The organism is Lysinibacillus sp. FSL P4-0201 (assembly GCF_038593425.1).
In the GTDB taxonomy this organism is placed as follows: Bacteria; Bacillota; Bacilli; order Bacillales_A; family Planococcaceae; genus Lysinibacillus; species Lysinibacillus capsici.
Map to the genome: position 1 here is coordinate 4,608,147 of NZ_CP151995.1, position 53,156 is coordinate 4,661,302.

Annotated in this window: 52 protein-coding genes and 1 riboswitch (1 of these 53 only partly in view); of the genes, 6 read left to right on the forward strand and 46 right to left on the reverse strand. The window is 35.8% G+C overall.

Annotated elements, in window-relative coordinates:
• On the forward strand, positions 1–729 hold the 3' portion of the coding sequence (locus tag MKY76_RS23265; RefSeq protein ID WP_066038346.1) for an MFS transporter. 462 nt of this gene lie to the left of the window's left edge; only the last 729 of its 1,191 coding nucleotides appear in the window; the start codon falls outside the window, past its left edge; its stop codon occupies positions 727–729.
• 116 nt (positions 730–845) lie between these two features.
• Here the strand turns inward: MKY76_RS23265 and MKY76_RS23270 are convergent, their stop codons facing one another.
• From MKY76_RS23270 to queF, 5 genes are all read right to left on the reverse strand, one after another.
• Entirely contained in the window at positions 846–1,385 is a 540-nt protein-coding gene (locus tag MKY76_RS23270) for a VUT family protein (RefSeq protein WP_054548832.1), read from the reverse strand.
• Between the two features lie 41 nt (positions 1,386–1,426).
• Entirely contained in the window at positions 1,427–2,155 is a 729-nt protein-coding gene (gene queE / locus MKY76_RS23275; RefSeq protein ID WP_004233410.1) for a 7-carboxy-7-deazaguanine synthase QueE, read from the reverse strand.
• On the reverse strand, positions 2,148–2,618 hold the full coding sequence (gene queD / locus MKY76_RS23280) for a 6-carboxytetrahydropterin synthase QueD (RefSeq protein WP_004233408.1): 471 nt from the start codon (positions 2,616–2,618) through the stop codon (positions 2,148–2,150). The genes queE and queD overlap by 8 nt, the downstream gene beginning before the upstream one ends.
• 3 nt (positions 2,619–2,621) lie before the next feature.
• Positions 2,622–3,281, reverse strand: a complete 660-nt coding sequence (gene queC, locus MKY76_RS23285) for a 7-cyano-7-deazaguanine synthase QueC (protein ID WP_054548829.1) — start codon at positions 3,279–3,281, stop codon at positions 2,622–2,624.
• Between the two features lie 104 nt (positions 3,282–3,385).
• Entirely contained in the window at positions 3,386–3,886 is a 501-nt protein-coding gene (queF, locus tag MKY76_RS23290; RefSeq protein ID WP_004233404.1) for a preQ(1) synthase, read from the reverse strand.
• Between the two features lie 125 nt (positions 3,887–4,011).
• A riboswitch (PreQ1 riboswitch) is annotated at positions 4,012–4,058 on the reverse strand.
• Between the two features lie 309 nt (positions 4,059–4,367).
• On the opposite strand from queF, the gene MKY76_RS23295 reads away from it, so the two are divergent.
• Positions 4,368–8,057, forward strand: coding sequence for a S8 family serine peptidase (locus tag MKY76_RS23295; protein ID WP_342557218.1), 3,690 nt, complete (start codon positions 4,368–4,370; stop codon positions 8,055–8,057).
• A gap of 199 nt (positions 8,058–8,256) precedes the next feature.
• Here MKY76_RS23295 and MKY76_RS23300 read toward each other — a convergent pair whose 3' ends face one another.
• The 5 genes from MKY76_RS23300 to MKY76_RS23320 form a co-directional block, all read right to left on the reverse strand.
• A complete protein-coding gene (locus tag MKY76_RS23300) occupies positions 8,257–8,985 on the reverse strand; it encodes an amino acid ABC transporter ATP-binding protein (RefSeq protein ID WP_167444822.1) in 729 nt (242 codons plus the stop codon).
• A 27-nt stretch (positions 8,986–9,012) separates the two neighbouring features.
• A complete protein-coding gene (locus MKY76_RS23305) occupies positions 9,013–9,678 on the reverse strand; it encodes an amino acid ABC transporter permease (RefSeq protein ID WP_004233396.1) in 666 nt (221 codons plus the stop codon).
• A gap of 31 nt (positions 9,679–9,709) precedes the next feature.
• Positions 9,710–10,492, reverse strand: a complete 783-nt coding sequence (locus MKY76_RS23310) for a transporter substrate-binding domain-containing protein (protein ID WP_342557219.1) — start codon at positions 10,490–10,492, stop codon at positions 9,710–9,712.
• 369 nt (positions 10,493–10,861) lie between these two features.
• The gene (locus MKY76_RS23315; protein WP_342557220.1) at positions 10,862–12,538 is read right to left on the reverse strand and encodes a hypothetical protein; all 1,677 of its coding nucleotides are present in this window, start codon (positions 12,536–12,538) and stop codon (positions 10,862–10,864) included.
• Positions 12,535–13,239: a hypothetical protein gene (locus MKY76_RS23320; RefSeq protein ID WP_342557221.1), complete on the reverse strand. Its 705-nt coding sequence runs from the start codon at positions 13,237–13,239 to the stop codon at positions 12,535–12,537. The genes MKY76_RS23315 and MKY76_RS23320 overlap by 4 nt, the downstream gene beginning before the upstream one ends.
• 671 nt (positions 13,240–13,910) lie before the next feature.
• Between MKY76_RS23320 and MKY76_RS23325 the strand changes: the two genes are divergently transcribed.
• Positions 13,911–14,948 (forward strand): hypothetical protein, encoded by a 1,038-nt coding sequence (locus tag MKY76_RS23325; RefSeq protein ID WP_342557222.1) that lies wholly within the window; start codon positions 13,911–13,913, stop codon positions 14,946–14,948.
• Between the two features lie 156 nt (positions 14,949–15,104).
• Here the strand turns inward: MKY76_RS23325 and MKY76_RS23330 are convergent, their stop codons facing one another.
• The 13 genes from MKY76_RS23330 to MKY76_RS23390 all read right to left on the reverse strand — a co-directional run bounded on the left by MKY76_RS23330 (position 15,105) and on the right by MKY76_RS23390 (position 28,114).
• Complete coding sequence (locus MKY76_RS23330; RefSeq protein WP_342557223.1) at positions 15,105–15,548, reverse strand: hypothetical protein; 444 nt, start codon at positions 15,546–15,548, stop codon at positions 15,105–15,107.
• A complete protein-coding gene (locus MKY76_RS23335; RefSeq protein ID WP_342557224.1) occupies positions 15,520–16,011 on the reverse strand; it encodes a hypothetical protein in 492 nt (163 codons plus the stop codon). Before MKY76_RS23335 ends, MKY76_RS23330 begins: the two co-directional genes overlap by 29 nt.
• Before the next feature lie 516 nt (positions 16,012–16,527).
• The gene (locus MKY76_RS23340) at positions 16,528–16,773 is read right to left on the reverse strand and encodes a DUF6612 family protein (protein WP_342557225.1); all 246 of its coding nucleotides are present in this window, start codon (positions 16,771–16,773) and stop codon (positions 16,528–16,530) included.
• A 143-nt stretch (positions 16,774–16,916) separates the two neighbouring features.
• Positions 16,917–18,110 carry a hypothetical protein gene (locus MKY76_RS23345; RefSeq protein WP_342557226.1) on the reverse strand — a complete coding sequence of 398 codons (1,194 nt, stop codon included), beginning with the start codon at positions 18,108–18,110 and terminating at the stop codon, positions 16,917–16,919.
• 381 nt (positions 18,111–18,491) lie between these two features.
• A complete protein-coding gene (gene rlmH / locus MKY76_RS23350; RefSeq protein ID WP_342557227.1) occupies positions 18,492–18,971 on the reverse strand; it encodes a 23S rRNA (pseudouridine(1915)-N(3))-methyltransferase RlmH in 480 nt (159 codons plus the stop codon).
• Positions 18,972–19,061: 90 nt separating this feature from the next.
• Complete coding sequence (locus MKY76_RS23355; protein WP_004233391.1) at positions 19,062–19,226, reverse strand: CxxH/CxxC protein; 165 nt, start codon at positions 19,224–19,226, stop codon at positions 19,062–19,064.
• A gap of 245 nt (positions 19,227–19,471) precedes the next feature.
• A complete protein-coding gene (locus MKY76_RS23360; protein WP_048395254.1) occupies positions 19,472–20,767 on the reverse strand; it encodes a trypsin-like peptidase domain-containing protein in 1,296 nt (431 codons plus the stop codon).
• A 166-nt stretch (positions 20,768–20,933) separates the two neighbouring features.
• The gene (locus MKY76_RS23365) at positions 20,934–21,722 is read right to left on the reverse strand and encodes an MBL fold metallo-hydrolase (protein ID WP_048395252.1); all 789 of its coding nucleotides are present in this window, start codon (positions 21,720–21,722) and stop codon (positions 20,934–20,936) included.
• Positions 21,722–22,546, reverse strand: a complete 825-nt coding sequence (gene yycI, locus MKY76_RS23370) for a two-component system regulatory protein YycI (protein WP_048395249.1) — start codon at positions 22,544–22,546, stop codon at positions 21,722–21,724. The genes MKY76_RS23365 and yycI overlap by 1 nt, the downstream gene beginning before the upstream one ends.
• Complete coding sequence (gene yycH, locus MKY76_RS23375) at positions 22,533–23,858, reverse strand: two-component system activity regulator YycH (protein WP_115673217.1); 1,326 nt, start codon at positions 23,856–23,858, stop codon at positions 22,533–22,535. The genes yycI and yycH overlap by 14 nt, the downstream gene beginning before the upstream one ends.
• Entirely contained in the window at positions 23,855–25,720 is a 1,866-nt protein-coding gene (walK, locus tag MKY76_RS23380; RefSeq protein WP_048395245.1) for a cell wall metabolism sensor histidine kinase WalK, read from the reverse strand. Before walK ends, yycH begins: the two co-directional genes overlap by 4 nt.
• A 5-nt stretch (positions 25,721–25,725) precedes the next feature.
• Positions 25,726–26,439 (reverse strand): response regulator YycF, encoded by a 714-nt coding sequence (gene yycF / locus MKY76_RS23385; RefSeq protein ID WP_036077923.1) that lies wholly within the window; start codon positions 26,437–26,439, stop codon positions 25,726–25,728.
• A 214-nt stretch (positions 26,440–26,653) separates the two neighbouring features.
• Positions 26,654–28,114 carry a M23 family metallopeptidase gene (locus MKY76_RS23390; protein ID WP_066038354.1) on the reverse strand — a complete coding sequence of 487 codons (1,461 nt, stop codon included), beginning with the start codon at positions 28,112–28,114 and terminating at the stop codon, positions 26,654–26,656.
• 377 nt (positions 28,115–28,491) lie between these two features.
• On the opposite strand from MKY76_RS23390, the gene MKY76_RS23395 reads away from it, so the two are divergent.
• On the forward strand, positions 28,492–29,355 hold the full coding sequence (locus MKY76_RS23395; protein ID WP_181574674.1) for a YitT family protein: 864 nt from the start codon (positions 28,492–28,494) through the stop codon (positions 29,353–29,355).
• A 44-nt stretch (positions 29,356–29,399) separates the two neighbouring features.
• On the opposite strand, the gene MKY76_RS23400 is transcribed toward MKY76_RS23395, so the two are convergent.
• The 8 genes from MKY76_RS23400 to rpsF form a co-directional block, all read right to left on the reverse strand.
• The gene (locus tag MKY76_RS23400; protein WP_004233375.1) at positions 29,400–30,689 is read right to left on the reverse strand and encodes an adenylosuccinate synthase; all 1,290 of its coding nucleotides are present in this window, start codon (positions 30,687–30,689) and stop codon (positions 29,400–29,402) included.
• A 244-nt stretch (positions 30,690–30,933) separates the two neighbouring features.
• Positions 30,934–32,295, reverse strand: coding sequence for a replicative DNA helicase (gene dnaB / locus MKY76_RS23405; protein ID WP_004233370.1), 1,362 nt, complete (start codon positions 32,293–32,295; stop codon positions 30,934–30,936).
• Positions 32,296–32,308: 13 nt separating this feature from the next.
• The gene (gene rplI / locus MKY76_RS23410) at positions 32,309–32,755 is read right to left on the reverse strand and encodes a 50S ribosomal protein L9 (RefSeq protein WP_004233368.1); all 447 of its coding nucleotides are present in this window, start codon (positions 32,753–32,755) and stop codon (positions 32,309–32,311) included.
• On the reverse strand, positions 32,755–34,725 hold the full coding sequence (locus tag MKY76_RS23415) for a DHH family phosphoesterase (RefSeq protein WP_004233367.1): 1,971 nt from the start codon (positions 34,723–34,725) through the stop codon (positions 32,755–32,757). Before MKY76_RS23415 ends, rplI begins: the two co-directional genes overlap by 1 nt.
• A gap of 13 nt (positions 34,726–34,738) precedes the next feature.
• Positions 34,739–35,680, reverse strand: a complete 942-nt coding sequence (locus MKY76_RS23420; protein ID WP_066038355.1) for a YybS family protein — start codon at positions 35,678–35,680, stop codon at positions 34,739–34,741.
• 249 nt (positions 35,681–35,929) lie between these two features.
• Positions 35,930–36,166, reverse strand: coding sequence for a 30S ribosomal protein S18 (gene rpsR / locus MKY76_RS23425; protein ID WP_012296211.1), 237 nt, complete (start codon positions 36,164–36,166; stop codon positions 35,930–35,932).
• 40 nt (positions 36,167–36,206) lie between these two features.
• Entirely contained in the window at positions 36,207–36,773 is a 567-nt protein-coding gene (gene ssb / locus MKY76_RS23430; RefSeq protein ID WP_048395233.1) for a single-stranded DNA-binding protein, read from the reverse strand.
• 43 nt (positions 36,774–36,816) lie between these two features.
• On the reverse strand, positions 36,817–37,104 hold the full coding sequence (gene rpsF / locus MKY76_RS23435) for a 30S ribosomal protein S6 (protein WP_016992320.1): 288 nt from the start codon (positions 37,102–37,104) through the stop codon (positions 36,817–36,819).
• 176 nt (positions 37,105–37,280) lie between these two features.
• Here rpsF and MKY76_RS23440 point away from each other — a divergent pair, with 176 nt between their 5' ends.
• Positions 37,281–37,850 (forward strand): DUF3267 domain-containing protein, encoded by a 570-nt coding sequence (locus MKY76_RS23440; protein ID WP_103119041.1) that lies wholly within the window; start codon positions 37,281–37,283, stop codon positions 37,848–37,850.
• A gap of 67 nt (positions 37,851–37,917) precedes the next feature.
• Here the strand turns inward: MKY76_RS23440 and MKY76_RS23445 are convergent, their stop codons facing one another.
• The 4 genes from MKY76_RS23445 to MKY76_RS23460 form a co-directional block, all read right to left on the reverse strand.
• On the reverse strand, positions 37,918–38,958 hold the full coding sequence (locus MKY76_RS23445) for an acyl-CoA dehydrogenase (RefSeq protein ID WP_342557228.1): 1,041 nt from the start codon (positions 38,956–38,958) through the stop codon (positions 37,918–37,920).
• Positions 38,959–39,043: 85 nt separating this feature from the next.
• Complete coding sequence (gene ychF, locus MKY76_RS23450; protein WP_016994923.1) at positions 39,044–40,144, reverse strand: redox-regulated ATPase YchF; 1,101 nt, start codon at positions 40,142–40,144, stop codon at positions 39,044–39,046.
• A 97-nt stretch (positions 40,145–40,241) separates the two neighbouring features.
• Positions 40,242–40,442 carry a DUF951 domain-containing protein gene (locus MKY76_RS23455; RefSeq protein WP_048395226.1) on the reverse strand — a complete coding sequence of 67 codons (201 nt, stop codon included), beginning with the start codon at positions 40,440–40,442 and terminating at the stop codon, positions 40,242–40,244.
• A gap of 1 nt (position 40,443) precedes the next feature.
• Positions 40,444–41,316: a mechanosensitive ion channel family protein gene (locus MKY76_RS23460; protein WP_342546954.1), complete on the reverse strand. Its 873-nt coding sequence runs from the start codon at positions 41,314–41,316 to the stop codon at positions 40,444–40,446.
• A 91-nt stretch (positions 41,317–41,407) separates the two neighbouring features.
• Here MKY76_RS23460 and yyaC point away from each other — a divergent pair, with 91 nt between their 5' ends.
• Positions 41,408–42,040: a spore protease YyaC gene (yyaC, locus tag MKY76_RS23465; protein ID WP_048395222.1), complete on the forward strand. Its 633-nt coding sequence runs from the start codon at positions 41,408–41,410 to the stop codon at positions 42,038–42,040.
• Here the strand turns inward: yyaC and MKY76_RS23470 are convergent.
• The 11 genes from MKY76_RS23470 to rpmH all read right to left on the reverse strand — a co-directional run bounded on the left by MKY76_RS23470 (position 41,960) and on the right by rpmH (position 52,563).
• Positions 41,960–42,673 carry a DUF554 domain-containing protein gene (locus tag MKY76_RS23470; RefSeq protein WP_048395220.1) on the reverse strand — a complete coding sequence of 238 codons (714 nt, stop codon included), beginning with the start codon at positions 42,671–42,673 and terminating at the stop codon, positions 41,960–41,962. The genes yyaC and MKY76_RS23470 overlap by 81 nt on opposite strands.
• A gap of 78 nt (positions 42,674–42,751) precedes the next feature.
• Positions 42,752–43,600 carry a ParB/RepB/Spo0J family partition protein gene (locus MKY76_RS23475; RefSeq protein ID WP_115673215.1) on the reverse strand — a complete coding sequence of 283 codons (849 nt, stop codon included), beginning with the start codon at positions 43,598–43,600 and terminating at the stop codon, positions 42,752–42,754.
• Complete coding sequence (locus MKY76_RS23480) at positions 43,593–44,354, reverse strand: AAA family ATPase (protein ID WP_048395216.1); 762 nt, start codon at positions 44,352–44,354, stop codon at positions 43,593–43,595. Before MKY76_RS23480 ends, MKY76_RS23475 begins: the two co-directional genes overlap by 8 nt.
• Positions 44,355–44,577: 223 nt before the next feature.
• Positions 44,578–45,477, reverse strand: coding sequence for a nucleoid occlusion protein (gene noc / locus MKY76_RS23485; RefSeq protein ID WP_112116943.1), 900 nt, complete (start codon positions 45,475–45,477; stop codon positions 44,578–44,580).
• A 179-nt stretch (positions 45,478–45,656) separates the two neighbouring features.
• Positions 45,657–46,373: a 16S rRNA (guanine(527)-N(7))-methyltransferase RsmG gene (gene rsmG, locus MKY76_RS23490; protein ID WP_342557229.1), complete on the reverse strand. Its 717-nt coding sequence runs from the start codon at positions 46,371–46,373 to the stop codon at positions 45,657–45,659.
• A 115-nt stretch (positions 46,374–46,488) separates the two neighbouring features.
• Positions 46,489–48,381, reverse strand: a complete 1,893-nt coding sequence (gene mnmG, locus MKY76_RS23495; RefSeq protein ID WP_342557230.1) for a tRNA uridine-5-carboxymethylaminomethyl(34) synthesis enzyme MnmG — start codon at positions 48,379–48,381, stop codon at positions 46,489–46,491.
• A 27-nt stretch (positions 48,382–48,408) separates the two neighbouring features.
• Entirely contained in the window at positions 48,409–49,794 is a 1,386-nt protein-coding gene (mnmE, locus tag MKY76_RS23500) for a tRNA uridine-5-carboxymethylaminomethyl(34) synthesis GTPase MnmE (RefSeq protein WP_328013115.1), read from the reverse strand.
• A 245-nt stretch (positions 49,795–50,039) separates the two neighbouring features.
• A complete protein-coding gene (gene jag / locus MKY76_RS23505) occupies positions 50,040–50,843 on the reverse strand; it encodes an RNA-binding cell elongation regulator Jag/EloR (RefSeq protein ID WP_328013116.1) in 804 nt (267 codons plus the stop codon).
• The gene (gene yidC / locus MKY76_RS23510) at positions 50,840–51,610 is read right to left on the reverse strand and encodes a membrane protein insertase YidC (RefSeq protein ID WP_025115704.1); all 771 of its coding nucleotides are present in this window, start codon (positions 51,608–51,610) and stop codon (positions 50,840–50,842) included. Before yidC ends, jag begins: the two co-directional genes overlap by 4 nt.
• A 373-nt stretch (positions 51,611–51,983) precedes the next feature.
• The gene (rnpA, locus tag MKY76_RS23515) at positions 51,984–52,328 is read right to left on the reverse strand and encodes a ribonuclease P protein component (protein WP_048395204.1); all 345 of its coding nucleotides are present in this window, start codon (positions 52,326–52,328) and stop codon (positions 51,984–51,986) included.
• A 100-nt stretch (positions 52,329–52,428) separates the two neighbouring features.
• Entirely contained in the window at positions 52,429–52,563 is a 135-nt protein-coding gene (gene rpmH, locus MKY76_RS23520) for a 50S ribosomal protein L34 (protein ID WP_004233310.1), read from the reverse strand.
• Positions 52,564–53,156: the final 593 nt, after the last annotated feature.

Sequence of the window (53,156 nt, forward strand, 5' to 3'; positions counted from 1 at the left end):
ATTGGAATTGTAATCGCTGAATGGTACGGCTGGAATGCCACTTTTATGTTAACCACTCTTCTCGGAGGGTTGGCGTTTGCGGCATCTTTTTTTGTCTTACCTACTCGACTCAGCCAAGTACGAAGCTCAATACGGGATCAATTTTCTTTAATGATTCAGCCTCGAATTTTAATTGCCTTTTTCATTCCTGCTCTCGGGTTTGGTGCAACCTATGCAGTCTTTACGTACCTTGTTCCTATTTTAAAGGGAATGGGTGCACCAAATAATTCTATAAGTTTAATCTTATTCGGCTACGGCTTTCTTTCGATTTTCAGCAACATTCTTGCCGGTAAAATTGCCACTCACAATGCCATCGGCCGACTTCGGTTTGTCTTTCTCGCACAAGCTATTGTATTGACAAGCTTATTTTGGACAACAAACCATTTTATTTTAGGATTAGCGAACATCGGACTAATGTCACTAATGGCCATCCTCTTAACAACATCTACTCAACTTTATTTAATAGATTTGGCCGAAATTTATAAACCAGATGCTAAAGGACTCGCTGCTTCTCTTATGCCCGTGGCAAGTAACGTAGGCATCGCTTTTGGGTCTGCATTAGGCGGCATTGTATATCATCAAGGAAATTTGATGAATGTCACATGGGTCGGTGGTATAGTTGCCGTCAGTGCAAGTCTACTAACTTTCTTTAGTTATCATTTAGACCTTAAACAAAAGAAAACAGCATAAAAAATGCAAGAGGTACCTTAGAAAGAATATAAATCAAACAGACCCATTCGAATAAAGCGAATGGGCCTGTTTTTAAAAAGCTTACTTGTGATCCGTATCTTCATAATAAGGAATAATTATTCTGGAATAATATATTTTTCTTTCATTGGCCCAACTTTATTTAAAATAATTGCGCCAATCATTTGTATAATCGTCTTCACAATAATTTGCCCCAAAATGGCGGCAGGTACCGCTTCCCATGGCAATATATTGGCACCAAGTGGACTTAAGCCGATTACTACGAAAATTGCAGAATCTAGAAATCCTCCAACAATACCACTGTAGAACACACGCCAAGCCATTGGTAATTTTAATCGAGTATAAATTTCAGTATCAGCCGTTTCAGCGACAACAAATGATAGCGCTGAGGCTACCACAATTAAAAGTGTATCACCTAGTAGGAATGACACCACAGCTGATAAAATTAAAGCTGTAATAATAAATAAATACGTCTTTTTTCTACCATATTTATTTTGTACTAGATCCCGAAAAATAAAGGTTGCCCCAATTAAAAGCGTTCCCATTGGAACAATAAACATACCAAAATGGAATGGTGCAAATGCTGCCGTTACCACATTAGCAATAACAATAGATAATAAATAAAATAATATTCTCAAACTATTACTCCTCAAGTAAATTTAATTTTTGTAAGAACACCCTACACGCCTCTTTTATTTCCCCACACAAGGGCATGTAACTGTGGCAGTACTTTAACATCTCTTAAATCCTCATCCTTCATTACTCTATCAATCAGTGCACGATATTTATCCAATAAATTCATCATTAATTGTGAATTATCAGTTGCCGTGAGATCATCATTACCGACTTGAAGATAAAAAGGAATCATGGGATATCGATGGTGAATTTGTTTAGCATAATCGTAATCCTCTTGATTAAAAACGACTATTTTGAGGGATACATGGTGATTGCTGTTCCGATCTTTAAGTTTTTCGAAGATATAAGAGAGCACCGAGTAGTCTGTGGTCATTCCAGAACTAGGTGGCTTTGGTGAAATTGTCAGTTCATCAATCTCATACATCCACTTTTGCCACCTACTCCCCTGTGTTTCTACCCCGATTTTTATGTCATTTTCTTTTAAAATGGCAATAAGCTCTGCTAAATTCGGATTGAGTGCAGGATTGCCGCCTGAAATTGTGACAAATGAAAAACCATTGCCCCCTAAACGTTTCAACTCAGACCAAATCTCTTCCGCTGTCATTTGGACAATAAGGTGCTTTCCACTGCCATCCCACGTAAACGATGAATCACACCAAGAACAGGAATAATCGCAGCCCGCAGTTCTTACAAACATTGTCTTCTGGCCAACGACCATACCCTCTCCTTGAATCGTTGGCCCAAAAATCTCGATAACAGGTACTTTACTCAACTTCCATCCACTCCCTTCTAGCTTCTGCATAGCTTGTTGGAGTCTCGTAAAGCCTGATAAACTCTACACGTACACCGTTATATCCTTCATCAAGCAAAGCCTCAGTCAACTTTTCGTAAATCCAAACAACAATATTCTCTGCCGTCGTATTCATGAGTGGAAGCGTTTCATTTAAATAACGGTGATCCAAATGAATCTCTATTTTATGTTTCCATATTTCTTTTATATCGCCGAAATCAATCATCAAACCACGTTCATCTGTGTAGCCACTCAGTCCTAATATAGCTCGATAGGTATGCCCATGTAGATTTTTACATTTCCCTTCATAATGATGTAGATGATGGGCAGCATCGAAGGTAAATTCTTTGCTTATGAGAACACGCTTTGCATGATATTTCAATTGATTTCTTTGAATATCCACATCAATTCTCTGGAGTCTCTCAACGATTTTAAAATCTGACATGCCTTAAGACTCCTTCCTATAACTTAAATACTCATCAAGCCCTTTATTTCGCAATTTACATGCTGGGCATTCACCACATCCATCTGCTATGACACCGTTATAGCAAGTCAACGTTCTTTGTCGTACAAACTCAAGTGCACCAAGCTGATCAGCTAATTCCCATGTTTGTGCCTTATTCAGCCACATCAAGGGTGTATCAATCACAAAGGAGTCATCCATCGATAAATTTAACGTTACATTTAAGGATTTAATAAAGACATCTCGGCAATCCGGATATCCACTAAAATCAGTTTCACAAACACCTGTTACAATATGCTTTGCCCCTACTTGGCTCGCTAAAACGCCCGCAAATGAAAGAAAAAGGAGATTGCGGCCAGGCACAAAAGTCGATGGGAGCTCACCATTTTCTCCGTCCTTCACCTTTATGTCTTGTCGTGTCAATGCATTCGGAGCAAGTTGATTCAGGAGAGACATATCAAGTATGTGATGCTTGATACCAAGCTCCTCTGTTATCACCTTCGCACAGTCAATTTCAAGACGATGCCTTTGACCATAATCGAAAGTTACTGCCTCAATCTCTTCAAAGCGTTCTTTTGCCCAGAACAAACAAGTTGTGCTGTCCTGACCTCCACTAAATACTACAATTGCTTTTTCCTTTTTCATCTATAAAGACTCCCTTATATCGAAAAAACAGCACTCTAAGAAAAAGTGCTGCTTTCTTCTTAGTTTTTTTAAGAGGGTAGCTAAAAACCTCTGTCTTGCTTCATTTATCGATTATCAATTTTTTCTGGGTTAAGATCGTGGTTCATTAAACGATAATTGGCGATTTCTTCGTATTTAGTTCCTGGCTTCCCATAGTTACACCATGGATCAATCGAGATACCCCCACGTGGAGTAAATTTCCCCCAAACCTCTATATATCTTGGATCAAGTAATGCAATTAAATCATTCATAATGATATTCACGCAATCTTCATGGAAATCGCCGTGATTTCTAAAACTGAATAAATACAACTTTAGAGATTTACTTTCAACAATTTTTTTATCTGGGATATATGAAATGTACATCGTTGCAAAATCCGGCTGATTTGTAAGCGGACATAAACTAGTAAACTCTGGGCAATTAAACTTAACAAAATAATCTCGATTAGCATGAAGATTATCCACTGCCTCTAATACCTCAGGTGCATAATCATAGGAATACTTTGTACCTTGATTACCTAATAGGGTCAAATCCTTTAATCCTTCTTCATGACTTCTGCCAGACATAAAAAAACCTCCTTGTAAAATGTTTCCCAACACTTTTCAAGAGAGGCATCACCAATCATTCTATTTAAAACATAAGTAAACAGATAAAAAAAGCCACGTCCGATATGGACATGGCATATTGTCATGTTTCCATAGTTTTTTATAGAGGGTATCAGCTATGAACCTCTCCCGTTCTAGTCCGGGCATTCTTTTCTTCAATATCGTACAAAAAATAATACAGGACGTCAAATGGATTTTTTATAAAACTCTTAAATGATAAAAAGTATGAATCACTGTAAGTCAATACTCATTTGAAAGTTCTACTTTTTTATTAAATTACTAGGAAAATAGAATTAATCCATTTTTAACAAAGTAATACTAATTATCAATATTTTGAGATTTTTCAATATTCCGATATTCGAATTATCTCACCTGTGATAAATTGGAAATATCACACTAAACTGAAAAGTGTGATAATTAAGAGCGGAGGGAGAAATGAGATTTGAAAAAGTTTAAGTTTACGAAGTTTTTAAGTAGTATGATAGCTTTCGTTATGGTGCTTTTTCTATTGGTTCCATTATCGAGTGCTAATGCTGAAGATTCGAAGCCATTCAAGCAGGATAGCCAAAGTGAAAGTATACTTCAATTAAAGGCGGCTATCGCTGAACAGCTAAGCTTGTCTAAAGATGGTCCAACTCTTCACGAAAGCTTACAAAATGTATCAGGCAATCAAGAAGTTGCAGTCATCGTACATTTATCTGAAAAGCCTGTGGCACTAGAGCAAGGAATGAGCCAATTGAAAGGCCAAATGTTCTCTAATGCGCGAGCAAATGAAGTTCGATCAAATGTAAAATCTCAACAAGCACAAGTTAAGAAAGAATTAGCTACTAAAAATGTTCAAATGACTCAAGGCTACACATTTGATACTGTTTTAAACGGTTTTGCAGCAACTGTGAAAGCAAATGATCTCCCAAAGCTGCTTTCAATAGAAGGAATAACATTAATTGAACCTGATGCAATTGTTTACGCATCTGAAGATAATACAATGAAATCATCAGAACTGATTAAGGAAGATCAATTAGAGGCTCAAATGAATACAAGTATTTCTTTCCTCGGCATCGAACAGCTTTGGAATGAAGGAATTGAAGGACAAGGTATAAAGGTAGCAGTATTAGATACTGGTATTGACGCAGATCACCCTGAGTTCGCTGGAATTTACAAAGGTGGGAAAAACTTCATTCCAAATTCATCAACTTACACAAAGCCTCGGGCAGATGACGATGCATCGGAAACCTTGCCTTCTGAGCGTCCTGCTGGAACACCTGAATTTAATGAAAAGGGAAGCTCGTTCTATACTTCTCACGGTACCCATGTTGCTGGAACCATTGCAGCAATTGGAGCTAACAATTTCGGCATTAAAGGAATTGCTCCCAAAGTAGACCTTTATGCTTACCGTGTTCTTGGTGCATATGGAAGTGGGGCTACATCTGGTATTGTTAAAGCAATTGAAACGGCTGTAACAGAAAAAATGGACATAATCAACCTTTCTCTTGGTGGGGGGGCTAACTCTGAAACGGACGCTGGTTCATTTGCTATTAATAATGCAATGATGGCTGGAACAATCGGAGTAATTGCAACAGGGAACTCCGGCCCAAATCGAGGAACAATGGGCACGCCTGCAACCGCTCGTTTAGGAATTGCTGTGGGTAACACAACAAATCCAGAAACAATGTATAACGGTGAAGTGAATGTTACAGTTGGTGACTACAACTTAACAAAACAGCTCCCATTAATGGGCACAACTTTTGGAAGGGATTTAGCAACACAGCTTCAAGGAGAATTTGACCTAGTTGCTATTCCTGGAAACGGAGAAGTAAAAGACTATGAGGGAATCGATGTAGAAGGTAAAGTGGCATTAATCTCTCGTGGCAGTATCGCATTTGTTGATAAAATTGCGAATGCAAAGGCAAATGGAGCAGTCGCCACAATTATTCATAACTTTGCTGGTGGAACAAATGCACCTAATATTTCAGGTACATTCCTGGGTGATTCCTTTGCTTTTCTACCAACATTTGATATGTCCCAAACGGATGGCAATGCAATTCGTGCTGCATTAGCCGGTGGAACTGGAAAAGTTAGCTTTAGTCAATTTACTTCCACAAAGACACTGGGGGATGAAGTAAACGATTCAAGCTCCCGTGGACCATCTACGCCAAACTTTGATATTAAACCAGATGTAAGTGCACCTGGAACAAACATTATGTCAACGATTCCAATGTATAAAAAGGATTTCCCTAATGCAGATTACGCAGAGGCATATGATCGTAAAACAGGAACCTCTATGGCAACACCGCATATTACAGGTATTGTTGCATTACTTAAACAAGCAAATCCTGATTGGAATGCGTTCGACATAAAAGTGGCGCTTTCTAATACAGCAAAGGTTTTAGATAAAACAAAATACGATGTGTTCTCTCAAGGTGCAGGTCGTGTAAATGCTTATGCTGCAGCACATCCAGAAATTCTTGCCTATGCATTGGATAGTGCAATTTTAGATGGAACAGGAGCTGTTTCAGAAAACTTAAAAGGGACAGTTACTTTTGGTCCACAATCACTTAAAGACCAGGATATTTCCGTAACGAAACAAGTTTTAGTAAAAGATATAAAGGGGCACGGCGGTAATTATAATGTATCAATTGATGTGACAAAATCATTTGGTGATGCAACTGTTACAGTCGACCAGCCAACATTTAATCTAGTTGGTGAGCAAGTGTTAAATCTTACATTAACGGCTTCACAAGCTACAGCTCCAAACGGCTCGGAAATACTGGGGTATATTCACATCAGCGGTGATGCTACAGAAATTTCATTGCCATTCGCAGCTGACTTTGGAAGTGAGGCAGTAACTGAAATTAAAGATTTAAAGATTACAGAAACAGATCTATCCTTTAATGGAGATGGCGTGAAAGATTCAGCTGTACTTTCATTTACATTAACTGGCGATGTAACAACTAACTATATCGAGCTATGGGATATTATGAATCCTCAAGGTGGAGAATATGGTGATGGCTACATCGGTTATCTACATGCAGGTACTGCGCTAGGAAAAGGCTCTTATACGCTGAATATCGCTGGGCAATACAAACCATGGGGAACAGAACCTGCCACAACAATTCCCGATGGTCTCTATACTATTGACTTTACTGGTCTTGCGGCATCAGGGGTAGTTTCCGATTATGTTGGACCAATTATCGTGAAAACGACTAAACCAGAAATTACTGGTTCAGTAGCTGAAGGTGTCGCTACAGGAAAGGTAACAGATAAGTATATCGACTACAATGAAGAGTTATATTTATATGGTTTAAACTACAATTTAAATGATAAATTAAAAGCTTCCTATATTGCGACTGTGAATGGCGAAATACAAGCGCCAGTTCCTTTTGAATTAAATCAAGACGGTAGCTTCACATTCCCAGTAACATCAGAAACTAATGCTGTATCAGTAAAAATTGAAGACGCTGCAGGGAATGTTGGTGAAGCACTAATATATGAAAAAGATGTAGTTGAACCAAAAGTAACACTTTCTGTCAATCCAACTGAGCTAGACCTAACAGCTGGGGAATCTGCACAACTTACGGTAACAGAGACATCTACTCCTCCAGAAGGTGAAGCAACAGAGGAAGATGTAACTTCAAAAGCAACTTATGTTGTGGGAGATGAAAATGTTGCAACAATAGCAAATGGATTAGTAACTGCTGTAGGTGAGGGCACGACTACGATTACTATTTCATATGGTGATCATGAAGTTACGGTAAATGTTACAGTAAAAGCACCTGTTGTAGAAACACCAATCATAACACTAGAAATTGACCAAGCTCAGGTTGAAACTAGAATAGGTAAAGAGGTTATGGTTAAGATTACTGAAGTAACTACTTTTGAGGGTAGAACAACAGAAAAAGATGTTACTACGCTTGCAACCTACGAAGTAGCAAATGATAAAATAGCTACTGTAAAAGCAGGGGCTGTAAAAGGTAAAGGTCAAGGTACTACGACAATTACAGCAACGTATGGTGACCACACATTAACATTTGATGTATTGGTTGAAAAGCCGGGCAATGGTAACGGCAACGGCAATGGCAACGGCAACGGCAACGGCAATGGTAATAATGAAGTTACCGAAGTTGAGTTATAATTAAATAAGTACAGTTCCAGCAAAAAGAGAAATTGCGCTTTGCAATTTCTCCTTTTGCTATTTAAATTTCACTTACTCATGATAAGGTTGGCTGTAACGAGTCTATGTGCAGTTTTTCTGTACATGCTTTATCTAGTAATCGAATATTTAATGCAAAACCATAAGAGATCCTAACATTACCGTTCAAAACCTTTTAGTTTTATTTAAGCATTGTTGCAGTTAAAAATTCTCGTGTTCTCTCCTCTTTTGGATGATTGAAAAATTGTTCAGGTGTGCCGCGTTCAATAATTCTCCCATCATGCATATAGACAATCCAATCAGCTACCTCTTTTGCGAATCCCATTTCATGGGTTACAACAACCATAGTCATTCCTTCTTCAGCCAAATCTTTCATGGTTGTTAAAACCTCTCCCACAAGTTCAGGATCGAGTGCCGATGTTGGCTCATCAAAAAGCATAATGTCTGGTTCCATCGCAAGTGCTCTAGCAATCGCCACCCGTTGCTTTTGCCCCCCTGATAGTTTACTAGGATAGACATCCGACTTATCCTCCAAACCTACTTTTTTCAGTAATTGTTTTGCTTTGATGATAGCTTTTTCTTTGTCTACACCCTTTACCATAACAGGTGCTTCAATAATATTTTCTAAAACCGTTTTATGTGGGAATAAGTTAAAATTTTGAAACACCATCCCAACCTTTTCTCTAATCTTGTTAAGATCATCTGTCCGTGGATTGACTTCATTTCCTTCAATTATAATATTGCCATTATCTTTTCTTTCTAAAAAGTTCAAGCAGCGAAGGAGGGTGCTTTTCCCTGACCCACTCGATCCTATTAGACAAACAACATCGCTCTCATAGACTGTCATGTCGATATTTTTCAATACATGTAAGTCTCCAAACGATTTATTCAATTGACTTATTTTAATCATTTCCTTAGTTTCCAATTTTTTCAGCTCCTATCTGTCGCTTACTGCTAATTTTAATTCAGTTCGGTTCACTACAAATGTCATCAACGCTACCAGCAATAAATAGTAGACTGCTACAATGAGTAAGTAGGTCATTTCATCGAAATTATTCGACCCAAGTGTTGTCGCCACATTAAACAGCTCATTCATGGAGATAAATGCGGCTAACGAAGAATCTTTTAAACTGATGATAAATTGATTGCCTAAAGGCGGCAATGCTCTACGGAATGCCTGTGGGAGAATAATCCTTCTTAATGTCAGTGTCTTTGTCATTCCCAAAGAACGTCCTGCTTCAAATTGGCCATTATCGACTGACTGAATTGCTCCACGAAGGATTTCAGAAATATAAGCTCCATTATGTAGCGCTAGAGCAAGGGAAGCAGCCCAAAAATCAGGAAGAAGGAAAATCCCGCTAATTCCGAAGTAGAGGATAAATATTTGAACAATCAGTGGTGTTCCTCGAACCAAATAGACATATATATCTGAAATAAGTTCTAAAATTTTTATATTAGAAATTTTTAATAAGGCAAAGACTAGTCCGATGATGATTCCCAGTAAGATAGAAACCACCGTCAGCTCTAATGTTAAAAGCATAGCTTTAAAGAATACACCTTTTGTTTCCATTAGTATTTGAAAAAAATGTGAAAAACTTGGCAAAGTACTACTTCCTTTCTTTTATAGCATTGGTTTATTCTGATTTTTTGGTAATGTCCTCACCAAAATATTTGATACTGATTTGAGTCAATGTTCCATTTTCCCGAAGTTGTTCCAAAGATTCATTAACTCGCTTCAATAGCTTTGAATTATCCTGAGGCAACACAATCGCTTGTTCACTGCGATTAATTAATTGCTGTCCTTTAATCTTAAAACCTTCCTTTTCAGCAGTTTTTCCTGTAACAAAATCTGTAATTACTGCATCATGACGCCCACTGCTTAATGCCTTTAATGCCGTAATATCGCTGTCATATGTTTTGATGTTGTCTGTATACTTGGAAGCTGTATCGGCATATGTTGATCCTTTTGCAACAGCTACTTCCTTTCCCTCTAAATCTTCAACAGTCCTAATTTTACTATCCGGTCTGGTGAAAATTTTCGGTCCTGAATAATAATAGGGGGTAGAGAAAGAAACATGTTTACTCCGCTGCGGGTTAATCGTGTGACTTGCAACGGCTGCATCCGCTCTTCCCGTTTTCACCCCTTCAACAATCCCTTTGAACTTGATTCGTTTCTGAACCGGCTCAAGGCCCATTTCCTTTGCAATCGCTTCACCAACCTCAATATCAAAGCCCGACATTGTAAGATCGTCATTCATATAACTAAATGGCTTAAATTCACCAGAAGTAGCAAAAACAAATTGATTTTTATTGATCAGTTCAGATCCATCTTCAAGCTTCTGCTTCTCTCCACAACCAGACAACATGCAGGCTACGATTGTACTTAAGACCAATAAAAACTTTTTACTCAACAACATGTTGGCTATAACTCCTTTCTCTTTCGATTATTCCTACAATCCTTTCTTGCTATATAACTTGCTTATGATAGTTAATACCCAATCCACTCCCAATAAAACAAAAAAGTATCAGGCACTATTAATAGTGCCTGATACTTTTCTACAATATTTATATAATATACATATCTTTCAAATCTTCTATTTACCCCTAAAACGCTGCTTTTTGGATGTATAAAACTTAGAAAACCGCACTTACTTATGATACGGTTCTCCGTGATGGGGGTAAGTGAGGGTTTTTGCTAAATTTAAAAAACCTAGCAATCGTAATTAGATGCTAGGTTTTTTGAGTTTAAGCGCTATTAAGCGATTTTTGTTTTTCTAACGTTTTCCTTAGCCAGAAATATATTCTATTGTAGCATTGAAAGCAACGTTATAAATTTTTCTTGCTTTAACAGGACCAATTCCATATGCCCTTTGTAAATCTTCCTCTTTGGAGCTTAAAATATCTTGTAATGTAGTAAAACCAACATTCTTTAATGTATCGCATTGAAAGGATGTTATGTCTAATTTATCAATAGGTTCACGAAGCAGATTCTCAAGAGCATGTTTAATATCTGCTTCAGCCTCAATTGAATTAAGCTCATCTATACTTTCATATGAAGGTGAGTTTACTCCGTACTCTGAATACAATTTAATTGAAAGATTTGAGATAATTTCTTTATATCTGCTTACAGGTGTACTTTTTGTTTCCGAAGCTAATACCACACCAAAGTTAACTTGATATCTATCATAGACTTCTGTTCTAACTTTTGTACCCTCAGTATGAAGTGATATTATTCCTGAATACTCTAGTATTCTGATAGCTTGTTTCACAACTGCTGGTGCATCTCTATGGATTGTAAAGAAGATTGTTTGTTGGTACTTCTCCTCACTTATCCTCTTTTCATTTTTATTAATTGTTTCTTGTAACACCTTATTCTCTACAAACCATCTACCCCAATCAATTAGTTTTTTATGACCTATATAGATGTCACTGAGCTTAGTATGTTCGTTCCAAATATTCGTTCTATAAAAGTTCTTAATTGTTGTATTTACATTTCCAACTTTTAGACTTTTTAAATCCTCGCTTGCCATAAATAAACTCTTTAACAACAATCTTGGATTGCCTGATGCTGCATAAATTAATGAATTAAAATTTTCACCGTTTTTTTCAAAGATAGTATATGTATCCTCACCAACTTGTTTTTTTACAATTTCCCTCATCTTCTCTAAATAGTCAGGACTTGTTATATCTCTTTCTACTTTTTTAACCATTGCATCGTGGAACGCCTGAAACGTACCATACGATGTTATACCTGGATATACTGCTGCTTTGCAACTAATAAAAGGACATCGTAAATCTCTAAACATCGTAAAAAACTCTCTTTGTTGCAATGGGATAAAGTTATGACATGCTTCATCGAAAAGCAATACAATTCTTTTTATATTACATGTTTCACAGATATCCTCAATTAACGCTTTAAAGTAATCAACGTCTCTTATAATGCCAATTCTTTTCAAGTCTACTCCAAATATTTCACTAGCCTTTTCTGATATATCAAAGTTTTTATTACTCCATGAATTCTCCAAAGCATAAATAAAATCGTCTAGTTTCAATAGTATATTTTCCTCTTTGTCTATAAAACCAAAGTAACTTCCTAGTATACCTGTCGCTGACAGTAGTATACCTTTCTTTTCTAGCTTTCTTTTTAAAGCAAATAATATCTTTGAGAACATCCAATTTCTAAAATAAACTATGTCCTTATACGCATCTACAAATATAGCTTTACTGAAATTAATAAATACCGCAAGCTCCCTAGAGGAATTAAAATTTTCGTCCATTTCCTTTTCAGCTACTCTTAAGAGCATTGTTTTACCAGTACCTCTACTACCTTCTAATAATAAAGGTGACTTACTTTTAATATAATTTAGATTATCCCTATCCGTTTTTGTTGCAACAAATATATCAACTAACTCCTGAGGGTTTATATCCTCAGTACGAAAAATAAATTCTTCATCAACTCTCATGTCTGTATAAGTCCCCCTAATTTATATTCAGTAAGCACTTCTTTCAAGCTAATTTTTTTATCATCTGGAAATGTATTTGCATACTCATTAAATCTAATGGTAAATAGGATATTAAGTAATTTAACTATATCTATAAACATTGCGGACCAAAGCTCAATCTTGTCTTTTTGGTAATGTATTTTTTGTGCTTCAATTGTGTGCATATATTTATATTTACCATGAACATACTCTGAACATTCTCTGTACACAGACTTAAAGTTTTCTATTAAACTATCAACTTGAAAGTCTCCTAAAAAAAGTGATAAATACTTCTTACTTAATAAACCATTTTCATTATCTTTTAAGGTGGACCATTTCATATCATAGTCATTTGCTTTCCATAATAAATACTCATAGTTTCTGTCAATAAAGTAAATAAAACTCATTCCTAATTCAAGCGCACTTCTCAAACATATATATGCATTTCTATACATACCCTGTGCAGCTATGTAAAGAGAAGACAAAAGGTCATAACAAACTTCTTTTAGTACTGCTTTTGGTTCATAACTATCTAATTTATTTGACCATAAATTTAACATTTCTAAATAATGTAGCATCTCTGCATAAAGTTCGCCATGGTTATCAACTGTTTTCATTGTATTTTCAGTTAAAGATTCAGCAGATTTCTCTATTACTTTTTTTATATCTAGGAAATTGGTCATTAATTTTCGCCTCACTATTTAAGCTTTTAGTTACATATATAATCTTACCACGGTTTACTTATATTTCTAGAGCTATATTTCAGTTGTGTTATATAAGTATGGGTTATAAAAGTCTAAAAAACACCTTTACTTGTATGCTGTAACTAAGTTAGGTTTCGAGGACATTCTATAGATTCTTGAAGTATTCTTTAGTAAACATAGGGTCTAATGAATTATAGAATTTTATAACTAAATCTAATTTTTCATTTAAAGATGGGTTATTATCAATATTATCCCATAGAGTTTTATCTCCAGAGAACATTGCTCTTACTATCGCATTAAAATCATTCTCTAAGCTGTTGCATACTCTTTGAGAAAACCTTGCTCAAAATAAAGCTTGTCTTTAGAAGAATCATATTTAGAATTTATTGATTCGAGGTACTCACTACCATCACCACTATATTTAAAGCCTTTAGGATTTAGCGCTTGCTACGCTTTACTGTTAAATTTCTTTTGATTCTTATGATACAGGATACTTGAAAATTCAGCATGGAATAGCTTCTCAAAGTTTGTAAAGGTTATGCAATACTTTCCTTTTCTGATGATTGTAGTATCATAAAATAACAGAAACAAACGTTCTTTTTTATAATATTTCAAAGCTTCTATTTTACTAAAATAAAGGGGGTAATACTATGAATTTCTTATTACTACAGGACGATGAGCCACAAATGATTTGGGATGCTTTAAACAATGCTCAAATAGTCTTCCATCCGAATTATGGATCAACTGGTCAGATAAATTACGCTGAACTCCAAGCTGTGAAGAGAGAAAAAGAAGTTATATTATTTTTAGATAGAAATTTTTTGAGTAGTTTAATATCTCTTACGAAGAATGGTGATTTAAAAGATGAAATGGAAAAGAGAATGATTGCTCTTCTAATGTTGTGGTCTCAGATGAATCAACTTCCAGTCAGTGCTGGGCTAGCAATAATGGAAAATGCCTCAAAAGATGATGATTCTTTAAACGCTAAAATTGAATTAAAGAACTTTAATGAAATTTTTGATTTTTACCCAACACAGGTTTGGTTATATTTAGCCGATGGTAGAGTAGATACAATTCCAAAATGCAATTTTTCCAATACTCCTTATGAAAATACTGTTATCTATCATAAAAGTAGTGATCATTTCCTGATGAATTATGCTAGTATGTTACACTTAGTTAACTTATATCGAAATTCTGATTTGAATCCAGTAGAAAAAGTAATAGCCTTTTTAAAATGGAATTTTGATAATTTGCTTATCTCTCAATATATTAACACATATTTGATTTTGTTATTTTCAGATCAAAAGGGTATCAAGGCGCCTAAACATGCTAAAAGTAATGTGTTCGAAAGAATAGACAAAGGTTGCATAAATCAAGCCTGGGATTTAACCTATCTATCAAATTGGAGCACATTTTATTGGGATGAGTCAAAAATGAATGAGGTTTTTCTTTTTGCTACTGCTGATATTATGTTAAAACAAATTTTTATCAACACTCACAATGGTGGAAACTTATTTAACTTGATTGATTCTGTATTTCCTAGAAAAGATGCTGATAGAATTATTCAATTTTATACTGAAAAAATGACGAATAGACAGAAACCTGATTTTGGAGAACATCCTAAGCAATATTTCCAATCATTAATAGATAAAGAAAAAACTCATTTGAAGCAATCAATGGGTGATTAATCTTTTTAATACTTGATTTATACAAACAAAATTACTATAAATAATCATTTTTTTAGTAATAAAATATGGGTTAAGGATGCTCCCTAACCCATTAATACATTAAGTAAACTAATAAATAACAACTTAGGCACCAAGTAATCTTAAATCCTATATAGGTTATTTATTAATCCACGCCTTCCATTTCTTTTCAATTACTTTAATATCGCCATAGGTTGCTAAGAATGCCTTTTTGTTTGAAATTGTATCACTTTCAAACAAAACAAATTCAAAGTAAGTATCTTCGCCATAAGTTTCAATTAAAAAAGCATTGAAAAGCGTTGCCACATTCGTATTATAGTTAAAGTCAAAATCTCCATTGTTGAATACTAGCAATTTATTATTCTTTTTAACTTCATTCTTCCAGTACTTAGCATAATCTTTGTAGGTATTAGAGGCTAAACGAGATTTATAATTAACAAAACCTGTAGCAAATTCACCTGCGCCAGACGAACTGTACCAACTTGGTTTAGAATTCATATTTTCATTAAATATGACACTTCCAAGATTTAATCCTGAAGCAATATATAAATTTTTAACATAAGCTTTTAAACTTCCCATCATAAGAACAACATTGTCCTTTATATAAAGAAGCTACTAAAATCTTGATTTCTGTCTCCAATACCCCTGTTTTCTTATTGTGACTCGCACCTCCATTTACATAAGTAAATTCATAAGGGTCATCTGATTTATTCTTTAAATAAATATTAATAGGAAAATCTTTTTGATTTGATAATATCGCTTCTAAATCAAAAATTTTGCTAGAATAAATTTCAAATGCAAGTTCTATCCCTTTATTAAAATTAGTGATAGCAAAGTTAATATCATCTTTCTTTGTATCCTTTGGAGTATGAAGCGTGTAATACTTACTCTTATAAACATACTCATTACCCACTAACTTAGCTTTTGAGGCATAATCTGTTTGATTCTTGCTCCTATTATCTTTCAGAACAGCTACAGTATCAGCAAACGCCCCTGTTGAGAATAAGCTCATCACCATAACGAACATTAAAACCTTCTTCCACATATATCTTCCTCCTATAAATGAAACTATCGTAGATTATTTATTACAATGCTCCCGTTTCAATATCTTCATCACCCAACTATATGAATAGCCATATTTTTTTGCTAAAGCCTTCGCATTTGTCCCATCATACTAATTGACAATGGCTTCGTATAAATATTGTTCTGATAAGAATTTCTTAGGAAATGTTACATATTGACCAGCAAAATGATTATATACTAGCAAAGTATTTTTGTATCCAATTAATTCAATAAATTCCTTATATGATCCATTAAAACAGGAACTATCTAGCTTGCTATAATCCATCTTTATCTCCTTCCGCCTTTATTTTTTAAATATGCTATTTTCCTATGTGAAAAACACTTCGCTTAAATAATGGATTATCCTAACAAAAATCCATTTTGAAATTTACCATTGAAGCTATCAAAACCGAAAAAGAAGTAGGGAAATCATGCAAGATGATTCTCCTACTCCTAATTAACATATTATTCATTCCGTTAGGAAAAATATATGATTCACCTATTCTAAATTTGGTAAAGTAATCATTTCTGCTTCATTAAAATTAGAATATCTCTTAATTTCCACATCCATTTCCATTGTATGACCTTCAACTTCAAAGCTATACCTCAGATGGATGTATGTTGATAATAAATTTATATTCTTCTTATCAATTGTCATTTGAAGCTCATCCTCAAAGACGATTAAATTTTCCATTTTAAAAGATGGTGCTTCTTTATCTACATCTTCAAAAAAGGTTTGATTCATATTTAATTATACGATTCAGGTAAATCTCCTTCTATATATACAAAGTATAGGAAAACTACACTTACTTATGATAAAGTTCATCAAAACAAGCATAAAATAAATAACTTAATGTTTATGAATCAGTAGTTATAGTATCATTTATATTATTTTCTATAAATATCCATATACGCTCCTGTCATATCAATTAATTTTGTCGCACCACCGTATTCTACTGATTCTCCTTTTCTTACATAACGTTCTTGGGAATAATATTTATAGCTGTTAGTCAACTCCCCAATTAAAATCCATTGTAAATTATCAACACACATATTTAATTTATTATAAGCATAGTGAAGTTCTATTTCTGAAAGTTTCTTTACATCAGTTCCATATATATCTTTTTGCAACTGAATAAATAAACTAAATGCTTGTTTTCTATCTGCACATCTCTTAATATCTTCAATATTTTGCATATGGGTATTAATTTTTTCAATAAATCTTTTATGTATTATATATATTCTATTTGCAATAATTTCTGAAGAAACCTTTTCATTTAATACATAAGGATATATTCTTTCTATCTCATTTATTTCTGGGTTAAAATATTTTAATATTTTTCTTTTTTTTGATTTAGTAAAGTTAAGTACACATTTATATTCTTCAACGTATAACTCCAAATTTTCATATTCATATCTATTTAATTTTTTAATAGTTTCCATCATCCTGTCAATATACATGTCATACTTAACAAGTATATCTTTGAGACTTTGTTCAACTTCAATTACATCATCGCTAAATCTTCTTTTTCTAATTTCAGGGTTATTTTCCAATATTTCTTTAAGTTCATTTCTATACTTAAATGATTCTGTTTGTATAATTCTCTTATTATGCTCTCTGATTTCACGTTTCATTTTCTTAGGTACCGTGTGTACTAAATTATCAATTGCATCATTGAACTTTTTCTTCCTTTTGTTATCCAAATATTCAAAATAATAATTTCTTTCTAGTCTATAATAATCTCCTTCATGTTCAAGAAAAGGGAATTCTCTGTATATTTTCTGTAATTTATTGTTTTCACGGACAATTTTTAGTATTTTATCCTTTTTTTCAGAAGCGTATTCATTTATGTAAAATAGCATTGCAACAATAGCACTACCTAATATACCTGAAGAAATTGCCGTGATAAAAGACCTTACTTTTTCAACATCTATATTGGTATGCAATCCCAAATTACCTTCAATAGTATTTCCAACATATAGCATTGCTTCAGTAGAAATAAAATTAAATATTGTAAAAATGATAAGCATAGCAAATATTACACCTAAAGCTTTTTTTACATGTTTTATCCTTAAGTTCATCCCTCTTCCTCCTCTTTTGTTTTATTTAGATTGTTAATTCTATTGGGACAAATACCTTTAATCATTTTATCAAACATACTTACATCTTCTTTTCCATACCAGCTATTTTTTCAATAGAATTCACGTTCAATAATCAATAAACTCTCTTTTACCACAATTAGTTCCATCAAATTAACTTTCCATAGTCTACTTACATTCAATTTTGATTCTTATCATATGAAATTTATAAAATAAAAAACACTCAAACCCTCAATACAAAAGGATCTGAGTACTGTTGAAATCAATGTTATTCTTATGGATAAGGAAAAGAGATTTGCGTTACTTATTAATATTTACCTTAAACAAAAAGCACTTAATACTAATACCTACCAAAAACCGCACTTACTTATGATAAGGCTCTCCCTTCATAATCCTAAAACTGCGGTAAATCTGCTCGACTAGCACAAGCTTCATGAGCTGGTGGGGAAGTGTAATCTTACCAAAAGATTGCTGTTCGTCGGCTCGTTTTAGGACATCTTCGTGCAGACCGAGCGAACCGCCGATGACGAAGGCGATTTTGCTTTTGCCGTAGGTCATGAGGGATTCAATATCGGCTGCCATTTGTTCGGAGGTTTTCATTTTGCCGTTGATGGCTAGGGCGATTACGTAGGCATCCGGACTGATTTTCGCTAGGATGCGTTCGCCCTCTTTTTTCTTGACGATATCCATTTCAGCTTCACTTAGCTGTTCAGGTGCCTTTTCGTCTGGCACTTCAACCAAGTCCATTTTTGCATAGCCGCCAAGACGTTTTACGTACTCATCGATCCCCATTTTTAAGTACTTTTCTTTTAGCTTGCCGACTGATACAATCGTTATATTCACACGTTATCCACCTTTACAATTCATTTACAAACAAATTATCCACAAAAGTTATCAACATATCCACAAGCACTCTCTATATATTGTGTAAAGTTATTTACTTGATACAATATATTCTGCTGCCTGTTCACAGTAGCTACACTTTGTGGATAACTTTTTATCCTCTTCGATTTTATCCATAATTGGGAACACTTTTTGCTCTGCTACAAACATGTCTAAAGCGTGATCTATATGGCTTTCACAGCTGTACTTTTCCATTTTTTGATGTCTCCTTATTTTCCGAAATTTCCACAAACTTATTCACAAATCAGTCTATGTTATCCACAATCTATTGTAACAAAGTAATAGCATGTATGGAAGAAGTGCCTTTTACTCCCGATTTGCTGTGCGGAATTAGTATTCACAATTTTCTAGTTATCCACAATATTTCATAAAAGTATTTTCTCCATCCTCATAAAAAAAGCGATGGAGATTGATTAGATCTCCATCGCTTTTCATCTTCTTTACAATGTATTACCGTTTGTTAATGTTAGTGATAGCTCGACTAATTTACCTTGACGGTACACTTTTAATGTTAGCTTATCACCAATTTTTTTGTCATTATATAAATGTTTACGTAAATCTATAGTTGTTTCGATTTTTTGACCATCCATCTCTACAATAACATCGTATTGTTGAACTCCTGCTTTTGAGGCTGGTGAGTTATTCATGACATCTGTTACAACAACGCCTGTTGTCACCTCTGCAGGTAATTTTAATGTTTGTTGTTGATAGAATGATGGCACATCTGTTAAATCTGCAAGTGAAACTCCCATTGTTGGACGTTTCATTTCTCCATTTTTCTCTAATTCCTCGATAATTGGAATAGCTGAATTAATTGGAATAGAGAACCCTAAACCTTCCACTGAGGATTCAGCAATTTTCATGGAGTTAATTCCTACTAATTCTCCAGCTAAGTTCACAAGTGCTCCACCACTATTCCCTGGGTTAATCGCAGCATCTGTTTGCAATACTTCTTGTTGCCAATCTTCTGTGCCATCACCATTTAAGTCTACCGGTACAGAACGGTCTTTACCAGAAACAACACCAGTTGTAACAGAACCATAGAAGTCTAAACCAAGTGGGTTACCAATGGCAATCACTGTTTCGCCTTGTTTTAATACATCCGAATTCCCGAATGTCGCAACTGTTTTAACATTTTTAGAGTTAATAGAAATAACTGCAAGGTCCGTCCAAACATCGTGACCCACTAATTGAGCTGGTTCTTTTGTTCCGTCTGGCATTGTGACCTCTAACTGCTTTGCCCCTTCAATAACATGGTTATTTGTGATGATAAAGGCTTTGTCACCTTCAATTTTATAAACGACACCTGAACCGCTTCCCGCTTCTTTTGTTGTCGTTGATGGTGGGCTCCAAAAACCTCCGCTTGTGACTTCTTGAATATTTGTGATACCAACAACTGCTTGTGAGGCTTTATCAACTGCAGTTGTCACATCTGTCGTTACTTCTGTAGCTACCTGATTAATTGTTGTGTTATTTTTTCCTGTATTACTTGTTGTTGTTCCAGGCATTTGATTGACAAGTCCCGGTAGCATAAGCCACACAAGTAAAGCACCTATAATGACACCGACCAGACCACTAAAGAAATAGCCGCCTTTACCTCCTCCACCTTTCTTTTTCATGCGCTTAGTCTGCATTTCTTGCTCCTCGCGCTCTAGTCTTTCTTGAAGAGGTGATTTCGGTACTTCATCATTTTTAAGGAAATCACTGTTTTTATCATCATCTTGGAAATAGCTCATGTTCGTCATCCTTTCCTTTGAGTGCTATCTAATTAGTTGTTACCCTAATCTTACGATTCAAACATTAAAATCAGATGAAAAACAAATAAAATAGGCATAAAAAAAGCTGCTCAATGCATTTTTTTATGCGTTGAACAGCTTCAAATTTTGTCTAAATAGCCTATGATTAAACCGTCACCAATTTTGTTGGTTCTTCTGCATCCGTATCAAATAGATGAACATGCTCACCAACAAGGATGCCACAAGATTGTAAGGTTTGTGCGACACTCATACGTGCTAGCTCTTTCATATTATTATCTTTACTTAAATGTGAAAGATAAATATTGGTCGTCTTATCAAATACAACCTCACTCATTGCAATTGCTGCATCCTCATTAGACACATGTCCTACATCACTTAAAATACGACGTTTAATAGACCAAGGATAGCGTCCCATTTGCAGCATATTGACATCATGATTACTTTCAAAGACAAAAGAATCAGCGCCTCGAATAATTCCTTTCATACGATCACTGACATAGCCTGTATCTGTAATAATAACAAGCTTGCGATCATTTTCATGAAAAGTATAGAACATTGGATCTGCTGCATCGTGTGAAACAGCAAAGGATTCAACAGCTAAAGAACCAAAATGCTTCACTGTATCCATTTCAAATTCAAAACGTTGCTCTACAGGAATGTCCCCAATAAGCCCATCCATTGCCTGCCACGTTTTGGCGTTTGCGTAAATTGGTACATTATATTTCCGTGCCAGTACACCAATTCCTTTAATATGATCACTATGCTCATGTGTAACAAAGATACCACTGAGCTGCTTCATATTACGGTCGATTTTTGTAAATAACTGCTCCATCTTTTTCCCACTAAGACCCGCATCAACGATAAAAGCATGATCGTCATTCTCTACATAAATCGAATTCCCTGTACTGCCACTTGCTAAAACACTAAATCGCATTATTCAACTCCCCAGTCTTCTTCTTCGCTCTCTTGCTTGTCCTCCTGGATTTCGATGACTTTACCTTCTACTGCATTCACAAAGTACTCCTCTTTTGTCCCATCAGATAATTTCACTTGAACTTCCCATGTTGGCACCAATACCTGAGTACGTGTCAATTTAACAAGCGTTGAGTAACCTAGTTTCATTTGTGTAATGCGAGAATCTGGCTTGAGCGGTCCCTTTGCATACAAAGTTTGAATAATTTGAAGTGGAGGAATAACTGTTTCCTGCTGTTCCATTTCTTCAATATTATCAATCATTGTTTGCTCATACATTGTTACTTCGTTATTAGCATTCCATTTTATTTTTAATGAACCACTATAATAGAACATTCGATTGTTTGTCTTTTGGAAAAAAATTGCGACTCGTTCTTCGCGGTCTATTTTCCATAAAGCATAAGATGCACCTTCAATGATGTTTGCTAGGACAAAATCTGTAAAGCTTGCGTCATCACTTACATTACGTAATTTAACAGGCCTCATAAAGATAACACGAGCCTTTGTATTATTATCATCCTTAAATTTAACTTGCTGGTTACTATTATTAAATTCGGCTGGTGTGAATTTATGCACTTGAGCTGTCATATACGAAGCAGATTCAATATTATTTGGTAACGTGCCATACGTAATATTATCATCCTTTAAACGAGCTTCTATTGTTCTTTCACCTGGTACCTCAATATCTTTTGCTTCATTATAGCGATTGACATAAAGTGAATACAAGAAGATGTTCAGTATTAAAAAAACGAATATAAAAATAGATTTTGTTCTATTCCAATCCATTTTTAACACCTCCTAATACTTCAGGAGTCAGTTTAGTCCATGTACCATTACGAATAACAAACCAACAAGGTTCAAATATAAATATATTCTGTTCTTGATTTTGTGTTAAATAATAGCCTAAGACGATTTCATCGATATCAGACAGAGGAATACTGTTAGCGCTTTTTAATCTCTCTGCGATTTCCGCACCTGATGCTAACTCTTTGATTTCTTTCTCCAATGATATATCCATATCCAATGAGAAGTATGGGCGCTTATAATGGAAAATTCGACTATCTCCCCAAATCGTTGTCATTCGTGTAATGACATGATTGCTATAGACAGGGAAACCTTGCAAATACATTTGATAATCTATTTGATTTTTATTGGTATTGGATGAAGCATAGCGGAAATCTGCGGTAAATCCTCCATGCTCATTAATAAATTCAAAGCTATCCTTTAAAAGCTTGGATGGCTCGACTCTAATACTACTTTCTGCAGCAGGATAAACATAGTTTAATGATTTAAGATTTGTTTCTAAGGTCATTAACGACATACCATCTGTATATTTTTCAGAGGATGCACTTTCCACATTCCGCTGCACAATATTTGGATCTGGGAATAATACATTTTTAAATAGTTCTGGCGTAATATCCTCAATAAAATACGTATATTTTACAGATTCAATATTACTGTTCGCCAAATAAAGAGATGTATGGCCTTCTCTTTCTACTTCTTTAAAAACCTCATATTTTTTGGCAGGCTCTATGACTTCCTGTATAAATTGATTCATGTTTGGCACACTGACATGTGAGCGGAATAATGATTGGTTATTACCACTAATGTAATACAACATCAATTCTTTGCTATTGTAATTACTCCAATCTATAATCATACGATTGAACGTTGTTTCTGGTAATTCCTTATCAGTGAACTGAAAGGTTGTGTTAAAAGCTGAAAATGGAATCTCTCCTGTAAAAAATATTGTCATTCGATGATCAGCGCCAATAATTTGATTCACATAGTTTGCAGAAAGATTATTGTTTACAGGCACCAAATCTAAAACATTCCAGCCTTTAAATACTTTCATCATGTCTTTCATAGCTGCATTAGACACTGTGCCTGTAAACTCTTCTTCAGAACGGAAAATAGCCTTGTATGGTCGAATAATATCCTCCATATCCTTTTGCGGCTTAATTAAAATTTCCTCTCCCTCTGTTTTTTCAATATATTTATAATCAGGTGTATAGGTCCAAATTAAAAAAGTTAAAATCACACTCAGCATAACAAGTAGAAATAATACAACAGATTTAACTGGCTCTATATATTTCATTCCCACTCACCTGCCTCACCAAATTCATCTGCATCATATGGTAATGTGAAGAAAATTGTTGTACCCTGTCCTTCTTCACTTTCAGCCCAAATCTTACCGCCGTGTGCTTCAATCATTTCCCGCGCAATAGCTAGTCCCAAGCCTGTTCCTCCCATAGAACGAGCGCGTGCACGATCCACACGATAGAAGCGATCAAAAATACGGCCAACATTTTCTTTAGGAATGCCCATGCCATCATCTGAAATCATGACTTTCAACATGTCATCCTGTCCCGTAAAGCCAAAGCGAATATTGCCACCATCTGGAGAATATTTAATAGCATTGGAAATGATATTATCAATAACTTGTGTGATTTTATCCGTATCAATTTCTACATAAAAGGAGGTTTCAGGGAATAATCGTTCAAAATGTACCTTGTCAGACTTAGACATTTCAAATCGGTCTATAATGCGGTTAAAGAATGAATTAAATAAGACAATATCTTTATTCAACTCGTAATCTGAACTATCCATTCTTGATAACTGCAGTAAATCATTTACTAGACGAATCATACGCTCTGTTTCGGTTTGTGTCACATTTAAAAACGTAGGAGCAATATTTTCATCTTTCCATGCACCATCTGCAAGTGCCTCTAAATAACTACGCATTGTTGTTAATGGCGTTCTTAACTCATGTGATACATTCGATACGAATTCCCGACGATCCATTTCAATCTTTTCTTGCTCTGTTATATCGTGCAAAACAGTAATCAGACCATTAATAAAGCCTGTTTCTTTTTGAATAACAGAGAAATTAGCACGAAGTATATAGGGAGCATCTGCTGTACTGAAGTTTAAATTCACGGCATCATTCATATGAATTAAGTCTTCAAAACTATATTCCTGATCAATCCCCAATACAGAGGCGATAGGACGCCCTAATGTAATATCTCTTGAAATATGCAGTAATTCCAATGCAGGGTCATTGATGAGAATAATACGTCCCTTACGATCTGTTGCAATTACACCATCTGTCATATTACTCAGAACTGAATCTAGCTTTCGACGTTCAGCTTCTGTGGTCGATTGTGCTTCCTGCAAACGGTTGGTTAGATGATTAAAGGTAATGGCTAGCTGGCCGATTTCATCTGTACCATATACACGTACCTTTCGAGAATAGTTCCCCTTCGCCATTGCCTGAGCCTGCTTTCGCATATCAGCAATAGGCTGTGTAATCGTTCTTGCCACAAGAATACCTAAGAAGATGGTAATGACCAAGGACATTGCCGTACCACCAAGGAAAATCTGATTAATATCATTCATTTGTTCAAAAACTGATTCAATATTGGCTTCAATATAGAGTACACCAATGATTTCATCATCTGGTCCTGCACCCGCACGAATGGGATTCGCTAAAACCCACACACGATTTCTCGTCTTATTGTCCAGCTTAATAATATCAAACAGTGTTTCGGCAGAGATCGCTCGACGTACAAGATCAGTATTAGAGCGCTGACCTATTAAATTCTGGTTTTCAAGCTCAGATGTTGCAAGTATTCTTTGTCTATCGTCAATGACACGAATTTCTAAAATATCACCATTTGAAACATCTCTTAAACCAGTAGAAAACTCCATAACAATTGACTTTAGGCTCTCCTCTAGTTTAGGCATGCTTTCATCGCGTTCCTTTAAAATTTCCTCACGAAGACTATATTGCATCAAGTCAACTCGCTGAAAAATGGAATCTTGGAAGTTGCTCTTCAAATTTCTTTCTAATTCACGAGCGAAATAGATACCGATAATTTGTAAAGCAAGCAATATTAATAAAATATAAATCAGCACTAGTTTGACATGAATGGATTTAAAGAAGCTCACTTTCTGCATTCCTATTACTCCTGTTCAGGATTTCGTAAATAATAACCTACACCACGTCGTGTGACAATCCAAGCGGGATGACTAGGATTATCCTCAATTTTTTCACGTAAACGGCGAATTGTTACATCAACAGTTCGTACATCACCAAAGTAATCATAGCCCCATACTGTTTGTAGGAGGTGCTCCCGTGTCATTACTTGTCCAATATGTTTCCCTAAATAATGAAGTAACTCAAATTCTCGATGTGTCAATTCAATTGCTTCATCACGCTTCATTACTAAATAAGCATCTGGTTGAATAACAAGCGAACCTACGACAATCTCATTCGACTCCTCCTCAGCCTCTTCTGCTGCTGGAGCGACTACTTGTAAACGGCGCATATTGGCCTTTACACGTGCAATCAGCTCTCTTGTACTAAATGGCTTTGTGACATAATCATCTGCACCCATCTCTAATCCTAATACTTTATCAATTTCAGAGCCTTTAGCTGTTAGCATAATAATCGGAAAATCATATTTTTTACGTACTTCTCTACAAACTTCCATCCCATCACGCTTTGGCAGCATAATATCTAAAAGCATTAAATCTGGTTGCTCTTCCTCTACTTTCTTTAATGCCTCATCACCATCATAAGCACAAATAACTTTATAGCCTTCTTTTATTAAATTAAATTGCAAAATATCTGCGATTGGTTTCTCATCATCAACAACTAAAATTGTTTTATTCATACATACTCTCCCTTTCGCTTCTTATCTATTCTTAAACAATGTGTATTTGTAAATTCACTACTCTTAACTCTATCATGCTTTCGGATTCTATGCATTAATCGATATTCAATCCCTCTAATACTGTGACAAAAAGCGATGTAATTCAACAATTATTTCTCGGGAAATAATAGAAAAAGACAGTCCATTATTCGGACTGCCTTCTATTCAACATGTTTTATCGGCCTACATAAGATAACGGATTTTCTAATGAACCGTTCTTTTCAACTTCAAAGTGCAAATGTGTACCTGTCGAATTTCCAGTGGAACCCATAATACCAATCACAGAACCTTTTTCCACTACTTGTCCGACTTCAACATTAATTGAAGATAAATGTCCATAAAGTGTTGTAAAACCATTATTGTGATTAATAACAATACGATTACCATAGGTGCCAGAAGTGCCAGCAGCAACAACTACACCATTATCAGCAGCTAAAATATTATAGTTACTTGGTCGAGCGATATCAATACCACGATGGAAGGCTCCCCAACGTTCACCCATACCACTTGAAATATAGCCCCCGACTGCTGGCCATGCAAATTCTCCAGTTCCACGTGAAGAAATAACCTTTGTACCAACTACTTCAATTTCATCTACTGGTTGTTGAAGTATTTTTTCCTCTAAGGCAACTTTTGATGTCTGTGTACCATTTTCAGATGTTAATGCATAAGTTGTTTCTTTTTTTCCATTAACACCTTCTTGCTTGATGACCTTTTCACCTTTATACATAGTAGGATCTTCTTCAATTACTTTTTTAAACGGAATGACTTCCGCAACTTTCTTTTCCTTTTTTACTTCAAGTGTCACAAATGGCTTTGCCACAGTAACATTTAATTCTTGTCCAATTTGTAAAACTGTATCTACTGTGATATCCGGATTTAGAGCTAGTAGTTCACTTGTTGTTAAATTATGTTTTTTAGCAACTGACCCTAACACGTCTCCTGATTCAATTTTATATGTTTCTTGCTCAAGATAGCCTGTCATTAAAAACTTCACGGCTTGCTCAGGTGATAATATATCAGTGGGTGTCACTTTTTGTGATAACCCTGAAACTCCTTGTTTAAAGGAAACATTTAGAAGTCTAGACTCACCATCTTTTAATTCTGGTAGATTATTGCTAGCTTGGCGTTTTGATAAGTTATCTAATTCTTGCTGAGAAACATATTGTAGCTTTAACATTTGAACAGTTTTCTCATAAGCTTCCGTATTCTTTAGTGATACTACTGGTTTGTGATTTACTAATAATGTAAAGGCATCTGATTTGGCCACTAAAGATTGCTTAAGTTTTGATAATGTTTCTGCATCTTTTGTTTCATTTGTAAATACTTGTTCTGGGATTATTTTAACAGCTGAGCTAGCATCAATGGATAAACCTTTGAATTGCTGACTTGCCACTTTTTCTTTTGATGCAATTATTTCTTGAATTGCTTTCTCATCAGATACTGCACCAATATATTCATTCCCCACATATACGTGGTAAATTTTATTTAAGTTTTCTTTGTTATATTCCTTAGCAAATCCCATGTTAATCGTTAGGCTTGTCATTAAAACTACAATGATTGAAGCCTTTTTAAAAGAAGAAAAATTGTAGGTGAATCTATTGTTTTCTTCTTTTCTTTTCCAAAACGAATTCATCAATAAAGCCCCTTCCAACTTTACCCTACTGTAGGATGATTTACCCACAAGGATTTTTTGCACCCCTATAATGTACCATAAAGAAAATGACGTTTGAACGATTTCACTCTTTTGTAATGTAAATGTATTATTTATCTACTTATTGTTACATAGAATATATTTTATATAGTTTATAAATACTGTAATTTTATTCATATATTGGTTCTTAAAATTCAATTTAACTATCATCGGTATACTATTCTCAAATTTTTTCAAGTGAATTTTGACTTAATACTTTTTACTTTTTTAATATTCCGATAAAATATATATAGAAGGTACACTATTTGATTGGAGCGATTAAATTGAGTGATTCACAAACCTCTGAGATCACAACAAAAATGTTGAGACCTCAGAAAAATAGCATACGTAAAGTTTTTGCAAGAATTATTATGGTTTCGCTAGGCGCGATTATAATGGCATTGGGCTTGGAACTGTTTTTAGTACCCAACCACATTATGGATGGTGGCATCGTAGGTGTTTCCATTATCACATCTCATTTATTAAAATTACCCCTTGGTATTTTCATCTTCATTTTAAACTTACCTTTTATTTTTTTAGGCTATAAACAAATTGGTAAAACCTTTGCATTGTCCACAGGTCTAGGTATTACCGTACTCTCATTTTCAACACTCGCCTTACATAATATCCATCCATTTACGGAAGACACATTATTGGCAACAGTCTTTGGAGGAATGATTTTAGGAGTTGGTGTCGGAATTGTCATTCGTTATGGAGGTTCATTGGATGGAACTGAAATATTAGCTATTTTAGCTAATAGCAAAACACCTTTTTCAGTTGGTGAAATCATCATGTTCTTCAATATCATTATTTTTACGGTGGCAGGATTTATTTTTAATTGGGAGCAAGCCATGTACTCCATCATTGCATACTATATTGCCTATAAAATGATTGATATTGTTATTCAAGGATTGGAAGAATCTAAATCTGTTTATATCATAAGTGATGACATTGATGAAATTGGACAAACGATTATGGATCGACTTGGTCGTGGCGTTACTTTCCTTCACGGAGAGGGAGCTTATACGGGGAATGACAAGAAAGTCATATTTACCGTTATTACTCGTTTAGAAGAATCTAAATTGAAAACAATCGTCGCTGAAATAGATGACAATGCTTTTCTAGCCATCGGTAATATCGCCGAGGTAAAAGGTGGTCGCTTTAAGAAGAAAGATATTCACTAAAAAAGGGCATGCCGCATTTGGCACGCCCTTTTCATTTTATTTTATTATGCTTCCCAAACGTCCACTAACACGTTTGTTTGCTCACGTGCAGGTCCAACAGAGAAAGTAGCAATTTGAATGCCCGTTAGTTCGCTGATACGCTCCACATAGCGGCGTGCATTTTCAGGTAGCTCTTCTAAAGTTCTGCAGCTTGTTACATCCTCAGACCAGCCTGGAAGCTCCTCATAAATCGGCTCACATTGTTCAATAATATGAAGGTTTGCTGGATACTCTGTGATTGTTTCACCTTTATAGTTATAGGCTGTACAAATTTTTACTGTTTCTAAGCCCGATAAAACATCGATAGAGTTAAGAGCAAGATGAGTAATGCCACTTACACGGCGTGAGTGACGAACAACGACTGTGTCGAACCAGCCTACACGACGTGGACGACCTGTTGTTGTACCATATTCGCGACCAACCTCACGAATTTGTTGACCTACTTCATCGAACAACTCCGTTGGGAATGGTCCATCTCCTACTCGAGATGTATAGGCCTTAGATACACCAATAACGCTTGTTACGCGTGATGGCCCAACACCTGCACCAATCGCTACTCCCCCAGCAACAGGATTTGAAGATGTTACATATGGATACGTACCTTGATCGACATCAAGTAAAATTCCTTGTGCACCTTCGAATAGCACTTTACCGCCCTCATCTAGGACATCGTTCAAAATTTTAGACGTGTCCGTAACATACTTAGCAATTTCTTGTCCGTAACCATAGTATTCCTCGAAAATTTCTTCGAATGTTACGCCTTCAACTTCATAGAATTTCTCAAATAACTTATTTTTAATGGCTAAATTATGACGTAGTTTTTCCTCAAAGATTTCCTTATCAAGTAAGTCAGCCATACGAATCCCAATACGTGCTACTTTATCTTGATAACAAGGTCCAATACCTTTACAAGTTGTGCCGATTTTATTGTCTCCACGACTTTCTTCATCCGCAATATCTTGTTTAATATGATAAGGCAAAATCACATGTGCACGATTAGAAATACGTAGATTATCTGTATTAATACCACGCTCTTGTAAACCTTTAAGCTCTGTTACTAATGATTTTGGATTCACAACTAATCCATTACCAATTACTGAAGTTTTATCTTTATAGAAGATCCCTGATGGAATTAAATGTAATTTATAAGTTTCACCATCAATTTTAATGGTATGTCCTGCATTATCTCCACCGGCAAAACGAGCGATGGCATCGGCTTTGTGCGAAAGGAAATCTGTAATTTTACCTTTTCCTTCGTCTCCCCACTGTGTTCCTACAACTACTACTGATGTCATAATCAGCACCTCCGTTAGATACCTTTGTATCTCAATTTTCAAGCCTCAATTATTGTAACAATGATAGAAACAACTCGTCAATAAAAAATAGCGAAAAAACACGAACATAAAATCAAAAAATCTGATTCAACGTTCGTGTTTAATAACAGAATGGTATGAATATTATCGAACATTCAGATTAATTTAATCTAAGGGTAATATTTCATTACTAATAGGCAACTTATCTGAATGACGAGTAACTTGACTAATCACGTGGCGGTGGAGGTGGCATTTGTGACCAATCCACATTAATGAATTTATTGAATTCTTTTTTAAAGGCCAATGTAACAGTTCCTGTTGGACCATTACGTTGTTTCGCAATGATAATTTCGATCATATTTTTATTCTCAGATTCTTTATCGTAATAATCATCACGGTATAAAAACGCAACAATATCAGCATCTTGCTCAATACTTCCCGATTCACGTAAGTCACTCATCATTGGCCGTTTATCTTGTCGTTGCTCAACACCACGAGATAACTGTGATAACGCAATAACAGGTACCTTTAATTCACGGGCTAATCCCTTTAAAGAACGGGAAATCTCTGATACCTCTTGCTGACGGTTTTCTCCTGGCTTGCCGCTCCCCTGAATCAACTGTAAATAATCAATTAAGATCATTCCTAGTCCATTCTCCTGAGCTAAACGACGACATTTTGCACGGATTTCATTGATACGTACACCTGGAGTATCATCAATAAAAATCCCTGAATTCGATAAACTACCCATTGCCATAGTTAGTTTACCCCAATCTTCTGTAGTTAAAGCACCTGTACGTAAAACTTGTGCATCAATATTTCCCTCTGCACAAAGCATACGCATGACCAGTTGCTCTGCACCCATCTCTAAAGAAAAGATTGCAACATTTTCACGAGCTTGTACAGCAACACTTTGCGCAACATTCAATGCAAAGGCTGTTTTCCCTACAGATGGACGAGCAGCAACAATGATTAAATCGTTGCGTTGAAAGCCTGCAGTAATGTTATCTAAATCACGGAAGCCAGTCGGGATACCTGTTACTTCTCCCTTTTGTGATTGCAGTTGCTCAATATTATCGAAAGTTTCCACTAGCACATCTTTAACATGCTTAAAGTCACCTGCATTCTTTCGATTGGCAACCTCCATCATTTTCTTCTCTGCCTCGCCTAATAATGCCTCTACTTCGTCTTCACGTGTATAGCCGTCCTCGACAATTTTCGTAGCCACTCGAATCAATCGACGTAAGAGGGCCTTTTCCTCAACGATTTTGGCATAATGAGCGACATTGGCAGCTGTAGGGACAGCATTGGCGAGCTCTAGTAAATAAGAAAGCCCGCCAACGTCCTCAATCTCTTTTTTAGCTGATAATTCTTCTGTAACTGTTACAACATCTATCGCTTTTCCTTGATCACTCAAGCGCAACATCGTTTCGAAAATTTTCTTATGGGCATTTAAATAAAAATCATCTGCCAATAAAATTTCTGATGCTGTTATTAATGCCTGTGGCTCAAGGAAAATAGCACCGATAACCGATTGCTCCGCCTCCCGGTTATGCGGTGGAACGCGGTCCATCATCGGTTCACTCATGGATTGTCGCTCCTTATTCTTCCGTTACATGTACTTTTAACGTTGCTGATACTTCATGATGTAGTTTTACAGGAACATTTGTAAAGCCAAGTGAACGAATCCCATCAGGTAAAGTCATTTTACGTTTGTCAATTTTAATGCCGTGCACTTTTTGTAATGCATCAGCAATTTGCTTTGTAGATACTGAGCCAAATAAGCGGCCACCATCACCTGATTTTGCTTTTAGCTCAACTGTTAGTGCTTCTACTTTTTCCTTTAATGCTTGTGCTTCAGCTAATTCGGCAGCAGCATTTTTGGCCTCTAATTTCTTTTGCCCCTCTATTTGGCTTAAAGCTTGCGCATTTGCTTCCGCTGCATAGCCATTCTTGATTAAGAAATTTTGTGCATAGCCATCAGCTACGTTTTTAATTTCACCTTTTTTTCCTTTTCCTTTAACGTCTTTTAAAAATACTACTTTCATTAGTCAGAACTCCCTTCAAAGACCTCATTTATGGCCTCTTCTAAATGTTTTTTCACACCATCGATGGATTTAGCATCTATTTGGCAGGCAGCATTCGTTAAATGTCCACCGCCGCCAAGCCTCTCCATAATTAGCTGTACATTGACCTCGCCAAGTGATCGTGCACTTATACCAATTTTGCCATCTGCCCGATGTGCAATGACAAAGGATGCACTAACATCCTTCATCGTTAGTAATATATCGGCTGTTTGCGCAATTAAGACAGAGTCATACACTTTTGATTCCTCACCTACAGCAACAGCTACTCCTGGTTTTACGAACTTAACTGTTTGCACAATTTTGGAGCGCTCTATATATGTGTCCACGTCCTCCTTCAAGAGACGTTGGACCAATACTGTATCGGCACCATTTGTTCGTAAGTAAGAAGCTGCTTCAAATGTACGTGCTCCTGTTCGAAGTGTAAAGCTTTTGGTATCAACGATAATACCCGCTAGTAATGCAGTAGCTTCTAGCATATTAATTTTTGCACGCTTCGGCTGATATTCTAGTAACTCTGTCACTAGCTCTGCTGTGGACGACGCATATGGCTCCATATAAACGAGTGTAGGATTTTCGATAAAGTCCTCACTTCGACGATGATGGTCGATTACAACCACCTTTTCAGCTAATTTCAATAGGTGTGCATCAATTACTAAATTCGGCTTATGTGTATCAACAATAACGAGCAACGATTTCTCAGTCATTTTACCAGCGGCTTCCTCTGGTGTAAGGAAATTTTCATAGAAATCTGATTTACTCTCTATTTCATTCATTAATCGTGTAACGCTACCATTTAATTCATCAAAATTGATAATGACATAACCCTTTACATCATTCATTTGTGCCATTTTCCGTACACCTACAGAAGCACCAATGGAGTCCATGTCAGGATTTTTATGTCCCATAACAAACACTTGGTCACTGTCTTGAATTAAATCGCGTAATGCATGTGAAATAACGCGCGCTCTAACACGTGTACGTTTTTCGACTGGATTTGTTTTTCCACCATAGAATTTAAGTTTTCCAGTAGGTTGCTTTATCGCCACTTGGTCTCCACCCCGTCCTAATACAAGATCAAGACTGGATTGTGCCAACTCACCAAGCTCCACTAATGAGGATGATCCAGCTCCTACACCAATACTTAATGTTAATGATAAATTCTTTTGAGCTGTTTTTTCTCGAATGGTATCTAATATAGCAAATTTTTTCTTTTCTAGCTCCGTTAAAATGGATTCATTTAAGACTGCTAAGAAACGATCTGATGATATTCGTTTGACAAATACACCATGCTCTGCAGCCCATTCATTGACAATTGAAGTAACCATTGTGTTGGTTAAACTACGTGGTTGATCGTCCATGGCTTGCGTGATTTCATCGTAATTATCTACAAACAATATAGCGATTACTGTACGGTCTGCATAGTATTGCTTTTCAATGGCAATCTGTTCAGTTATATCAAAGAAATACAGTAGTCGTTCCTCTTTTTTATAATAAACACGATATTTCCGATCACGTAGTGTAATCGTCGCCTCATTAGTCTCCTCGGTCTTCATTAATACATAGATGTCATCAGATATATTTACAATACCTTCTCCAACTAATGATTCCATATTTAAAATGCCTTGCATATATGGATTAGACCATTCGATTTCATACTGCTCATTAACCAGCAGTATCCCAATTGGCATTTCAAGCAGTGCCTCTTCCCCCACTTTTTTCATACGGAAGGAGATAGATTCAATGTGCTTTTCTGTTTCCTCAAAAGCTATCTTCTCTACTTTCCATGTGTAGGCCATCAGTAAAACAAAACCTACACCATAACCGATACCTATCCCGATATTCCAAATACATAGAAGCACGAACGTCACAGTTCCAAATATGGAAAGAACAAAAAGCGGATAGCGAATTGGTCGTTTTCTAAATGTCCCCATTACAATCAGCCCCTTATTCTTTAGTCTTCCCCTTTACAAGTGAACGTACGTCAAAACCTAAATCAACAATACCGAGTAAGATCATAAAGGATGATAATGGAATTGCTAATAAAGTTGCTACCCATTTAACTCCATTTGGCATCCCCTTTTTAGAGATAAAATAATGGATAAAAGATATTCCTTGTAAAATCAGTAACAACCATAAAATATAAGAAACATTTAATACAATAATATCTAGCGTAGATCCAGCCTCAGGACGCATGAATAAATTAATACATAAAACAATCATGTAATACCATAAAATAGAGCGTGGTAATCTCATATTTTGGAATGGAGCAAATTTTGGAACATCTACCCCTAGTCGTTTTAGAGCTGGTAAATTGACTGTAATGATAATAAATGCAGCAAAAAATGCTGAGATTGTTATCGTTGCAGGCATAGTCAGTTCAATTGTTTTAAACATTGCCTCAAGCTGCTCTGGATTAATGGCTACTTGGCCTGTTACATTCTTCGCAAATTCATTAGATTGCTCATAATTTTTACGTGCCATCTCTAAACTCATGCTTATGAAGTCAATCCCTGAAAGCTTTACATAAGCAACATAAACAATTGCCATCGAAAGGAGATTAGCAATCCCCGTTGACATAAATAAATAAAGCTTACTCTTCTTCAAATAAATGGCGTTACCCATAACGACACCTACTAGCCCTAAAATAAAGGCAAATGGCAGCATGGATATTCCACTCGTTATAGTGGTTAGGATACAGCCTACTATTGCTACGAGTATTGATGTGGAACGCTTGTAATTTGCGCTATACCAAGCAATCGGTAGTGGAGCGAATAATAAAGCTACTATAAAGATGAATGGTACATATGCAGAAATTAGCATCAAAATTGTAAAAAGTGCAACCATCATTGAGCCTTGTACAAGCGCTTTTGTTTGATTATTCGGCATTGAAAACCTTCCTTTTTTTCAGTCAAACTTACTACCCTTTATTGTACCATTTTTTCATAGTATTGAACAAAAATCACTTAGATCACTATGTACATTGTCATTATTTTTTCAATTTTAATTCGAACTTTTACCTAAGTAGCTGATAATTTTCTTTTTAACCATAACAAAAAACCAGCATACCGATACGAATATCGTAATATGCTGGTAGTTAAAATTGATGTAAGGTCAGTTACCTTAACGTCATCAATCTTATTTATCTTCTGCTACGAATGGAAGTAATCCCATGATACGAGATACTTTGATAGCTGAAGTTAATTTACGTTGGTACTTAGCGCTAGTGCCAGTTACGCGACGTGGTAAAATTTTACCGCGCTCAGAGATGAATTTTTTTAATAAATCTACATCTTTATAGTCGATATGCGTAATGTTATTAGCAGTGAAGTAGCAAACTTTACGGCGTTTGCGGCCTCCGCGACGTGGTGCCATAGTGTGTCTCCTCCTTATCTTTTTTTATCATTTAGAAGCATTAGAATGGAAGATCATCCTCAGATACTTCTATTGGCCCTTTGCTATTTGCAAATGGATCCTCATCTACACGTGTATAATTTGGCTGATTCATAGGTGGTTGATTTTGCTGATACGAATCGCCGCCATAGGAACCCTGCCCTGGCATAGCGCCACCAAACTGTTGTTGTGGTTGACCACCGCCATATGACGGTTGGTTATTACCGTAAGTTTGTCCACCATATTGAGGAGCAGGAGCACCGCTACCATTACGGGGTTCTAAAAACTGTACGCTATCCGCCACGACATCTGTTGTGTATACTCGCTTACCATCTTGTCCTTCATAACTGCCTGTCTGGATACGACCTTCTACCCCAATTAAACTTCCTTTTCGCATGAAGTTCGCTAGGTTTTCAGCCTGTTTACGCCAAGCAACACAGCTAATGAAATCAGCTTCGCGTTCACCTTGTTGATTTGAGAATGCACGGTTTACAGCTACTGTAAATCTTGTAGACGCAACTCCATTCGGTGTATAACGTAGCTCAGGATCTTTTGTTAGTCTTCCAACTAATACGACACGGTTAATCATCAGAATACAACCTCCTTTTCAGCGTTTTGTAAAAAATTAATTATTAAGCTTCTTCGCGAACTGCAATGTGGCGAATGATGTCTTCGCTGATGTTAGCAAGACGTGTATACTCGTTGATTGCATCTGAAGTAGCGTTTACTTTTACGATTTGGTAGTAACCTTCGCGGAAGTCTTGAATTTCATAAGCTAAGCGGCGTTTGCCCCACTCTTTTGATTCGATGACTTCTGCACCGTTAGAAGTTAACATTTCGTTGAAACGTTCAACTAAAGCTTTCTTCGCTTCGTCTTCAATGTTCGGACGTACGATGTACATTAATTCGTATTTTCTCATCTGTTTACACCTCCTTATGGACTTAGGCTCTCCTAATTAAGGGAGCAAGGAGCAAGTAATTAATTATTACTCACATCAATGAATTGTAACATATAGGTACATGTCTTTCAAGTCACAAACTAATAATTCGTTATATAATGGCAGTATATTTCATTATCTATGAAAGGAGTGCCTTCATGTTAACCAACGATAAGGAGCCTATCGTTATCGAATTAGATTTAAAGAAGTTAATGATCGACAATTTTGTGATTACAAGTGGTCTTGTCATATTATTTATTGCCATTCAATATATTTGCTTTAAAGATTTCCATTTTTCTTTTTGGAAGATGATTGGTGGCACAGCACTATTTGTTGTGCTGTATATAATTTTTATTATCCTACACGAGGCTTTTCATTTAATTGGCTTTATGATTTTTGGCAGAGTTCCCTTTAAAGCTTTAAAATATGGCATAAATTTAGAGCAAGGTATTGCCTATGCAACTACTGAGCAACCTCTCCCCAACCATGCTATGAAAAAAGCTTTATTACTGCCATTCTGGACGACTGGAGTACTTCCAACCATTGTTGGGTTTTATCTTAACAGTACTGTTTTAATATTGATAGGGGCGGTATTAATAGCTGGAGCTGTAGGCGATTTTGCCATGTATAAAGAGCTACGTAAATATCCACGTAATGCTATCGTACAGGATGATCCTAAATTACCAAAGCTGTATGTTTATCTATTGCAGGAAAAGGATCATCATTAAAATAAGACTACATAATTAAATAGAATCTGTAGATTAGAAATGAACAACTACAGATTCTATTTATACTTTAAGGAGTTAAAAATCCATGCTGGGCTGCTGTATATAAATTTCTCCAAATACGGTTAATCGTAGATGTTTCTGTAATAGCATCCATACCAAGACAGCGTATTAAATTATTCGCTATCTCTAAGCAAGCAGCAGCTATATCCTTAGCCAATTGAGTAAATTGTGATAATTCCTCTTCCGTTAATTGTTCACCTTTTTGATGCTGTTGCCAAAAGACAGATAATGTTGCATAAAACTGTTCCTCGCATTGCTTGAAACGTTTATGCTGCTGCATCCATAAAAATTGGAAGGCTCCAATTCGCTCAGTTCTGCTTCCATCATGATTTCGTTGCTTCATTAAAGCAAAAGCTTCTTCTAAAAAATTCTCTGTCATCCCAAGACAAACGCCTAAAAAGGAAGCCTCTGCAAAAGTGGTAAATGGAAAGCTATGTACTGAATTGCCATAATCATTTCTGATGACCCCTAATTGAAAAGTAGCTTCCTGTGGTACCCAAACATTGTTTACACGGATTGTATGACTAGCTGTTGCCTTTAAACCCATTGCAGACCAATCATTCAAAATTTCTACATCATGTGGATTTACTGAGCAGCTAATAATTTTTTCGGTTTTGATACCATCTTCTTCAATTAAACAATTCATCGTAAATGTTGATGCATAATTAGAACCACTACAATACTTCCATTGCCCTGTTACATAATAGCCTCCAATTGTTTTTACAGCTATCCCTGTTGGATATCCACTACCTGCTATAACTGCTTCTTTAGGAGAATAGATTTTTTCACAAATTTCCTTACTGAATGTTGGAATAAATGCGTTTCCACCTGTACCAATAGTAATGAGCCATCCAAAATTGCCATCAAGTGCAGACATCTGTTGAAATATCTTTACACCTTCTACTAAATTTAAATCCATACCACCTAATTCTCTTGGAGTGAACAATTTGAATAATCGTTGTTCATAAATATAATCTAAGACATCTTGTGGTAGCATCCCCAGTTGCTCAAACTCTAAACCACGTTCCTTAATTTGCACAGGATTCATTCATAAGTCGCCTCCATACATTAAAAATTCTGATAACTACGCAATCGAAAAAGGGCAACCATTTTAGATTGCCCTTGTAAGTTTTTTATACATTAAAGCGGAATAACATAATATCGCCATCTTGTACTTCATATTCTTTACCTTCAAGACGTACTTTACCAGCTTCCTTAGCCGCTGCTTGCGAACCTGCCTCAAGAAGATCATCATATGCCACTGTTTCTGCACGAATAAAGCCGCGCTCAAAGTCAGTATGAATAATACCTGCACATTGAGGTGCCTTCATTCCTTTACGGAACGTCCAGGCACGTACCTCCTGTACACCTGCAGTGAAGTAAGTAGCTAGTCCTAATAAGTCATAAGAAGTACGAATTAGTTGATCTAAACCAGATTCTTTAATTCCTAATTCTTCCAAGAACATAGCTTTTTCTTCATCATCTAACTCAGAGATTTCTTCTTCGATTTTTGCACAAATAGTAATGACCTGTGCACCTTCAGCGGATGCATACTCACGTACTTTTTTCACATACTCGTTGTTGTCTGCATCTGCTACTTCATCTTCTGAAACGTTTGCTACATAAAGCATTGGTTTTATTGTTAGCAGATGAAGACCTTTAATTACCTTCAATTCATCATCTGATAGCTCAGCTGCTCTAGCTGGTTTACCGTTTTCTAGTTGCTCTTTAATTTTTAGAAGCACTGGCTCTTCTATCATAGCCTCTTTATCTTTTTGTTTCGCCATTTTGCTAACTCGTTGTAAACGTTTATCCACAGATTCTAAGTCAGCTAGTGCAAGCTCTAGATTAATAACTTCAATATCGTCAATTGGATCTACTGCACCAGAAACGTGAGTAATGTTTTCGTCTACAAAACAACGTACTACCTGACAAATTGCGTCTACTTCACGAATATGAGCTAGGAACTTATTTCCTAATCCTTCACCCTTGGAAGCACCTTTAACAATTCCAGCGATATCTGTAAATTCAAATGCAGTTGGCACAGTTTTTTTCGGTACCACTAATTCTGTTAATTTATCTAAACGTGCATCAGGTACTTCAACTATACCAACGTTTGGATCAATCGTTGCGAATGGATAGTTTGCAGCCAATGCGCCCGCTTTTGTTATTGCGTTAAATAATGTTGATTTTCCAACGTTAGGTAAACCAACGATTCCAGCTGTTAATGCCATGGATGGACACAACCTTTCTATACTCAGTTCAAATTTTCTCTCTTATAACCTTATCTATTATATTGATTCACCCAGAAAAAGTCTAATATGCCTGATGTTACGACTCTTCCGCAGAAAATAAAACCTTTTTCATTTTTTTCTCAAATTCACGACGTGGAATCATGACACTATGCTGACATCCTTCGCATTTGATACGTACATCCGCCCCCATACGAATAATTTTCCATTTATTAGTACCGCATGGATGTTGTTTTTTCATTTCAACAATATCGTTTAAACCAAATTTTTTTGCCTCCATCTTACACACTTCTCCCCTCATCTTTGCCATAGAACATCATTTTTGGATAGGCCATTGGTATATTATTTTCTTCAAAGAGTTTCGTAATATCGCGGCGTATGGTACGTGCTACTCCATATTGTTGCTGCGGTAATGTTTCAGCAGCTATACGAATGGTTACTTCTGTCCCTTTCACATTTTGCACACCTAGAAATACCGGAGCTGCAATTAATTCTTTATGCATCTTAGGCAATGTCTCTAAATACTTATTAATAACCCCTTCTGCTTTCTCAAAATCAGCATCCGCGGCCATTTGTAAATCTATAAAAATTTTGGAGTTGTTAACAGAATAATTGACGACTTCGCCTATGGCACCATTGGGAATGATGAACTGTTCACCAGTAGCACCATTAATTTTTGTTGTACGTAAGCCAATTTCTACAACTGTACCTTCTGCAGCATTTATTTTTATATAATCGCCTACACCAAACTGGTCTTCAAAAATAATAAAGAATCCAGTAATAACATCCTTTACTAAGCTTTGAGCACCAAAACCTATTGCTAAACCAACAATTCCTGCACCCGCTAATAAACCTGCTACCTTTATATTTAAGGAAGAAAGTATACCAATGATTGCAGAGAAATAAACGACATAGGAAATCACGCTTTGTAATAATCTTGAAATTGTTCGTTGGCGTCGCTCTGAGTGGCTCAATGGTGAACGCATACGGATTAAAAACACCTTTTTAATAAATTTTTTACCTAATCTTACAGCGATCCACGATACTAATAGAATGAGCAAAATTTCTATAGATGCATCAATAACCTTTTCCCAAAGATCCTCAGATGTGAGCTTGTCCCAGTATTTTTCCATTAACTTTTTATTCTTTTCCATCATTACCACCTCTTGAATAACTTGCTAAAAATTTGCGTATACTGCATAAAAATTGAGCACTTCTAAAAATAAAAAGAAAGTGAGTTTTTTTATGAATACTATACCAAATTTGTTACTACCTTATTCCCTTCATCATGAGAGTAAAAATGCTGTTTGGCAATTAAGTACATTATTTTTAGAACATATACCGTTTCATCATGAAAGACTAATTTTTTGTTGTATTGGCAGTGACCGATGTACGGGTGATACACTTGGTCCATTAACTGGTAGCTTTTTAAAAAAATCTGTTAGCTTTCCTTATGAAATTGTAGGTTCCTTAGAAGACCCTTTACATGCTCTAAACCTAGATTCTACAATGCAACAGCTACACAATCATACTACAAAACCATTCATTATTGCGATTGATGCCTGTCTCGGCAGTGAGCAAAATGTTGGTCATATTTCAGTTCAAAGTGGACCCATTTTCCCTGGAAAAGCTGTAAAAAAAGAATTACCCCCAATTGGAGACATTTCCGTGAAAGGAATCGTCAATATTGGAGGCTTTATGGAAATGCTTGTTTTACAAAATACCAGACTTCATATTTCTTATGCAATGGCTGAAAAGCTTTCAAGAGCATTATTACTGGCTGCTCATCGTTATTCACTAAAAAATGTAGAAGATAGCCACCATAATACCAACAATGACGATACCTGGAAGCAAGTTAGCAGCTTTGATCTTAGCTAAGCCTGCAATGTTTAACCCTATTGCCATAATCATAACCCCGCCAACAGCCGTCATTTCTGTAATGAACATTTGTAGTGCGGCATCAGGGATAAAGGAACTTATAACACCTGCAAAAAGAGCTATTAATCCTTGATAAACAAAGACAGGTACAGCGGATAGCATTACACCTATACCTAATGTCGAGGCTAGAATAATGGATGTAAATCCATCTATTAATCCTTTAGTAATGAGTACATTATGATCATTACGAAGACCACTATCAAGAGCACCTATAACAGCCATTGATCCTACAACAAAAATTAGGGAGGCAGTTACAAAGCCCTCTGCTATGCTAATTTGATTTTGGTCATCCCGTTTTGTACGAAATAAACTCTCTACCCATTTACCTAGACGATTCATTTGTTTATCTAAATCTAACCACTCACCTATTACTGTACCTACCACTAAACTTACTACCAATATAATAAAATTATCACTTTCAAAGCCCATTTTTATCCCTAATAATGTGACGGCTAAACCAATAATAGAAAGAACCGTAGATTTCATAGATTCAGGAAGATTTTTAAAAATGCGCCCTACTAATGCTCCTACTATAATTAACACAGCATTTATTAATGCCCCTAGTAATACCACACTTAAGCCTTCTTTCTCTCTAAAAAATAGAGAGCGCCTATTTGCTTGGCGCTCTGATTAAGTTATAGAAATATTATTTTATTCTTCTTGTATGTTTAATATTTCCAATATTCGTTCTAAATCATCTTCAGAATAAAATTCAATTTCTATTTTCCCTTTATTGCTTGTTTTCTTTATTTGAACATTTGTTCCAAAGTAGTCTCGTAATTGTGACTCCTTTGCCGTTACAAAGATATCTTTTTTCTTAGGAGGGATTGTTTCACGTGAAACTTCTTCATTTAAGTTTTGCACTAATAATTCAACTTGACGTACGTTCAATCCTAAATTTATTACCTTATTAGCCACTTCTGATATTCTTCTTTTATTTTTTAAGCCGAGTAATGCCCGTCCCTGCCCCATCGATAAAGTTCCATCATTCATCAGTTTACGTACATCTTCTGGTAATGCCAGTAGCCGAACGTGATTGGCAATATGTGGTCTACTTTTTCCTAATCGCTTCGATAACTCTTCCTGAGTTAAATGTAAGTTTTCCATTAAACTCTGATAGGCTTCTGCTTCTTCAATAACAGTTAAATCCTCACGTTGGAGATTTTCTAAAATAGCAAGCTCCATCATTTGTGCATCTGTTAGCTCTTTTATAATGACAGGAATAACCTCGAGGCCAGCTAATAGACAAGCTCTGTAACGACGCTCTCCCGCAACAATTTCAAACTTGCGTGCTTTTTTACGCACAGCAATTGGTTGCAAAATTCCATGTTCTTTAATAGAATCAGCTAATTCTTGTAAACTTTCTTCATCGAAAATTTTACGTGGCTGAAATGGGTTCGCAACAATTAAATCTAATTGGATTTCTTCCACTTGACCACTGTGTTCTAAAGACTCTCCTGGAAATAATGCCCCAATACCCTTTCCTAGACCTTTAGCCATTTTTAATCACTTCCCTCGCCATCTCTAAATAAACTTCTGCACCTCTAGATTTTGCATCATAAGTGATGATTGGTTGACCATGACTTGGTGCCTCACTTAATCGCACATTACGGGGGATTATTGTTTTATATACTTTATCTTGGAAATATTTTTTCACTTCCTCAATAACTTGTAAGCCTAAGTTTGTGCGTGCATCTAGCATTGTTAATAAAACGCCATCGATGTAAAGCTGTTGATTCAAATGCTTTTGAACGAGGCGAACTGTTGATAGTAATTGACTTAATCCTTCCAATGCATAATATTCACATTGTACAGGAATAATAAGCGCATCTGAAGCTGTTAACGCATTGATTGTTAAAAGCCCTAAAGATGGTGGACAGTCAATAATTATATAATCGAAATCCTCTTTCACATTTTGTAAAGCATGTTTTAAACGTACTTCTCTGGAAATAGTCGAAACCAATTCAATTTCTGCACCTGCAAGTGAGATAGTTGCTGGCACGATAGATAAATTTTCAACATTTGTTTTTTGAATGACATTTTGAACATCTTCATCATCAATGAGCACATCATAAATACAACCCTGTATTTCTCCTTTATTAATACCAAGTCCACTTGTTGTATTCCCCTGCGGATCAGTATCAATTAAAAGCACTTTCTTACCTAAGTATGCTAGGCAAGCGCTCAAATTGACCGAAGTTGTTGTTTTACCTACGCCACCCTTTTGATTGGCGATTGCTATAATTCTACCCATTTAAAAGCACCTGCTTTCATCTATCAAAGTTTACTTTGACAAATCATTTGTAAAATCACTATTTAATCCGCTATCTAACTTTCATTCTATCAAAAAATTTGAAGAGAGTTGTATAAAATATTAAGAATAAATACAAAAAAGGAGATATCTCTATTAATCTTCTGAGATATCTCCCCTGTACAGTGATAAATTTGATCATAAATTATTTTTCTAAAATAATTTATTACACTTTTTTCTTTTTAGGAATCTTCACTGTAATTTGATAGTATTCTTCTGTATCTTCTTCTTCAGTTTTCACCGTAATCCCACTTTTCGTTACCATCGTTAAAGACTGTTTGATGGTATTCAAAGCAATACGTACATCTTTACTTATAGCTTTACGTTTCGGTTTAGCTTTCTTTGGAATTGATTCTTCCTGCTCATCAACTATAGGATGTAATATAGCCTGGATTTGCTCCTCTAACTGTCGCACATTCCAATCATTTTCAATTGCTAGCTGCAAAATTTCTAGTTGCAATGGTTGATCTTTAATAGCAATTAATGCACGTGCATGTCGTTCAGATATTTTTCGCTTCAAAATAGCTTGCTGTACTTCATCTGGCAGCCTTAATAAACGTAATTTGTTGGCTACAGTGGATTGTCCTTTTCCAAGTCTTTGGGCAAGAGCTTCCTGTGTTAGCTCATGAAGCTCTAATAATTTTTGATAGGCTACCGCTTCTTCAATAGCAGTTAACTCCTCACGCTGCAAGTTCTCTATTAACGCAATAGATGCTGTTTCCTTATCAGTTAAATTACGTACAATAGCAGGGACTTCTGTCCATTGTAGCTTTTTCATCGCTCGATAACGACGCTCACCAGCGATAATTTCATATTGATTGTCTGATGTTTTACGTACAACAATTGGCTGAATCACACCATGTGTATGAATGGTTCTTGATAATTCTTCAATTTTTTCATCATCAAAAATAGTACGTGGCTGAAAACGGTTAGGTACAATTTGATCAATAGGCAACTTTATGACTTCTTCCGCTGCATGAACCGCCTCTGCTTGTTCTACTTCATTTTTCACAATAGGCTCTGTTTTACTTCCGCCTCCAAAAAAACGTGAAAAAGGACTTTTCATCCAAGTGGCACCACCTTTAAGTAACTATCTTGCTCTGTGTCATTCTATTATTATTTATTATATTTCTTTAAATGTATATAGTTCATAGATGTCTTTTGCGTGAACCATCCATAACTAGTATGTATGCTCAAAATAGAAAAAATATTTTCCACTTTGAGAAGTTTCACATGAAACACTAATTATTGAATCGGTGTTTTATTTGGTACACCTGGCTTACGCGGATATTTTTTCGGTGTTCCTTTTATTTTATCAAATATATATAAAATGCGTTCACTTTCTTCAACAGGTAGCTTGAAAGAAAATTCCTCTCTCAGTTTAACACCCAATGTTGTTAAAGCTTTTTTAGCATCCTTTAGTTCTTCTGCCCCTGCTGCGGCTTTTAAAGCAACAAAATATCCATCTTGTTTCGCTAAAGGTACACATAACTCTGCTAGAACGGATAAACGAGCTACAGCTCGTGCTGTTACCACATCAAATTGTTCGCGGTATTTTAAATTTTGGCCAAACTCTTCCGCTCGAGCATGTACAAAATGCATATTCTCTAATTGTAACTCATCACTTAAATGATTTAAAAAGGTAATTCTTTTATTTAAGGAGTCGACAATTGTAACTTGTAAATGCGGGAAACAGATTTTAATTGGGATACTTGGGAAACCAGCTCCTGCCCCAACATCACAAACAGTTATGACTTTTGAAAAATCAAAGTAAAATGAAGGACTAATCGAATCGAAGAAATGCTTTAAATACACGCCTTCTAAATCTGTAATGGCAGTTAAATTCATCTTTTCATTCCACTCAACAAGTAATTCAAAATACTTTTTAAATTGAGCAATCTGTATATCAGAAAGTTCGATACCTTTCTCTTTCAGAGCCACAATAAATTGTTGTTCGTTCATGTAAAGTCTCCTTTGTTGATCTAGCTATACAACTCCAACTAATAGTATAGCTTTAAAAATAGGAAGCGGGCACAATGGTATGCCCGCCTCTTATTCACTTTACTGTTGTTGATGATCAGCTGCTTACTTTCGCAATTTTACCTTGTTCAATATAAACAAGCAGAATTGAAATATCAGCTGGATTAACACCAGAAATACGAGAGGCTTGCGCAATAGATAGAGGTGTAACTTGTTTTAATTTTTGACGCGCTTCTGTTGCTAAACCTGAAATAGCATCGTAATCAATATTCTCAGGAATTTTTTTGTTTTCCATTTTGTGTAGTTTCTCTACCTGTTGCAATGCTTTTTCGATATAGCCTTCATATTTAAGCTGGATTTCAATTTGTTCTTTCACTTCATCCGCCAATTCGATTTCTGCCGGAATTAAAGAAGAAATTAACTCATAATGCATTTCAGGGCGTTTTAATAAATCTGCACCACGTATACCGTCTTTTAATTTACTACCACCAACAGAACGAATAACAGATTGTGTCGCTTCATTTGGCTTAATAATGACTTCACGAAGACGTGCAATTTCATTTTCAATCAGCTCTTTTTTCTCATTGAAACTAGCATATCTTTCTTGTGGAATCATCCCCATATTGTAAGCTAACTCTACTAATCGTAGATCTGCATTATCATGACGTAATAGTAAACGATATTCTGCACGAGATGTTAATAAACGATATGGCTCATTTGTTCCTTTTGTCACTAGGTCATCGATCAAAACGCCAATATAAGCATCCGAACGGCTCAAAATTAATTCGTCTTTACCTAGTACATTAGCAGCAGCATTCATGCCCGCCATTAAGCCTTGCGCGGCAGCTTCTTCATAGCCAGATGTACCGTTGATTTGGCCCGCTGTATATAAGCCTTTAATACGTTTTGTTTCTAAAGTTGGCCATAGTTGTGTTGGCACAATTGAATCGTATTCAATAGCATAACCAGCGCGCATCATTTCCGCATTCTCTAAGCCAGGTATAGATTTTAGTAAACGTGTTTGAACATGCTCTGGTAGGCTTGTTGACAAACCTTGAACATAAACCTCACGTGTATTGCGGCCTTCTGGCTCTAAGAAGATTTGGTGTCTTGGCTTATCATTAAAACGTACAACTTTATCTTCAATAGATGGGCAATAACGTGGACCTGTCCCTTTAATCATCCCTGAATACATCGGTGAAAGATGTAAATTTGCTTCAATAATTTCATGAGTTTCAGGGCTTGTATATGTTAACCAGCAAGGTAGCTGATCCATGATGAATTCAGTCGTTTCAAAACTAAATGCACGTGGAACATCATCACCTGGTTGAATCTCTGTTTTGTCATAATCTATTGTTCGATTATTCACACGTGGTGGTGTACCTGTTTTAAATCGAACTAGATCAAAACCTAGCTCTTTTAAATTATCAGCTAAGCGAATTGACGGTTGTTGGTTATTAGGACCACTTGAATATTTAATATCACCAATAATGATTTCACCACGTAGGAAAGTACCTGTAGTCACGACAACTGTTTTAGCACGATAAACGGCACCAATTTGTGTAATGACCCCTTTTACTTCCCCATCCTCAATAATTAACTCTTCAACCATCCCTTGATGGATTGTTAAGTTTGGTGTTTCTTCTAATACTCGTTTCATTTCTTGCTGATACAAAACTTTGTCCGCTTGTGCGCGCAATGCACGTACAGCTGGGCCTTTACCTGTATTCAACATTCGCATTTGAATATGCGTTTTATCTATCACTTTCCCCATGACGCCTCCTAAAGCGTCAATCTCACGTACGACAATTCCTTTGGCAGGACCACCAATAGATGGATTACATGGCATAAATGCAATCATATCTAAATTGATTGTTAGCATTAATGTGTTAGCACCCATTTTAGCTGCGGCATGTGCAGCTTCTGAACCTGCATGACCAGCACCAATCACAATCACATCAAACGTGCCTGCCTCATATTTTGTTGGCATGCTCGTACCTTCCTTTCTTTCTGAAAATTATTTTCCTAAACAGAACTGAGAAAATAGTTGATTGATGAGGCTTTCTTGAACAGTATCACCAATGATTTCGCCAAGTATTTCCCATGTTCTTGTTACATCAATTTGTACCATATCAACTGGTACACCGTTCTGTGCAGCTGCTATTGCATCTTCTACCGTTGCTTGTGCTTGGTGTAGAAGGGCAATGTGTCTTGCGTTTGAAACATATGTTAAATCGCCCGCTTCGATTTGTCCCTCAAAGAATAGTGCAGCAATGGCTTCTTCTAGCTCTGTAATACCTTCCTCTTGTAGCAGAGAAGTTGTTACAATGCGATGGTCACCAGCTAATTCTTTGACACGAGCCAAATCAATTTTTTGCGGTAAATCTGTTTTATTGACAATAACGATGTAATCCATCGCTTCAATTGTTTCGAATAGACGCTCATCCTCAGCAGTTAATTCATCTGCATAGTTTAATACAAACAGAATTAAATCAGCTCCACGAAGAGCTTCCCGTGAGCGTTCTACTCCAATTCGTTCCACAATATCTTCTGTTTCCCGAATACCCGCTGTATCCACTAAACGAAGTGGAACACCTCGGACATTGACGTACTCCTCTATAATATCACGAGTAGTCCCTGCAATATCTGTCACTATGGCCTTATTTTCTTGTACTAAGCTATTTAAAAGTGAAGATTTCCCTACATTCGGACGACCTAAAATAACTGTTGATAATCCCTCGCGTAAAATTTTTCCTTGAGAAGATGTTTGCAAAAGTTTTATAATTTCATTTTTTACCCATGTACATTTCTCTACTAATACAGGTACAGTCATTTCTTCTACATCATCATACTCTGGATAATCTATATTAACCTCTACTTGGGCTAATGTCTCTAGTAAAGCTTGGCGCAAATCACCAATAAGTCTCGATAATTTTCCATCCATTTGACCCAGAGCCACATTCATCGCACGATCTGTTTTAGCTCTTATCAAATCCATTACTGCTTCAGCCTGTGATAAATCAATACGTCCGTTTAAAAAGGCACGTTTTGTGAATTCACCTGGCTCAGCTAACCTTGCTCCATTTGTTAAAGCAAGTTGCAACACGCGTTTGACTGAAACTAATCCACCATGACAGTTTATTTCAACTACATCCTCACGTGTGAATGTTTTTGGCCCACGCATCAGCGATAGCATTACTTCCTCTACTACCTCATTAGTTTTAGGATCGACTAAATGTCCATAATGAATAGTGTGCGAATCTTTGGTTGTTAAACTTTTTCCCCCGGGTGATTTGAATATTTTGTCTGCAATCGTCACAGCCTCGTCTCCACTTAAACGAACGATGGCTATGGCACCTTCACCCATCGGTGTGGATATCGCAGCAATTGTATCGAACTCCATTTAATGACCTCCTCAACGTTATCCACATGTGGATAATCAAAACCGACCAATACTTACTAACACCTTAGACTAACATATTTTCAGCAAAATCTAAAGTAAGGATCATTTCCAAATGTGGATAAAATCAATTTTTCGCTAATCATATTTTCGACAAAATTTGCTACGTTTCATTAAAAAAGGTCATTTTATCTAAAAGATAAAATGACCTTTCAAAATATATTGTCTGTATGATTATGTGAAACAGTCTAATTATTTTTTACGGGTTCTATTACTAAATAACGATTAGGCTCCGTACCTTCTGAATACGTTTCAAGATCTAGACGGTTTGCTAATTGATTATGAATTATCTTTCGTTCGTAAGACGGCATTGGTTCAAATGCCACACGTTGATTTAAGCGTAATGCCTTATCCGCCATTCGATCCGCAAGTAATTCTAAAGCTACTTGTCGACGCTCGCGATAGTTTTCTACATCTAGTTTCACCATTAAGAACTGCTTTGCGCTTTTATTTAATACGAGTTGTGTTAATTGCTGTAAGGAATTTAATGTTTGACCTCGTTTCCCTATAAGCAGGGCAGCTTTCTCACTTTTTAGTTGAAATAATACATATTTCCCTTCGCGTGTCGTAGCAATCTCAAGATCATGAATAGCCAATTGTTCAGCGATATTACTTAAATAAGCCTTTGCCTCTTCAATTGGATTTGCTGAGTCTCCATCCTCAGCTTGTTCTTTAACGACTTGTTGAACTTCTTCCATTTCACTTGGTTGTTCAGAAACTTGTGAACTTAGTGTTTCAACATCATCTAATTCTATTGGTTCATATAATTGAGTTACTACCTGCAATTGCGCATTGTCGCTTTCAATTGTCGGAACCTGAACTTCTTTTACTGTTACACGTACCTCTGCAGAACGTGCACCAAAACCTAAAAATCCTTTTTTACCTTCTTGTAAAACTTCAACATCTACTTGTTCACGGGTTTTGCCAAGTTTCTGTAACGCCAATGAGATCGCTTCTTGTGTTGTTGCGCCTATTTGCGTAAGTTGTTTCACTTTTTAGCCCCTCCATTTTGAGCAGGTTGTGTTTTATCTTTATTCCAAGGTTTATAAATGTACAAGTTTTGGAAAATCGAAATAATGTTTCCGATTACCCAGTATAATGATAATGCAGCTGGTAAGGCCATACCAAAACCAATAATCATGAATGGCATAATATACATCATAATTTTCATTTGAGGATTATCCATTGCTGGTCCTGTACGTAACACGATAAATTGCATTAAGCCAGCTGTAATAGCTAATGCAGGTGCTGGATCTGCTAGCGGGAAGATAAAGAAATTCCCTAAATCAAATGTTGATGTTGCATTCATACGGCTAATTGCATGATAGAAACCAATTAAGATTGGCATTTGAATGATTACTGGTAAGCATCCTGCAAGTGGATTTACTCCAGATTCACTCATTAACTTCATCATTTCTTGCTGATATTGTTGTTGTGTCTGAGCATCCTTAGAAGCATACTTCTTTTGCAGTTCCTTCAATTTTGGTTGAATTTCTTGCATCTTTTTAGAACTCTTTGTTTGTTTGATCATCAATGGCAAAATTGCTAAACGAATAATAATCGTTACGGCAATAATCCCCCATGCATACGTACCTAGCAGATCAGCAAAGTATTTTATTGCTGATACCAACGGCCAAACAATGAATTCATTCCAGAAGCCTGTGCTATCTTTGGAAATTGGTTCATTGAATTCTGTACAACCAGAAAGTAGTAAGGCTACCGATACTAGTGACAAAATTACCCAATGTTGTTTTTTCAACCTTCTTCCCCCTACAATTACTATTCACTTTTTCTTATTCTATATGGTTCTTTTTGTACCGACAGTTTCCTATCACATAATCGGTTTAACGTCAGTAGCCTTATCTTTAATTCAGTCCACTTTTGAGAGTCCTCGATGAAGATAAAGTTATCAGTTATTTTATCATGCCTATAACATTCACTCTACTAAATATTCTAATTACACACACTTATTCCTAAGATAAGTTGTGAATTTTACATATTTTTAAGCGAAAACTCTCGCCACAAATACCCCCGTGTGTATAATTCTCTTACATATAATTTTATGCAAAATCACATATTATTTATTCTATTGCTAACAGTACAGGCGTAATTTCACCACTTGGTTGCATACATTACACTTTTTTCATTACCTTTGCGATTCGTAGTACATGCTGCAAACTTTGTTTCACTTCATGAAAATCCATAGTGGCCGCCGGATGTCTGGCGATAATAACATAATCCATATTCGGCTTTAGCTCATCTTTTAATTCATGAATACTTTGTCGAATATAGCGTTTTACTTGGTTGCGTGTTACCGCATTCCCAAGCTTCTTACTAACTGATAAACCTACACGAAATTCCGTTTGTCCCTCTTTTACTAAAAAATAAACAACAAACTGACGATTAGCGAAAGATTTACCTTTTTTAAACACCTTTTGAAAATCATCATTCTTCTTCACTCGTTGGCGTTTTTTCATTTCTTTCACCTGCTATTAGATAATATCTTTTGATCCTCATTTCTAGGTTTACCAAAAATAAAGAAAAAAAAGACCACTGATGTGGCTCAGTGGACTTATTTTATGCTGATAAAACTTTTCTTCCTTTACGACGACGAGCAGCAAGAACTTTGCGACCGTTTTTCGTGCTCATACGTGCGCGGAAACCGTGTACTTTGCTGTGCTTACGTTTTTTTGGTTGGTAAGTACGTTTCATTTATATAGACACCTCCTGATATGAGTTGAATTTTTCAACATACAGACTCGAATATTATATAAAGTATCTAGTTATTTTGTCAATGAATTTCACAAATTTCTTTTTAATCCGTCGAACTATCTATTTATTCTATTCTCAATTTTCTAGTGTTTGGATCTCTACTAGAAATATTTTTTTCTACATAAACATAAAAATATTTATCCACAGAGTACTTGTTTTTTTTACACAGAGTTGTGTATAGTATTTTTTGCATTATTTTTTATCCACAACAATTATCTACAGGTTTCTCACATAAGCAGTGCTTGTGGACAACTGTAAAGTGCATAACTGCAAGCTATGTGGATAAGTTTCACAAACTATTGAAATAGCTTTGTTTTTCTGATACGATTACTGTGCTTCACTTTGTTGAAAACTAAAACGAACATTTTAATTATCCACAACTGTTAATATGCTGTGGATAATTTTCATCACAGCCTTTGGTTAACTTTTATCCACAACTTGTGATTATGTGGACGAGTTATAAAATGAACGTATTTACAATTCTATAAATGCGATTTTTTTTTGTATTGAACACTGTAAAGGAGATTAGTAGC

Excerpts from the sequence above, each read along its gene's own strand:
- MKY76_RS23395 (WP_181574674.1), top strand. The coding sequence starts at position 28,492 with ATGTTGAGACCTCAGAAAAATAGCATACGTAAAGTTTTTGCAAGAATT.
- MKY76_RS23420 (WP_066038355.1), bottom strand. The coding sequence starts at position 35,680 with ATGCCGAATAATCAAACAAAAGCGCTTGTACAAGGCTCAATGATGGTT.
- MKY76_RS23355 (WP_004233391.1), bottom strand. The coding sequence starts at position 19,226 with ATGGAAAAGTACAGCTGTGAAAGCCATATAGATCACGCTTTAGACATG.
- MKY76_RS23480 (WP_048395216.1), bottom strand. The coding sequence starts at position 44,354 with ATGGGTAGAATTATAGCAATCGCCAATCAAAAGGGTGGCGTAGGTAAA.
- MKY76_RS23445 (WP_342557228.1), bottom strand. The coding sequence starts at position 38,958 with ATGAATCCTGTGCAAATTAAGGAACGTGGTTTAGAGTTTGAGCAACTG.
- MKY76_RS23320 (WP_342557221.1), bottom strand. The coding sequence starts at position 13,239 with ATGACCAATTTCCTAGATATAAAAAAAGTAATAGAGAAATCTGCTGAA.
- MKY76_RS23345 (WP_342557226.1), bottom strand. The coding sequence starts at position 18,110 with ATGAACTTAAGGATAAAACATGTAAAAAAAGCTTTAGGTGTAATATTT.
- yycH (WP_115673217.1), bottom strand. The coding sequence starts at position 23,858 with ATGAAATATATAGAGCCAGTTAAATCTGTTGTATTATTTCTACTTGTT.
- MKY76_RS23400 (WP_004233375.1), bottom strand. The coding sequence starts at position 30,689 with ATGACATCAGTAGTAGTTGTAGGAACACAGTGGGGAGACGAAGGAAAA.
- rsmG (WP_342557229.1), bottom strand. The coding sequence starts at position 46,373 with ATGAACGAACAACAATTTATTGTGGCTCTGAAAGAGAAAGGTATCGAA.
- MKY76_RS23315 (WP_342557220.1), bottom strand. The coding sequence starts at position 12,538 with ATGAGAGTTGATGAAGAATTTATTTTTCGTACTGAGGATATAAACCCT.
- MKY76_RS23415 (WP_004233367.1), bottom strand. The coding sequence starts at position 34,725 with ATGGGGACATTTAGAAAACGACCAATTCGCTATCCGCTTTTTGTTCTT.
- mnmE (WP_328013115.1), bottom strand. The coding sequence starts at position 49,794 with ATGGAGTTCGATACAATTGCTGCGATATCCACACCGATGGGTGAAGGT.
- MKY76_RS23335 (WP_342557224.1), bottom strand. The coding sequence starts at position 16,011 with ATGTGGAAGAAGGTTTTAATGTTCGTTATGGTGATGAGCTTATTCTCA.
- MKY76_RS23460 (WP_342546954.1), bottom strand. The coding sequence starts at position 41,316 with ATGGAAAAGAATAAAAAGTTAATGGAAAAATACTGGGACAAGCTCACA.
- MKY76_RS23360 (WP_048395254.1), bottom strand. The coding sequence starts at position 20,767 with ATGAGCTATTTCCAAGATGATGATAAAAACAGTGATTTCCTTAAAAAT.
- MKY76_RS23310 (WP_342557219.1), bottom strand. The coding sequence starts at position 10,492 with ATGTTGTTGAGTAAAAAGTTTTTATTGGTCTTAAGTACAATCGTAGCC.
- rnpA (WP_048395204.1), bottom strand. The coding sequence starts at position 52,328 with ATGAAAAAACGCCAACGAGTGAAGAAGAATGATGATTTTCAAAAGGTG.
- queF (WP_004233404.1), bottom strand. The coding sequence starts at position 3,886 with ATGTCTGGCAGAAGTCATGAAGAAGGATTAAAGGATTTGACCCTATTA.
- MKY76_RS23365 (WP_048395252.1), bottom strand. The coding sequence starts at position 21,722 with ATGCGATTTAGTGTTTTAGCAAGTGGCAGTACAGGGAATTCGATTTAT.
- MKY76_RS23340 (WP_342557225.1), bottom strand. The coding sequence starts at position 16,773 with ATGAATCAAACCTTTTTTGAAGATGTAGATAAAGAAGCACCATCTTTT.
- queD (WP_004233408.1), bottom strand. The coding sequence starts at position 2,618 with ATGTCAGATTTTAAAATCGTTGAGAGACTCCAGAGAATTGATGTGGAT.
- MKY76_RS23440 (WP_103119041.1), top strand. The coding sequence starts at position 37,281 with ATGTTAACCAACGATAAGGAGCCTATCGTTATCGAATTAGATTTAAAG.
- rpsR (WP_012296211.1), bottom strand. The coding sequence starts at position 36,166 with ATGGCACCACGTCGCGGAGGCCGCAAACGCCGTAAAGTTTGCTACTTC.
- rpsF (WP_016992320.1), bottom strand. The coding sequence starts at position 37,104 with ATGAGAAAATACGAATTAATGTACATCGTACGTCCGAACATTGAAGAC.
- rplI (WP_004233368.1), bottom strand. The coding sequence starts at position 32,755 with ATGAAAGTAGTATTTTTAAAAGACGTTAAAGGAAAAGGAAAAAAAGGT.
- dnaB (WP_004233370.1), bottom strand. The coding sequence starts at position 32,295 with ATGAGTGAACCGATGATGGACCGCGTTCCACCGCATAACCGGGAGGCG.
- mnmG (WP_342557230.1), bottom strand. The coding sequence starts at position 48,381 with ATGCCAACAAAATATGAGGCAGGCACGTTTGATGTGATTGTGATTGGT.
- yyaC (WP_048395222.1), top strand. The coding sequence starts at position 41,408 with ATGAATACTATACCAAATTTGTTACTACCTTATTCCCTTCATCATGAG.
- MKY76_RS23475 (WP_115673215.1), bottom strand. The coding sequence starts at position 43,600 with ATGGCTAAAGGTCTAGGAAAGGGTATTGGGGCATTATTTCCAGGAGAG.
- MKY76_RS23330 (WP_342557223.1), bottom strand. The coding sequence starts at position 15,548 with ATGATGGGAAGTTTAAAAGCTTATGTTAAAAATTTATATATTGCTTCA.
- yycI (WP_048395249.1), bottom strand. The coding sequence starts at position 22,546 with ATGGATTGGAATAGAACAAAATCTATTTTTATATTCGTTTTTTTAATA.
- queC (WP_054548829.1), bottom strand. The coding sequence starts at position 3,281 with ATGAAAAAGGAAAAAGCAATTGTAGTATTTAGTGGAGGTCAGGACAGC.
- MKY76_RS23300 (WP_167444822.1), bottom strand. The coding sequence starts at position 8,985 with ATGATTAAAATAAGTCAATTGAATAAATCGTTTGGAGACTTACATGTA.
- noc (WP_112116943.1), bottom strand. The coding sequence starts at position 45,477 with ATGAAAAGTCCTTTTTCACGTTTTTTTGGAGGCGGAAGTAAAACAGAG.
- MKY76_RS23455 (WP_048395226.1), bottom strand. The coding sequence starts at position 40,442 with ATGGAGGCAAAAAAATTTGGTTTAAACGATATTGTTGAAATGAAAAAA.
- ssb (WP_048395233.1), bottom strand. The coding sequence starts at position 36,773 with ATGATTAACCGTGTCGTATTAGTTGGAAGACTAACAAAAGATCCTGAG.
- rpmH (WP_004233310.1), bottom strand. The coding sequence starts at position 52,563 with ATGAAACGTACTTACCAACCAAAAAAACGTAAGCACAGCAAAGTACAC.
- ychF (WP_016994923.1), bottom strand. The coding sequence starts at position 40,144 with ATGGCATTAACAGCTGGAATCGTTGGTTTACCTAACGTTGGAAAATCA.
- MKY76_RS23390 (WP_066038354.1), bottom strand. The coding sequence starts at position 28,114 with ATGAATTCGTTTTGGAAAAGAAAAGAAGAAAACAATAGATTCACCTAC.
- MKY76_RS23325 (WP_342557222.1), top strand. The coding sequence starts at position 13,911 with ATGAATTTCTTATTACTACAGGACGATGAGCCACAAATGATTTGGGAT.
- yycF (WP_036077923.1), bottom strand. The coding sequence starts at position 26,439 with ATGAATAAAACAATTTTAGTTGTTGATGATGAGAAACCAATCGCAGAT.
- walK (WP_048395245.1), bottom strand. The coding sequence starts at position 25,720 with ATGCAGAAAGTGAGCTTCTTTAAATCCATTCATGTCAAACTAGTGCTG.